The 40,446-nt window shown below is 69.6% G+C and carries 37 protein-coding genes; 20 read left to right on the top strand and 17 right to left on the bottom strand.

All coding sequences use genetic code 11. The features are described from left to right. Positions 1 to 36 precede the first annotated feature (36 nt). Positions 37 to 423, bottom strand: a complete 387-nt coding sequence (locus ACFVM3_RS31090; protein ID WP_005166667.1) for a DUF5319 domain-containing protein — start codon at positions 421 to 423, stop codon at positions 37 to 39. 123 nt (positions 424 to 546) lie between these two features. Between ACFVM3_RS31090 and guaB the strand changes: the two genes are divergently transcribed. The 5 genes from guaB (at position 547) to ACFVM3_RS31115 (ending at position 6,913) form a co-directional block, all read left to right on the top strand. Beyond that, the gene (guaB, locus tag ACFVM3_RS31095; protein WP_378443499.1) at positions 547 to 2,058 is read left to right on the top strand and encodes an IMP dehydrogenase; all 1,512 of its coding nucleotides are present in this window, start codon (positions 547 to 549) and stop codon (positions 2,056 to 2,058) included. 80 nt (positions 2,059 to 2,138) lie between these two features. Continuing rightward, a complete protein-coding gene (locus ACFVM3_RS31100; protein WP_378443500.1) occupies positions 2,139 to 2,609 on the top strand; it encodes a DUF3574 domain-containing protein in 471 nt (156 codons plus the stop codon). Positions 2,610 to 2,759: 150 nt separating this feature from the next. Beyond that, positions 2,760 to 3,893: a GuaB3 family IMP dehydrogenase-related protein gene (locus tag ACFVM3_RS31105; protein WP_037314848.1), complete on the top strand. Its 1,134-nt coding sequence runs from the start codon at positions 2,760 to 2,762 to the stop codon at positions 3,891 to 3,893. A 581-nt stretch (positions 3,894 to 4,474) separates the two neighbouring features. After that, the gene (locus ACFVM3_RS31110; RefSeq protein WP_378443501.1) at positions 4,475 to 6,181 is read left to right on the top strand and encodes a GMC oxidoreductase; all 1,707 of its coding nucleotides are present in this window, start codon (positions 4,475 to 4,477) and stop codon (positions 6,179 to 6,181) included. A gap of 9 nt (positions 6,182 to 6,190) precedes the next feature. Beyond that, entirely contained in the window at positions 6,191 to 6,913 is a 723-nt protein-coding gene (locus ACFVM3_RS31115; RefSeq protein WP_378443502.1) for a maleylpyruvate isomerase N-terminal domain-containing protein, read from the top strand. 132 nt (positions 6,914 to 7,045) lie between these two features. Here ACFVM3_RS31115 and ACFVM3_RS31120 read toward each other — a convergent pair whose 3' ends face one another. Beyond that, positions 7,046 to 8,029 (bottom strand): ABC transporter substrate-binding protein, encoded by a 984-nt coding sequence (locus tag ACFVM3_RS31120; RefSeq protein WP_378443503.1) that lies wholly within the window; start codon positions 8,027 to 8,029, stop codon positions 7,046 to 7,048. A gap of 119 nt (positions 8,030 to 8,148) precedes the next feature. Between ACFVM3_RS31120 and ACFVM3_RS31125 the strand changes: the two genes are divergently transcribed. Genes ACFVM3_RS31125 through ACFVM3_RS31140 form a run of 4 tightly spaced genes read left to right on the top strand, consistent with a single transcriptional unit; the run spans position 8,149 to position 12,410 of the window. Beyond that, positions 8,149 to 9,090, top strand: a complete 942-nt coding sequence (locus tag ACFVM3_RS31125; protein ID WP_378443504.1) for a FecCD family ABC transporter permease — start codon at positions 8,149 to 8,151, stop codon at positions 9,088 to 9,090. Beyond that, complete coding sequence (locus ACFVM3_RS31130) at positions 9,087 to 10,145, top strand: FecCD family ABC transporter permease (protein WP_378443505.1); 1,059 nt, start codon at positions 9,087 to 9,089, stop codon at positions 10,143 to 10,145. Before ACFVM3_RS31125 ends, ACFVM3_RS31130 begins: the two co-directional genes overlap by 4 nt. Further along, positions 10,142 to 10,936, top strand: a complete 795-nt coding sequence (locus ACFVM3_RS31135) for an ABC transporter ATP-binding protein (protein ID WP_378443506.1) — start codon at positions 10,142 to 10,144, stop codon at positions 10,934 to 10,936. Before ACFVM3_RS31130 ends, ACFVM3_RS31135 begins: the two co-directional genes overlap by 4 nt. Positions 10,937 to 10,973: 37 nt before the next feature. Beyond that, positions 10,974 to 12,410 (top strand): FAD-binding oxidoreductase, encoded by a 1,437-nt coding sequence (locus ACFVM3_RS31140; protein WP_378443507.1) that lies wholly within the window; start codon positions 10,974 to 10,976, stop codon positions 12,408 to 12,410. On the opposite strand, the gene ACFVM3_RS31145 is transcribed toward ACFVM3_RS31140, so the two are convergent. From ACFVM3_RS31145 to ACFVM3_RS31155, 3 genes are read right to left on the bottom strand one after another with little or no spacing between them, the layout of a single operon-like run. Then, positions 12,407 to 13,852 carry an aldehyde dehydrogenase family protein gene (locus tag ACFVM3_RS31145; RefSeq protein WP_378443508.1) on the bottom strand — a complete coding sequence of 482 codons (1,446 nt, stop codon included), beginning with the start codon at positions 13,850 to 13,852 and terminating at the stop codon, positions 12,407 to 12,409. The two genes, ACFVM3_RS31140 and ACFVM3_RS31145, sit on opposite strands and share 4 nt — an antisense overlap. A gap of 18 nt (positions 13,853 to 13,870) precedes the next feature. After that, positions 13,871 to 14,905, bottom strand: a complete 1,035-nt coding sequence (locus ACFVM3_RS31150; protein ID WP_378443509.1) for a zinc-dependent alcohol dehydrogenase family protein — start codon at positions 14,903 to 14,905, stop codon at positions 13,871 to 13,873. A gap of 44 nt (positions 14,906 to 14,949) precedes the next feature. Continuing rightward, positions 14,950 to 15,486, bottom strand: a complete 537-nt coding sequence (locus tag ACFVM3_RS31155) for a DinB family protein (protein ID WP_378443510.1) — start codon at positions 15,484 to 15,486, stop codon at positions 14,950 to 14,952. 126 nt (positions 15,487 to 15,612) lie between these two features. On the opposite strand from ACFVM3_RS31155, the gene guaA reads away from it, so the two are divergent. Next, entirely contained in the window at positions 15,613 to 17,169 is a 1,557-nt protein-coding gene (guaA, locus tag ACFVM3_RS31160) for a glutamine-hydrolyzing GMP synthase (protein ID WP_378443511.1), read from the top strand. A gap of 287 nt (positions 17,170 to 17,456) precedes the next feature. Here guaA and ACFVM3_RS31165 read toward each other — a convergent pair whose 3' ends face one another. Continuing rightward, on the bottom strand, positions 17,457 to 17,699 hold the full coding sequence (locus ACFVM3_RS31165; protein ID WP_378443512.1) for a hypothetical protein: 243 nt from the start codon (positions 17,697 to 17,699) through the stop codon (positions 17,457 to 17,459). Further along, positions 17,692 to 18,957, bottom strand: coding sequence for a PspC domain-containing protein (locus tag ACFVM3_RS31170; protein ID WP_378443513.1), 1,266 nt, complete (start codon positions 18,955 to 18,957; stop codon positions 17,692 to 17,694). The genes ACFVM3_RS31165 and ACFVM3_RS31170 overlap by 8 nt, the downstream gene beginning before the upstream one ends. 111 nt (positions 18,958 to 19,068) lie before the next feature. Here ACFVM3_RS31170 and ACFVM3_RS31175 point away from each other — a divergent pair, with 111 nt between their 5' ends. Genes ACFVM3_RS31175 through ACFVM3_RS31185 form a run of 3 tightly spaced genes read left to right on the top strand, consistent with a single transcriptional unit; the run spans position 19,069 to position 21,508 of the window. Next, the gene (locus ACFVM3_RS31175) at positions 19,069 to 20,424 is read left to right on the top strand and encodes a PspC domain-containing protein (RefSeq protein WP_378443514.1); all 1,356 of its coding nucleotides are present in this window, start codon (positions 19,069 to 19,071) and stop codon (positions 20,422 to 20,424) included. 7 nt (positions 20,425 to 20,431) lie between these two features. Next, entirely contained in the window at positions 20,432 to 21,139 is a 708-nt protein-coding gene (locus tag ACFVM3_RS31180) for a response regulator (RefSeq protein WP_378443515.1), read from the top strand. After that, positions 21,140 to 21,508 carry a DUF4345 domain-containing protein gene (locus ACFVM3_RS31185; protein WP_378443516.1) on the top strand — a complete coding sequence of 123 codons (369 nt, stop codon included), beginning with the start codon at positions 21,140 to 21,142 and terminating at the stop codon, positions 21,506 to 21,508. 84 nt (positions 21,509 to 21,592) lie between these two features. Here ACFVM3_RS31185 and ACFVM3_RS31190 read toward each other — a convergent pair whose 3' ends face one another. Next, positions 21,593 to 21,937: a hypothetical protein gene (locus tag ACFVM3_RS31190; RefSeq protein ID WP_378443517.1), complete on the bottom strand. Its 345-nt coding sequence runs from the start codon at positions 21,935 to 21,937 to the stop codon at positions 21,593 to 21,595. Beyond that, a complete protein-coding gene (locus ACFVM3_RS31195) occupies positions 21,934 to 22,875 on the bottom strand; it encodes a DMT family transporter (protein WP_378443518.1) in 942 nt (313 codons plus the stop codon). Before ACFVM3_RS31195 ends, ACFVM3_RS31190 begins: the two co-directional genes overlap by 4 nt. A 101-nt stretch (positions 22,876 to 22,976) precedes the next feature. On the opposite strand from ACFVM3_RS31195, the gene ACFVM3_RS31200 reads away from it, so the two are divergent. Both ACFVM3_RS31200 and ACFVM3_RS31205 read left to right on the top strand, forming a co-directional pair. Continuing rightward, on the top strand, positions 22,977 to 23,909 hold the full coding sequence (locus ACFVM3_RS31200) for a LysR family transcriptional regulator (RefSeq protein ID WP_378443519.1): 933 nt from the start codon (positions 22,977 to 22,979) through the stop codon (positions 23,907 to 23,909). Between the two features lie 62 nt (positions 23,910 to 23,971). Next, positions 23,972 to 24,640 carry an alpha/beta fold hydrolase gene (locus tag ACFVM3_RS31205; RefSeq protein WP_378443520.1) on the top strand — a complete coding sequence of 223 codons (669 nt, stop codon included), beginning with the start codon at positions 23,972 to 23,974 and terminating at the stop codon, positions 24,638 to 24,640. Here the strand turns inward: ACFVM3_RS31205 and ACFVM3_RS31210 are convergent. The 7 genes from ACFVM3_RS31210 to ACFVM3_RS31240 form a co-directional block, all read right to left on the bottom strand. Then, a complete protein-coding gene (locus tag ACFVM3_RS31210) occupies positions 24,637 to 25,680 on the bottom strand; it encodes a serine/threonine-protein kinase (protein WP_378443521.1) in 1,044 nt (347 codons plus the stop codon). The two genes, ACFVM3_RS31205 and ACFVM3_RS31210, sit on opposite strands and share 4 nt — an antisense overlap. Before the next feature lie 13 nt (positions 25,681 to 25,693). Beyond that, positions 25,694 to 27,313: a serine/threonine-protein kinase gene (locus tag ACFVM3_RS31215; RefSeq protein WP_378443522.1), complete on the bottom strand. Its 1,620-nt coding sequence runs from the start codon at positions 27,311 to 27,313 to the stop codon at positions 25,694 to 25,696. A 219-nt stretch (positions 27,314 to 27,532) separates the two neighbouring features. Then, positions 27,533 to 28,381 carry a hypothetical protein gene (locus tag ACFVM3_RS31220; RefSeq protein WP_378443523.1) on the bottom strand — a complete coding sequence of 283 codons (849 nt, stop codon included), beginning with the start codon at positions 28,379 to 28,381 and terminating at the stop codon, positions 27,533 to 27,535. Positions 28,382 to 28,636: 255 nt separating this feature from the next. Continuing rightward, the gene (locus ACFVM3_RS31225; RefSeq protein ID WP_378443524.1) at positions 28,637 to 29,869 is read right to left on the bottom strand and encodes a hypothetical protein; all 1,233 of its coding nucleotides are present in this window, start codon (positions 29,867 to 29,869) and stop codon (positions 28,637 to 28,639) included. 338 nt (positions 29,870 to 30,207) lie between these two features. Then, on the bottom strand, positions 30,208 to 30,513 hold the full coding sequence (locus tag ACFVM3_RS31230) for a hypothetical protein (RefSeq protein ID WP_378443525.1): 306 nt from the start codon (positions 30,511 to 30,513) through the stop codon (positions 30,208 to 30,210). Positions 30,514 to 30,663: 150 nt separating this feature from the next. Beyond that, a complete protein-coding gene (locus ACFVM3_RS31235; protein WP_034304455.1) occupies positions 30,664 to 30,951 on the bottom strand; it encodes a chorismate mutase in 288 nt (95 codons plus the stop codon). A gap of 171 nt (positions 30,952 to 31,122) precedes the next feature. Beyond that, positions 31,123 to 31,542, bottom strand: a complete 420-nt coding sequence (locus ACFVM3_RS31240; RefSeq protein ID WP_378443526.1) for a DUF1707 domain-containing protein — start codon at positions 31,540 to 31,542, stop codon at positions 31,123 to 31,125. Positions 31,543 to 31,632: 90 nt separating this feature from the next. Here ACFVM3_RS31240 and pcrA point away from each other — a divergent pair, with 90 nt between their 5' ends. Beyond that, positions 31,633 to 34,038, top strand: a complete 2,406-nt coding sequence (pcrA, locus tag ACFVM3_RS31245) for a DNA helicase PcrA (protein WP_378443527.1) — start codon at positions 31,633 to 31,635, stop codon at positions 34,036 to 34,038. 710 nt (positions 34,039 to 34,748) lie between these two features. On the opposite strand, the gene ACFVM3_RS31250 is transcribed toward pcrA, so the two are convergent. Further along, on the bottom strand, positions 34,749 to 35,435 hold the full coding sequence (locus tag ACFVM3_RS31250; RefSeq protein WP_378443528.1) for a M23 family metallopeptidase: 687 nt from the start codon (positions 35,433 to 35,435) through the stop codon (positions 34,749 to 34,751). A 586-nt stretch (positions 35,436 to 36,021) separates the two neighbouring features. Here ACFVM3_RS31250 and ACFVM3_RS31255 point away from each other — a divergent pair. The 4 genes from ACFVM3_RS31255 (at position 36,022) to sucD (ending at position 40,395) form a co-directional block, all read left to right on the top strand. Beyond that, entirely contained in the window at positions 36,022 to 37,863 is a 1,842-nt protein-coding gene (locus ACFVM3_RS31255) for a hypothetical protein (RefSeq protein WP_378443529.1), read from the top strand. Further along, positions 37,860 to 38,219, top strand: a complete 360-nt coding sequence (locus ACFVM3_RS31260; protein WP_378443530.1) for a hypothetical protein — start codon at positions 37,860 to 37,862, stop codon at positions 38,217 to 38,219. The genes ACFVM3_RS31255 and ACFVM3_RS31260 overlap by 4 nt, the downstream gene beginning before the upstream one ends. 117 nt (positions 38,220 to 38,336) lie before the next feature. After that, positions 38,337 to 39,506, top strand: coding sequence for an ADP-forming succinate--CoA ligase subunit beta (gene sucC / locus ACFVM3_RS31265; protein ID WP_125680032.1), 1,170 nt, complete (start codon positions 38,337 to 38,339; stop codon positions 39,504 to 39,506). Position 39,507: 1 nt separating this feature from the next. After that, positions 39,508 to 40,395 carry a succinate--CoA ligase subunit alpha gene (sucD, locus tag ACFVM3_RS31270; RefSeq protein WP_005165134.1) on the top strand — a complete coding sequence of 296 codons (888 nt, stop codon included), beginning with the start codon at positions 39,508 to 39,510 and terminating at the stop codon, positions 40,393 to 40,395. Positions 40,396 to 40,446 lie beyond the last annotated feature (51 nt).

Consider the following 40,446-nt stretch of genomic DNA (forward strand, 5'->3'; position numbering starts at 1 on the left):
CGCTAAAGGCGATCGCCTTTAGCGGGCTAAACGCGATCAGTAGGCGCTTTCGTTGGCGGTGACACCGTCCGCGAATCCGCGGCAGTAGTCCCAGCTCACGTAGTCACCGGGGTTCGGGTCGAACGCTGGCTCGTGCGGCCGCATGCGGCCGTCGGCGAGCAGCTGCTCGAGACTGGCGCGCAGCAGATGCCAGTCGTGGTAGTGGGGCTCGTCGCATTCACCGCAGTCGACCACGATCCCGCGCACCCCGCGCGGCTCGAGGAGCGCTTGGTAGACGGCGAGATCGGAGAGGTCGGCCAGCAACTCGGTGCGTTCTTCGTCGCTGATCGGCTCGTCGAGCCGGTCGGCGTCGTCGATGAACGCGCGGGCCGGGTCGTCCGGGTCATCCGCGAACGGGTCTGGGGGCAACGCATCTTGCGGCACGCCTGCACGCTACCGGGCGCCCACCCGGGCCGGGCGGCCGCCCGGCCCGGATATCATGAGGGGCAGGCCCTCGCGTCGCTACAGCGACACGTTCATCACCGCTAGGAAGGCCCTTCGCCTGCTATGACCAGCGACAGCGTCACCGCCCCCGTCCCGAGCAAGTTCGCCATGCTCGGGCTGACCTTCGACGACGTGCTGCTGCTGCCGGCCGAGTCCGACGTGGTGCCCAGTGCGGTCAGCACCCGCACCCGGCTCTCCCGCAACGTCACCCTGAACATCCCGCTGGTCTCCGCCGCCATGGACACCGTCACCGAAGGCCGGATGGCCATCGCGATGGCCCGCCAGGGCGGGATGGGCGTGCTGCAGCGCAACTTGCCGATCGACGACCAGGCGGCCGCCGTCGAGGTCGTGAAGCGCTCCGAAGCGGGCATGGTGACCGACCCGGTCACGTGCTCGCCCGAGGACACCCTCGCCGAGGTCGACGCCCTGTGCGCGCGGTTCCGGATCTCCGGTGTGCCGGTCACGGACGCCGCCGGGTCGCTGGTGGGCATCATCACCAACCGCGACATGCGGTTCGAGGTCGACCACACCCGCGCGGTGCACGAGGTGATGACGAAGCCGCCGCTGGTCACCGCGCAGGTCGGCGTCACCGCGGACGCCGCGCTCGGGCTGCTGCGCCGCCACAAGATCGAGAAGCTGCCGATCGTCGACGGCGCGGGCAAGCTGCGCGGGCTGATCACGGTTAAGGACTTCGTCAAGACCGAGCAGTACCCGAACGCGTCCAAGGACACCAACGGTCGCCTGATCGTCGGTGCCGCCGTCGGGGTCGGCCCGGACGGGCACAAGCGCGCGATGGCGCTGGCCGACGCCGGGGTCGACGTGCTGATGGTGGACACCGCGCACGGGCACTCCCGCGCCGTCGTCGAGACCGTCGCGCTGCTCAAGAAGGAACTGGGCGACACCGTCGACATCGTCGGCGGCAACGTCGCGACGCGGGCCGGCGCGCAGGCACTGGTGGAGGCGGGCGCGGACGGGATCAAGGTCGGTGTCGGCCCCGGCTCCATCTGCACCACCCGCATCGTCGCCGGGGTCGGCGTGCCGCAGATCTCCGCGATCTACGAGGCCGACCAGGCGGCGCGTCCGGCCGGGATCCCGGTGATCGGCGACGGCGGTATCCAGTACTCGGGCGACATCGCGAAGGCGATCGCGTCCGGCGCGTCCACGGTGATGCTCGGCAGCCTGCTCGCGGGCACCGCCGAATCGCCTGGCGACCTGATCCTGGTCAACGGCAAGCAGTTCAAGACCTACCGCGGGATGGGCTCGCTGGGCGCCATGCAGTCGCGCGGCCAGGCGAAGTCCTACTCGAAGGACCGCTACGCGCAGGACGACGTGCTGAGCGAGGACAAGCTGGTCCCCGAGGGCATCGAGGGACGGATCCCGTTCCGCGGGCCGCTCGCGAACGTCGTCCACCAGCTGGTGGGCGGGCTGCGGTCGGGCATGGGCTACGCGGGCGCGTCGACGATCCCCGAGCTGCAGGAGGCGCAGCTGGTGCGGATCACCGCGGCCGGGCTCAAGGAGAGCCACCCGCACGACATCACGATGACCGTCGAGGCGCCGAACTACACCACCCGTTAGTCCGCCCCTCAGGACACCTACCCATCCGGTTCCGTTCCCAGGAGACTTGGCTCGCTGATCAAGTCTCCTGGGAGGAACCGATGTCTTTCACGTCGCGCCGGACCGCTCTGGCCGTCTTCGCCGCCGCGGCCCTCGGGGTCGGCGGCGGGGTGGCCGCTTCCGCCGTACCCGCCGCCACCGCCGCACCGTCCACGCCCGAGGCCGCCGCTTTCCAGGCGTCGCCGGGTGAGGTGTGGAAGCGCACCGAGCTGTACTTCGGGACGACGAAGCCGGGTGGCGGGGAGCTGACCGACGCCGAGTTCGCCGCGTTCACGGACAAGGTCGTCACGCCGAGGTTCCCGGACGGATTCACCGAACTGACCGGACGCGGCCAGTGGCGCGGTTCGGACGGCGTGATCTCGCGGGAGAAGTCGAAGGTGATCGTCGTCGTGTACCCGTTCAGTGACCGCGACGCGAACCGCGAGATCGAAGAGATCCGGACCGACTACAAGAAGACCTTCGCGCAGGACTCCGTCCTCCGGACCGACTCCGTGGAGAAGGTCTCCTTCTGAACCGAGCGACTTTAGCGGGCTAAACGTGAAACGGGTGGGGCGCACGGGGCTGGTGTGACTTCTGGCCCGGTTCGGGTGCCCCGTGCGCAGGTCACCCACGCGGCCTAGCGACAATGGGGTGTAACGGTCGTCGGTGAGAAGGGACTTGACGTGCGGGATCTGGTCGAGATCGGCATGGGCCGCACCGCGCGGCGGGCGTATGACCTCGATGACGTGGAGATCGTGCCGTCGCGGCGCACCCGGTCGTCTTCGGTCGTGTCCACCGCCTGGCAGATCGACGCGTACCGGTTCGAGCTGCCGCTGGTCACCCACCCCACCGACGCGATCGTGTCGCCGGGAACCGCGGTGGCCGTCGGCGAGCTCGGTGGGCTGGGCGTCCTCAACGCCGAAGGGCTGTGGGCGCGGCACCCGAACGTCGAGGACGCGATCTTCCGCCTCGTCCGGGCCGCCGAGGACACCGAGGACCCGACCGCGATCGTGCGTGAGCTGCAGGAACTGCACTCCGCCCCGATCCGGCTCGACCTGCTGACCGAGGCGATCAAGACCGTCCGCGAGTCCGGGGTCACCGTGGCCGCGCGGGTCAGCCCGCAGCACGCCGCCGAGCTGACGCCGGACCTGCTCGCGGCGGGCGTCGAGATCCTCGTCGTGCAGGGCACGATCATCTCCGCCGAGCATGTCCAGCGGGACGCCGAGCCGCTGGACCTGAAGGACTTCATCGGACGGCTCGATGTCCCGGTGATCGCGGGCGGCGTCAGCGACTACCGCACCGCGATGCACCTGATGCGCACCGGCGCGGCCGGCGTCATCGTCGGGCACGGGGCCAGCCGCGGTGTGACGAGCACCGACAGCGTGCTGGGGATCGGGACGCCGATGGCGACCGCGATCGTCGACGCCGCGGCCGCGCGGCGTGACTACCTCGACGAGACCGGCGGCCGGTACGTCCACGTGCTCGCCGACGGCGGGATGAGCGTGTCCGGCGACATCGCCAAGGCCATCGCGTGTGGTGCCGACGCGGTCATGCTGGGCGCGCCGCTGGCCGCCGCCTCCGAGGCGCCGGGGCAGGGGCTGTACTGGACGTCGGCGGCCGCGCACCCGTCGCTGCCGCGCTCGCGCGTGGCGCTGGGGCCGGACTACGCCGTCGACCTGAAGACGCTGCTCTTCGGGCCGTCTTCGGACGCCGAGGGCGTTGTGAACCTCTTCGGCGCGCTTCGCCGCGCGATGGCGAAGACGGGCTACTCGGACCTGAAGGAGTTCCAGCGGGTCGGCCTGACCGTGCGCCGCTGACGCTCGCTCCCGGCCCGGATCGCGTTTAGCCCGCTAAACGCGATCCGGGCCGTTTTCGTCGTGCCGGGATGAATGCACCTGGGTGGGCTAACGGGGTCCTTCTAGAATAGAAGTAGCCGCGAGGCTCCTTCTCGAGTGCGACCTCGGCGTCGCGCCGATCGAGGGAGGGCGCGGCACCTCAGCCATGCCGATACCGGCCTGTGCGGAGTTCGTTCGCGAATGTCCGCCCTGTGGCCGTGTGCCTTGAGAGGTGCCGATGAACGCCGTCGCCGTGAGCGCTGAACATGTTCTCTGGGTTGGGGGCGCCGTCCTCGGCGGCTTCTTGGCCCGCTTGCTCGCTCTCTTGATCGCCTTGCGAGGAACCAAGCCGGGTGAGCGTCCGGCGATCATCCGGGCACTTGGGGATTTCTTCCGAATCCTGCCTCGGCGTCGCTCTTGACCCACCAGTCACATTGGCCTCATCCGTTTCGCGTTTAGCCCGCTAAAGGCGCTCCGGGCGTGCCTGCACCATCCGAGTGGAAGGTAACCGGCGAGTAACTTACCTCTGGTCAGAAGGGGTGGCCGGGGTTACAGTCGAGGGTGTGACTGCGAGTAACACCACCACTGAAGACGACTTCGACTACGACGTGATCGTCGTCGGCTCCGGGTTCGGCGGCAGTGTCGCCGCCCTCCGCCTGACCGAGAAGGGCTACCGCGTCGCCGTCATCGAGGCGGGCCGCCGCTTCGCCGACGACGAGTTCGCGAAGACGTCCTGGGACCTTCGCCGCTACGTCTGGGCGCCGCAGGTCGGCTGCTTCGGCATCCAGCGCATCCACATGCTCAAGGACGTCATGGTGCTCGCCGGCGCGGGCGTCGGCGGCGGCTCGCTGGTCTACGCGAACACGCTGTACCGCCCGCTGAAGCCGTTCTACGTCGACCCGCAGTGGTCCCACATCACCGACTGGGAGTCCGAACTCGGCCCGCACTACGACCAGGCCAGCCGCATGCTGGGCGTCGTCACCAACCCCAGCGTCACGCCGTCGGACGTCGTGATGAAGGGCGTCGCCGAAGACATGGGCGTCGCGGACTCGTATCACCCCACGCCCGTCGGCGTGTACTTCGGCAAGCCGGGGGAGCGCGCCGAGGATCCGTACTTCGGCGGCGCGGGCCCGGCGCGCACCGGCTGCACCGAATGCGGCTCCTGTATGACCGGCTGCCGCGTCGGCGCCAAGAACACGCTGGTCAAGAACTACCTGTACCTCGCGGAGAAGGACGGCGCGAAGGTCATCCCCCTGACCACCGTGAGCGCGATTAGCCCGCTAAACGCAGGTGGGTACGAGGTGAGCATCAAGAAGACCGGGACCACCTCGCCCAGGTTCCGGCACAAGCTCACGGCCGCGCAGGTGGTGCTCGCCGCCGGCACCTGGGGCACGCAGAACCTGCTCCACAGCATGCGCGACACCGCCAAGCTGCCGAAGCTCTCGCCGCGTCTCGGCGAACTGACCCGCACGAACTCCGAGGCCATCATCGGCGCCGCCCGTACCTCGGTCGACGAGGAGCGCAACTTCAGCCGCGGCGTCGCGATCACGTCGTCGATCCACCCTGACGAGAACACGCATATCGAGCCCGTCCGCTACGGCAAGGGCAGCAACGCGATGAGCCTGCTCCAGACCATCGCCACCGAAGGCGATTCGGCGGTCCCGCGCTGGCGCCAGGCCGTGAACTTCATGCTCAAGCACCCGGTCCAGACCGTGAAGCTGCTCAACGGCTACCGCTGGAGCGAGCGCACGGTGATCCTGCTGGTGATGCAGAGCCTCGACAACTCCATCACCACGTACACCAAACGCGGGCTCTTCGGCCGCCGCAAGTACACCTCCAAACAGGGCCACGGTGAGCCGAACCCGAGCTTCATCCCCGCTGGGCACGAGGCCAACCTCCGCACCGCCGAGCGCATCGGCGGCATGGCGGGCGGCACCTGGGGCGAGATCTTCGACATCCCGCTCACGGCGCATTTCATCGGCGGCGCCCCGATCGGCACGGCGCCCGACAACGGCGTGATCGACCCGTACCACCGGGTGTTCAACTATCCTGGATTGTCCATTGTGGACGGTTCGGCGATCACGGCCAACCTCGGTGTCAACCCCTCGCTGACCATCACCGCGCAGGCCGAGCGGGCCTTCTCGTTCTGGCCCAACAAGGGCGAGCAGGACAGCAGGCCGTCACAGGACTCGCCGTACGCGCGGCTCGAACCGATCGCGCCGAAGAACCCGTCCGTTCCGGCGGACGCGCCCGCGGCACTTCGGCGGTAGTTTGGGGGTGTGACAGCCTCCGAACGCGCACACGCCCTGCTGAACCGCGTCCGCGCCCTGCACGACGAATGGGAGCGCGTCGTGCGCGGGATGGACGAGGAGGCCGTGCGCGGCCCGAGCGCGCTGCCCGGCTGGACGCGAGCGCATCTGCTGTCCCACCTCGCGCGGAACGCCGACGGCCTGGTCAACCTGCTCACCTGGGCGAAATCGGGTGTCGAGACACCGATGTACGCCGGCGAGGCGGTCAGGGACCGCGACATCGAGAAGGGCGCGTACCGGTCCGTCGAGGAGATCGCCGAGGACGTCGTCGGTTCCGCCGCCCGCTTGGTCGAGGTCGCGGAAAGCCTGCCGGACGACGCGTGGCAGGCCCGCGTGCGCGCCCGGCAGGGACGCGAGATCCCGGCGGAGTTCGTGCTCTGGCTCCGGCTCTCGGAAACCTCGATCCATCTCGCCGATCTCGATCTCGGCTACGACTTCGCCCGTGTCGCCGACCTTCTCGGTGACGAGTTCGACACCGTCGTCGGCAACGCCATCGGGATGTACGGCGGCGAGCTGCCGCCCGTCCTCCTGGTCGCCGCCGAAGAGAACGGCTATCGCCACGAGTGGCGGATGAGCGAAGGGGAACTGACGACGCTGACCGGGACCCGCGGCGAGGTCTTGGCCTGGGTCACCGGTCGTAGCGACGGATCCTCTTTGGACGGTGACGTGCCGACGCTGCCGCGCTGGCTGTGATCATGTGGGTGCAGACGCGAAAGTGCCCGCCGCGGCAAACCCGCGACGGGCACTTCCGGGCACCGTTCTCATCGATCGAGCCGGCCTGGATCTCGCCGAACAGGATGCCGCCACCGTCCAAAGAGGACTGAATCAGCTGCGGAACGAGTCCACGCCGAACTGCTTGGCGAGATCGTCGAGCATGGCGTGCGCACCCTGCAGGCTCACTGACGTGAACCAGGTGGTGTCGTTGACTTCGATCTTCTTTCCCTTGAGGGTTCCCCAAAGCGGGTTCGACTGGAACTTCGTCATGGGGTTTTCGGCCTGCTTGGTCTCATCGGTGTAGCTGGAGATGAAGATCGCCTCGGCGTCGAGCTTCCCGATCTCCTCCTGGCTCAGGTCGTTGGAGATCTTCGTCTTGTTGTCCGGCTGGCCCGCGGGGCGCTGGAGCCCGGCGTCGGCCATCACGGTCCCGGGGAACGAGGCGCTGCTGTAGAGCCGCACCGTCGGCTCGCCCTCGATGAAGCGGACCACGGAGACGGCCGCGGGCTTGCCGAGCTTCGCCTTGATCGCGTCGCCGACCTTGCGAGCCCGCTCCTCGTAGGACTTGATCTTCTGCTCTGCCAACGCTTCCTTGCCCAGCGCCTTGCCGAGCATACGGATGTTGTCCTTCCAGGTGGCACCGGTGGTCTGACTGAACACCGTCGGTGCGACCTTGCTGAACTCCGCGTAGAACTTCTCGTGGCGCACCTTCGCGGACACGATCAAGTCCGGCTTGATGTCGTACAGCCGCTCGATGTCCGGGCTCTCGAGCGCGCCGATCTCCTTGGCGCCCTCGGCGTACTTGCGGTCGTCGCCCAGGTAGTCCGGCAGCTTGTCGTAGTTGCGATATTTGGTGTACGCCACCAGTTTCGTCTCGAGCGCCAGCGTGGCGTCGACATAGCTCGAGTCGAGCGCCGCGACGGTGGCGGGCTGCTTCTCGATCTGGGTGGACCCCATCACGTGTTCGACGGTGCGCGGGAATCCACTTTGGCCGGTGCCGGTGGAAGCGGATTCCTGTTCACCGCCACCGCATGCGGAGAGCGCCAGGCAGGCTGTCACGGCGAGGGCGAGGACTGCGCGCCGGGGTGGGGTCATGGGCCACTCTTTCTGTGCGGTTAGGCTTTCCTAACCGGAGCATAGGATGGCGGATGTCCACAGTGGAAGTTCGTGTTGGAAAGGCGACAGTAGGCGCTCTGCTCGTCACTCTTCTGGCTGTGATCTGCGTCGCGAGCATCGCACTCGGTGCGCGTTCGATTCCGTTGGGTGTCGTCTGGGACGCGATCTTCCATCCCACGGGTGTGCCGGATCACCTGATCGTCCGTTCGTTGCGGGTGCCGCGCACGCTGCTCGGTGTCCTCGCGGGGCTCGCGCTCGGCGCGGCCGGGGCGCTCATGCAGGGACACACCCGCAACCCACTCGCGGATCCCGGCCTGCTCGGCGTCACGCAGGGCGCCGCGTTCGCGGTGGTGCTCGCCGTCGTCGTGCTCGGTATCGACGACCTGTACGCGTTCATCTGGTTCGGCTTCGCCGGCGCCCTCGTCGCGAGTGCCGTGGTGTTCCTGCTCGGCGCGGTCGGCGGCCGCGGTGCCACGCCGGTGACGCTCGCGCTGGCCGGAGCCGCGGTGAGCGCCCTGCTCAACGGCGTCATCTCCGCGATCGTGCTCGGCGACGACCGCGGGATGGAGACCTACCGGTTCTGGCACGTCGGTTCGATCGCGGGCCGGGATCCCGCGATGATCGGCCAGATCGCCCCGTTCGTGGCCGCCGGCCTGCTCCTCGCGGTCATCAACACGCCGGGGATGAACACCCTCGCGCTCGGGGACGACGTCGCCGTCGCGCTCGGACGGCGGGTCGGCCGGACGCGGCTGCTCGGGGTCGTCGCGATCACGCTGCTGACCGGCGCCGCCGTCGCCGCCTGCGGCCCGATCGCGTTCCTGGGCCTGCTGGTCCCGCATTTCGCGCGGGCGATCAGCGGACCCGACTACCGGTGGCTGGTGCCGTTCTCGGCCGTGCTCGGCGCGATCCTCCTGCTGGCGGCTGATCTGCTCGGCCGCGTCGTCGCGTCGGACAACCTGGAGGTCGGCATCATGCTGGCGGTGCTCGGCGTGCCGGTGTTCGTCCACCTGGTCCGCAAGAAGGGCTTGGCACGGATATGACGGCTCCCAAGGTGATTTCGTTCGGCCCGGCGGCCTGGACCGTCCGGCCGAGGACGCTCGCCGTCGTGCTCTTCGCCGCGGTCGCGCTGGTGCTGGTCGCGGCCCTGAACATCGGTATCGGTACCTCCCACATCGGCCTCGGCGACGTCCTGAAGACGCTGTTCGGCGGTGGCACCGCGCGGGAACGCGGGATCATCTTCGACCTGCGGATGCCGCGTACCCTGACCGCGATCGGCGTCGGCGCTGCCCTCGGGCTGTCCGGCGCGCTGTTCCAGACCATCGCCAGGAATCCGCTGGCCAGCCCGGACATCCTCGGCATCACGTGGGGCGCCGGTGTCGGCGCGGTCGGCGTGATCGTCGCCGGTGGCACCGGCGGCCAGGTCAGCGGCCTGGCGAGCACGCTGGGCGTCCCGCTCGCCGGACTCGCGGGCGGCGTGATCGCGGGAATCCTGCTGTACGCGCTTTCGTGGCGGCGCGGGATCGACGGCTACCGGCTCGTCCTGATCGGCATCGCCCTGTCGGCGGTCGGCTACAACCTCGTCTACTGGATGCTGACCATCGGAGACGTCGACAACGCCGCGCGGGCGACGACGTGGATCGTCGGCAGCCTCGCCGACGTCGGCTGGGAATCGGTCGCCCCGGTCCTGCTCGCGCTGGCCGTCCTCGCGCCGATCACGCTGATCGCCGGGCACACCATCGGCGGTCTGCAGTTCGGCGACGACACCGCGCGCGGCCTCGGGATCCGGGTCGACGCCGCCCGCGCGACCTTGCTGTTGCTCGGCGCGGCCTTGGCCGCCGTCGCCACCGCGGCCGCCGGCCCGATCACCTTCGTCGCGCTCGCCACCCCGCAGATCGCCTTGAGGCTGGTCCGCTCCGCGCAACCGCCGCTGTTCGGCTCGATGGTCCTCGGCGCGCTGCTGACCGTCGGCGCGGATTTCGTGGTGCGGGTGACGCCCGGCCTGTCCGGGCTCCCGGTCGGCGTGCTGACGGCGATCCTCGGCGCGCCCTATCTGATCTTCCTGTTCGTCCGCAGCCGTAAGGAGGAGCGCGCGTGAACGCCAGACTGCGTGCCCGGGAATTGGAACTCGGCTACGGCGAAACGCCCGTCGTGACCGAGCTTGACCTCGACGTCCTCGACGGGACCGTCACCGCGATCATCGGCCCCAACGGCTGCGGCAAGTCGACCCTGTTGCGCGCGCTGGCGCGGTTGCTCAAGCCACGGCAGGGCGCGGTGCTGCTCGACGGTGAGCGCATCGACAAGCTGCCGACCCGTGAGGTCGCCAAGATCATCGGCCTGTTGCCGCAGACGCCGTCCGCACCCGAAGGGCTGACCGTCTCGGATCTGGTCCGGCGGGGGCGGCATCCGCATCAGAGCTGGTATCGGCAGTGGTCTTCCTCCGACGACGAGGCGATCGAGCGGGCGCTGCGGCTGACCGGGATGGAGGAGCACGCCGGCCGGGTCGTCGACCAGCTTTCCGGCGGGCAGCGGCAGCGCGCGTGGATCTCGATGACGCTGGCGCAGGAGACCGGCCTGCTCCTGCTCGACGAGCCGATCACGTATCTCGACCTGGCGCACCAGATCGACGTGCTGGACCTGGTGTACCGGCTGCACGACGAACGCGGGACAACCGTGGTGATGGTGCTGCACGACCTGAACCTCGCCGCCAGGTACGCCGACAAGCTGGTCGCCATGCGCGACGGCCGGATCGTCGCGCAGGGGCCGCCCGCCGAGGTGCTCACCGAGCCGCTTCTCGAGGAGATCTTCGGTCTGACGGCGAAGGTCATGGCCGATCCGGTGTCCGGAACGCCGCTGGTCGTGCCGGTGAGCGCACACCTTCGGGGATAGGGCCGCAACCTGCCCGCCCCACGGGCGTCTAACGGGCATGGAGAGAAGGGCGTTCCTCAAGCTCGCCGGCGCGACCGTGGCCGGGGCGGCCGCGACGGCGTGTTCCGCCGCCCCTCCCGCACAGGCGCCCAGCTCGGCTCCAGGCACGTCGTTGCCGCCGAGTACCAGCGTCGCGTCGCCGTCCGGCCCGCCGGACTGGGCCGCGCTGCGGAAGAAGGTCTCCTTGCTCCTGCCTGGGGATTCCGGCTATGACAGCGCCAAACGTGTGTTCAATCCGGCGTTCGACGGCCTCAAACCCGCTGCCATAGCGAAATGCGCCAAGCCCGAAGACGTGCAGGCGGCTGTTTCCGCCGCCGCGAGGCGGGTTCCCATCGCCGCGCGCAGTGGCGGGCACAGCTATGCCGGCTACTCGGTTCCCCACGGTGGCCTGATGATCGACCTCGGCGGAATGTCCTCAGTGGACGTCCAAGGTGAACAGGTCGTGATCGGTGCGGGCGCGAAGCTGAAGACCGTCTACGCGACGCTCGGTGCCGCCGGCCGTTGCCTGCCCGCCGGTTCCTGTCCGAGTGTCGGGATCGCCGGGTTGACGCTCGGCGGCGGAATCGGCGTCCTGGCCCGAAAATACGGTCTCACCTGTGACCATCTGGTGTCCGCGCAGGTCGTCACGGCGGACGGGAAACTACGGACGGCGTCGGAGGATTCCGAACCCGAATTGTTCTGGGCGTTGCGCGGTGGAGGAGGCGGCAACTTCGGTGTCGTCACCTCGTTCACCTTCCGCACGGATCCGGCGCCGTCGGCCGTTTCGGTGTTCTCCTTGCGTTTCCCGGCAGGCAGTGCGGACGACGTCGTCGCGGAGTGGCAGCGCTGGCTTCCTGAAGCGCCTCCTGAGCTGTGGGCGAATGTCGTGCTATCCGGCGGATCGACGGTCGGCGTGCGGATTTCCGGTTGCTACGTCGGTGATTCCGCTTCACTTGCCCGGTTGCTCGACCACGTCGGTGGGACGAGGGCGGTCAAGCAGCTCGACTATCTCGGTGCCATGAAGTACTTCTCCGGCAGTGAAAACCGTCAGTCCTTTGTGGCCTCGTCGCGAATACTCGAAGAACCGGTGGAGCCCGCGAAGCTGACGTCCGTACTCAAGGGCAGGCAAGGGATGGACCTGCTGGTCGACGGTCTCGGTGGCGCCGTCGCCGACATCGCCCCCGACGCCACCGCGTTCTGGCACCGGAAAGCGCTCGGCAGTGTGCAGATCTACAGTCAGGTGGACCCGCGTAACCGTTCCGCGGCAACGGATTCCGTCGCGGAGGTGGTGACGGGGCTCGGACTGGGCGGGGGTTACGTCAACTACATCGACCCCGCCCTGCCCGACTGGATGACGGCCTACTACGGCGGCAACGCCACCCGCCTCAAGCAGGTGGCGAAGACCTACGACCCGGACAAGGTGTTCGGGTTCGCGCAGGCCGTCACCCCGGACTAGAGGTCGATGCCGGTGAAGACGGTGACCCGTTCCTCGGTGAGGTCGTGCATCGCGGCGAGGACGCCTTCCCTGCCGACGCCCGATCCCTTGACGCCGCCGTAGGGCATCTGGTCCGCGCGGTAGCTCGGGACGTCGCCGATGATCACGCCGCCGACTTCGAGTTCCGTCGACGCGTAGAAGGCGAGATGCACGTCGCGGGTGAACACTCCGGCCTGCAAGCCGTAGGCGGATTCGTTGACCGACGCGAAAGCCTCGTCGACACCGTCCACAATAGACACGGCAAGCACCGGGCCGAAGATCTCCTCCGCCCAGGCCTTTGTGGACGGTGGCACGTCGGTGAGCACGGTCGGCTCGACCGTCGCGCCGTCCCGCTTGCCGCCGGTGAGGATCTTCGCGCCCGCGGCGACGGCCTCGTCGATCCAGGCGACGATCCGCTCCGCGGCTGCCTCGTCGACGACCGGGCCCACGTCGGTGTTCTTGTCGTACGGGTCACCGGTTCGCTGTGCTCGCACGGCTTCCACCAAGGCGGGCACGAATTCCTCGGCGACTTCGCGTTCGACGATCACGCGCTGTACGGCGATGCAAGACTGCCCGGCCTGGTAGTTGCCGAAGGTCGCGATGCGCTCCGCGGCGCCTTCCGGATCCGGCCAGTCGCGGAGCACGACGGCGGCCGCGTTGCCGCCGAGTTCGAGCACGACGTGCTTGCGTGGCGCGGCATCCGCGATCGACCAGCCGACCGGGCCCGAACCGGTGAAGGACACGACCGGCAGCCGGGGATCCGCGACCAGCGCCGACGTCTCCTCGTTGCCGAGCGGCAGCACCGAAAACGCGCCTTCCGGCAGCTCGGTCTCGGCCAGGATCTCGCCGAGGATCAGCGCGGAGAGAGGCGTGCGCGGCGCGGGTTTGACGATGATCGGCGCACCGACCGCGAGCGACGGCGCGACCTTGTGCGCCACCAGGTTCAGCGGGAAGTTGAACGGCGCGATGCCCAGCACCGGGCCACGCGGGACGCGACGGGTGAGCGCCAGCCTGCCCTCGCCCGCGGGGTCGGTGTCCAGGCGCTGCAGGTCGCCGCTGAACCGGCGGGCCTCTTCGGCCGCGATCCGGAACACCGACACCGCGCGCCGGACCTCGGCCTCGGCCCATTTGAGCGGTTTGCCGTTCTCGGCGGTGATGACCTCGGCGATCTCCTCGGTCCGGCCGGCGAGGACCCGTGAAACGTGGTCGAGCGCCGCGGCGCGGCTGTGCGCCGAGGAACGCCGGAACTCCTTGGCGACGCTCGCCGCCGCGCTCACCGCTCGTTCGACCTGCTCCGGTCCGGGCACCGCGACGGTGGCGACTTCGCTGCCGTCGTAGGGGTGGTGCACGGTGATCGTCGAAGCGCCCTGCTCGGGGCGTCCGGCGATCCAGGCGGGGCGCGGCTCCGGGGTGATCATGTCCATGGGGACAAGGTATTCCAGTCAGGGCTTGACGAGCACCTTGAGCGCCTCGCGGTCCGCCATGGCGCGGTAGCCGTCGGGGACCTCTTCGAGGCCGATGGTCCGGTCGAAGACCTTGCCCGGCTGATACCGGCCCTCGACGACGTCGTCGAGCAGTTCGGGGATGTAGTGGCGCGCGGGCGCCACGCCGCCGGTGACGGTGATGTTGCGGCGGAAAAGCGACGGGCCGATCGGACCCTCGGCGTACTGCGGCACGCCGACGCGGCTGACCGTGCCGCCGGGGCGGACCGCGCCGATGCCCATCTCGAAGGCGGGCTTCGTGCCGACGCATTCGAGAACGGTGTGCGTGCCTTCGCCGCTAGTCAGCTCTCGCACCTTCTCGATGCCTTCGTCGCCGCGCTCGGCTACGACGTCTGTCGCGCCGAATTCGCGGCCGAGGTCGGTGCGGGTCCGGTGACGGCCCATCAGGATGATGCGCTCGGCGCCGAGCCGCTTCGCCGCGAGGACCGCGGAGAGGCCGACGGCACCGTCACCGATGACGGTGACGGTGGTGCGCTCGTTCACGCCCGCCTTGACCGCGGCGTGGTGGCCGGTCGCGAACACGTCGGAGAGCGTGAGGAACGAGGCGAGCAGGTCATCGTCCTCGGTGTGCGGCAGTTTCACCAGCGTGCCGTCGGCCTGCGGGACGCGGACGGCCTCGCCTTGGCCGGCGTCGACGCCCTTCGCGCCCCAGTTGCCGCCGCGCAGGCAGGAGGTGTGGAGGCCTTCGCGGCAGAACTGGCACGTGTTGTCGGAATAGACGAAGGGCGCGACGGCCAGGTCTCCCGGCTTGAGCGTGGTGACGTCGGAGCCGACGGCCTCGACGACGCCGAGGAACTCGTGCCCGATCCGGACGCCGCGGTCGCGTGCGGGCATGCTGCCGTACGGCCAGAGGTCGCTGCCGCAGATGCAGGACCGGACCACCCGGAGGAGGGCGTCGGTCGGTTCGCTCAGCTTCGGGTCCGGGACGGTCTCGACGCGCACGTCACCTGCGCCGTAGATGAGTGTCGCTCGCAAGACGGGTCCTTTCCTCGGCTGGCCCCAGTATGGGCGCGTCGCGTTTAGCCCGCTAAACGCGATCTGTAAAGGTCGCGCAGGAGGAGGATCTCGGCGCCGTGGTGGATGGCCTCCCGGTTGATGTGGAGGACGAGCGCCGCGAGCGGGTACTCCGCGTACGGGCCTTCGGCCTCGCCGCAGGGGCGCTCGAGGTCTTCGGCGGTGAGGCCGCGGACGCCGTCCTGCCAGCGCGCGTAGGCGTCGTCGAGCTGCCCCAGCGCTTCTTTCGCGGAGCCCGCGTAGGGGAAGGTCTGGTAGTCGGCGGGCGGGCCGCCGAAATGCGACGCGTTCCGCATTGCGAACACGCCGATGATGATGTGGGCGAGGCGCCAGGCGATCGTCGTCACCGGCGGCGGAGACGGCTCCGGATACGCCCAGTCGATCATGAAAGTGCCGTTCTCGCCCGGCCGGATCGTCCAGCAGTCTTCGACGGGTTCCCAGAGGTATTCGTCGTCGGTGAGAGTGTCCAGCCGGGGCCGGAGATGCTGCGTCCAGTGCCAGTCGAGCTGTTCGGAGAGTTCCTTGCTCCAGTCGATTCCCATGTCCCGGACGGTAGGAGCCCTCGCGGTCATCCGCTGTCCTGAATCGTGAGGGGGTTGGCGGCGAGGTGACCCGGCCCACCTGGGACGATGGTGGGGAAGCGTACTGCTCTGATCTGGAGGTTTCAGGTGCCCAGTCCCACCGGTCCGGTACTCGTCGTGGACTTCGGGGCGCAGTACGCGCAGCTGATCGCGCGGCGCGTGCGTGAGGCGCAGGTCTACTCCGAGGTCGTGCCGCACACCGCCACCGCCGAGGACATCCTCGCCAAGGACCCCGCCGCGATCATCCTTTCCGGTGGCCCCTCCAGCGTGTACGCCGAGAACGCCCCCGCGCTCGCCCCCGGGCTGGTCGACGCGGGCGTGCCGATCCTCGGGATCTGCTACGGCCACCAGGTGCTCGCGCAGGCACTCGGCGGGACGGTCGAGCCGACCGGGATCCGCGAGTTCGGCCGCACCGAGGTCCGCGTCGCCGGTGAGGGCGGTGTCCTGCACGCCGGTCTCCCGAGCAACCAGCCCGCCTGGATGAGCCACAACGACAGCGTCACCAAGGCTCCCGAGGGCGCCACCGTGACCGCTTCGAGTGACGGCGCCGCCGTCGCCGGGTTCGAAGACGTCGAACGCCGCTTCGCCGGCGTCCAGTACCACCCCGAGGTGCACCACTCGCCGCACGGCCAGGAGGTGCTTCGTCGCTTCCTGCACGACATCGCGGGGATCAAGCCGCAGTGGACGACGTCGTCCATCGTCGACGACCAGGTCAAGCGCATCGCGGAGCAGGTCGGCGACGGCCGCGCGATCTGCGGGCTCTCCGGCGGCGTCGACTCCGCCGTGGCCGCCGCGCTGGTCCAGCGGGCCATCGGCGATCGGCTGACCTGCGTGTTCGTCGATCACGGTCTGCTCCGCTCGGGCGAGCGCACCCAGGTCGAACGCGATTTCGTCGCCGCGACCGGGGTGAACCTGGTGACCGTCGACGCGCGGGACCGGTTCCTCGACGCGCTGGCCGGGGTCACCGACCCCGAGGAGAAGCGCAAGATCATCGGGCGCGAGTTCATCCGCGTGTTCGAGCAGGCCGAGCGCGACCTCAAGGCCAAGGGCGACTACAAGTTCCTGGTCCAGGGCACGCTGTACCCGGACGTCGTCGAGTCCGGCGGCGGCGAGGGCGCGGCGAACATCAAGAGCCACCACAACGTCGGCGGGCTGCCCGACGACCTGCAGTTCGAGCTCGTCGAGCCGCTGCGCCTGCTGTTCAAGGACGAGGTGCGGCGCGTCGGGATGGAGCTCGGGCTGCCGGAGACGATCGTGCAGCGGCAGCCGTTCCCCGGCCCCGGGCTCGGTATCCGGATCATCGGCGCCGTCGACGCCGAGCGGCTCGAGACGCTGCGCGCGGCGGACGCCATCGCGCGCGAGGAGCTCACCGCGGCCGGGCTGGACGGCGAGATCTGGCAGTGCCCGGTGGTGCTGCTGGCCGACGTCCGCAGTGTCGGCGTCCAGGGTGACGGGCGGACCTACGGGCACCCGATCGTGCTGCGGCCGGTGTCGTCCGAGGACGCGATGACCGCGGACTGGACGCGGCTGCCCTACGAGGTGCTGGAGCGGATCTCGACCCGCATCACGAACGAGGTCGCCGAGGTGAACCGGGTGGTCCTGGACGTCACGTCCAAGCCGCCGGGCACCATCGAGTGGGAGTGACCGCCCCCGCCCGGACCTGCGTTTAGCCCCCTAATCGCGATCTGTCGCCCTTGGGCACTCAGGCGACCGGATCGCGTTTAGCCCGCTAACTGCGCTCTGGGGCCCTGGGCACCTGCCGCGCGTCGGATCGCGTTTAGCCCGCTAAACGCAGGTCGGTGGCGCGGGCACCCGGCGCGGCCCAGATCGCGATTAGGGGGCTAAACGCAGGTCGGGCCCGGGTGGAGCAAGGCGAAGGCCCCGGCGAGGGGCCGGGGCCTTCGGAGTGGGGTGGAGCGTCAGCGCCGCCGCTAGCGGCGGCTCTTGCGCAGCGAAGCGGCGAGAAGCAGGACGCCGACGAAGATCGCCCCGCCCGCCATGACCCACCGGAAGTCGAACTGCGGGAGCCACGTCGAGCCGTCCGAGAGGACGTAACCCGACACCAGCAGCGTCGCGATTCCGATGATCAGGGTGAAGACGTCCACCCCGCGCTTCGCGGGCTTCGACGACTGGGTCTGCGTGCTGTCGTAGTTGTCGTAGTCGTACTCAGCCACGGCGCACCTCCACGTTCCCGACACCGTTCTCGACCTTCACGGTGATCTTCTGTCCGTTGCTCCCCGGCGCGGTGAAGTCGACGACGTCCTCGCCGACCCCCGAGCGGGACTGGCCGAGGCAGTCGACCTCGCCCGCTCCCGTCTCACAGGAGACCTTCACTTCGGCACCCATCGGCACGAGCACCGTCGAATTACCGGCTCCGTTCGAGACCTTCGTGCTCACCGAAGCCCCAGCGGGCAGCTTGGTCAGGTCGATGTCGATGTTCCCCGCCGAACGGCGGTACTCAGGCAGCACTTCGGACACCTGGCTCGGCGTCGCCGTCAGGTCACCGACGCCGCCCTTCACGGAGAAGTTCTCGAACGGCACCGTGGTCAGCGCCATCCCGACGATCGCCAGCGGCACCGCCAGCCCGATCAGCCCGCGGCCGCCGCGGACGAACGAACCGGCCACCAGCCCGATACCGACCACACCCAGGGTGAGCCCGATGACGTGCTGCGGGGTGAACCACGCCTCGCCGTCCAGCCCCAGGACGGTGCCGACCCCGGCCACCAGCACGGCGATCCCGAAGGTCGTGGCGCCGATCTTCGACTTACGGCCGCGAGGAGCCGGCGGCGCGGGAGGCGGCGGAGGAGTCTGCGGCGGCAGCCCGCCAGAGGTCGAAGCGTTCGGTAGGTCCCAAGCAGACGGGTCGGCCGCCAGCGGGTCCCAGCCGCCCTCGGTCGCCGTCGAGGTGGAGGCCGCCGACGCCATGGAGAACGCGGCCGTCGGATAGGCCGGAGCGGGCATCGTCGGCCGGTTGAACTGACCGCGGTTGCGGTGCAGCAGATACAGCGCGACGGCCATCAGCGCGAAACCGATCAGGCCCGTCCCGTCGGTCATCCAGCCGCCGCTCAAGGTCCAGGTGAGACCCGGGAAAAGCAGGAGGAGCAGCAGCACCGCGAACGCGGGCGAGCTCGACGCGCGCCCGCGGCCGATCAGGCTCTCGAACGCGGAAACGGGGTCGCCCTCCTGCGGCAGGAACAGCCAGCCCAGCAGATAGACGAAGACGCCGAAACCGCCGAACACGGTCGCCGCGACCAGCGCGACACGGACCACGGTCGGGTCGATGCCGTACCGGTAGCCGATGCCGGCGGCCACACCGGCGAACTTGCGGCCCGCCACCGGGCGGACCGGCCTGCTCCGCCAGAAATCCTTGACGGTCTCCTCGAAGCCTGCCGCGGGGCCGCGCTTCGGAACCTGTGTCTCACTCCCACTCATGCCACAAAGAATGCGCCCCGTCCGGCCCCCGCCACATCCGGGAACGTCCCTGAGGTTTCCCCCAGCGGGAAGAGTCAGGGGTTTCCCCGATGGATCGGTACCGCACTCCGTGTGACCATGGAGAACGTGCAGGAATCCGCCCCCAACGACCTCGCCGCACCGGTGAAGCCGACGATCATCGAGCGCCCGCCGGTGCCGGTCGTCGGCAGCCTGTCCCCGGCCCCGTTCGAGCCGCCCAAGATGTACCGCCGCCGCTCCGGCCGCGCCATCGCGGGTGTCGCCGGCGGTCTCGCCGACCACCTCGGCGTCAAGGTGCTCTGGGTCCGGACCGCGTTCGCGTTGCTGGCCGCGCTGAACGGCGTCGGCCTTCTCGCCTACGGCCTGCTCTGGGTTTTCGTCCAGCAACAATCCGGTGAGGTCGAGCCGGAGAAATCCGCGCCTAAGGAGAAGCAGCAGGCGTTCGGCCTGATGGCGCTGGGCGTCGGCCTCGCCGTCGCCAGCGGCACGCTGACCGGCTTCATCAGTGGCTGGGTCGCCATCCCGCTGGCGCTGGCCATGATCGGTGCGGCCGTCGTCTGGCGGGAGGCCGACGAGTCGCAACGACGGCGCTGGCGCCTCGGCGCCAAGGGCGGCGTCGCCACGGCCTTCCTCGGCGGTGGGGGCTGGTCGGCCGCGATCCGCGTGGTCGCCGGTGTCGCGCTGGTGATGACCGGTATCGGCGTCGTCGTGCTGGAAAGCGGCAGTATCGACCAGGTCAAGTTCGCGCTGGTCGCCGTGATCGCGACGCTGTTCGGGGTGGCCGTGCTGACCGTCCCGTTCTGGCTGCGCCTGGTCCGCGACCTGTCCGACGAGCGCATGGCCCGCATCCGCACCGACGAACGCGCCGAGATCGCCGCGCATCTGCACGACTCGGTCCTCCAGACCCTCGCGTTGATCCAGAAGCAGGCGGATTCGCCGCGCGAGGTCGCGAGGCTCGCGCGCGGTCAGGAACGTGAGCTGCGCGGCTGGCTGTACGGGCCGTCGGGATATGGCAAGAACAAGAAGACCGAGGAAGAGGCCGTCAGCGGTCAGCTGTCCGAAGTACTCGCCGCCGCGTGTGGCGAGGTCGAGGATGCCTTCGCGATCTCGGTGCAGCAGGTCGTCGTGGGGGAGGCCACGCTGAACGAGCCGCTGACCGCGCTGGTCCAGGCGGCGCGCGAAGCGATCGTCAACGCCGCCAAGCACGCGGGTGTCGACGAGGTCAGTGTGTACGCCGAAGTCGAGCCGACGGCGGTGACCGTTTTCGTGCGGGACAGGGGTAAGGGGTTCGACCCCGACGTCGTGCCGAGCGATCGGCACGGTCTCGCCGATTCCATCCGGGGGCGGATGGAACGGCACGGGGGCAAGTGCAAGCTGCGTACCGCACCGGGTGAAGGAACCGAGGTCCAGCTGGAGATGCCGGTCAAGGCGGGGAAGGGCGCGGCGTGAGGTCGCTATGCTCACGGGACAGGGCGAGCGAGGGAGCATCGTGACGGAGAACCAGCAGACGCGGGAGCCGGTCAAGGTCTTCCTCGTCGACGACCACGCGCTCTTCCGCGCGGGTGTGCGCACCGAACTGGACTCGATCACCGACGACGTCCGCGTGGTCGGTGAGGCGGGCTCGGTCGCCGAGGCGGTCGCGGGTATCGCCCGGACCAAACCGCAGGTCGTGCTGCTCGACGTGCATATGCCGAACGGCGGCGGCGCCGAGGTGCTGCGCCGGATCCGGCCGGAACTGCCGGACGTCGTGTTCCTCGCGCTGTCGGTCTCCGACGCCGCGGAGGACGTGATCGCCGTGATCCGCGCGGGGGCGCGGGGGTACGTCACGAAGACGATCTCGTCGAAGGAACTCGTGCGCGCCGTCGTGCGGGTCTCGGACGGTGATGCGGTGTTCTCGCCGCGGCTGGCGGGATTCGTGCTCGACGCCTTCGCCGACCGGCCGGGTTCCGCGCCGATCAGCGACCCGGATCTCGACCTGCTGACGCCGCGGGAGCGCGACGTGCTGCGGCTGCTCGCGCGCGGATACGCGTACAAGGAGATCGCGTCCGAGCTGTTCATCTCGGTGAAGACGGTCGAGACGCATGTGTCGAGCGTGCTGCGGAAGACGCAGCTTTCGAACCGGTACGAGCTTTCGCGCTGGGCTTCCGACCGGCGTCTCGTCTAGGTGGCGCCTGTTCTCATCGGCCTGGTGGCCGTGTTCTTCCTGGGCATGGGGCTGCTCGGGCTTGTCGCGCCGGAACGGCTGATCCGGCCGTTCGGCATTTCGCTGAGGTCGGCGACCGCGCGGACCGAGGTGCGCGCGGTTTACGGCGGCTTCGGGGTGGCTGTCGCGGTGCTGCTCGGGTTCGCGGCTTTCGACGTCGGCGGGATCCAGCGGGGCGCCGCGATCGCGGTGGCCGTCGCGCTCGTCGGGATGGCCTTCGGGCGGCTGGTCGCGCGGTTCGCGGAGCGGCCCGAGCGGTTCTATCCGAGCTGGCTCTACTTCTGGGTCGAGATCGTTCTCGCCGCTCTGCTCGTCCTCGCGACCCTCTGACGCCCGACCTGCGTTTAGCGGGCTAATCGCGATCCGGCGAGCCCCCAGGCCCCACCGCATCGCGTTTAGCCCGCTAAACGCAGGTCAGCGGAATTCGTGCGTGACTTCGATCTTCCCGACGATGTGCGCGTTGAACTCGGCGAGGTCCTCGGCCGGGACCCAGAGCTCCAGGATCGTCTTCCCGCCCGCCTGCTGGACGGGGTACCGCTCGACGAACGCGGTCTCGACCTCGAACCGCGTCACGAACCCGGCGCCGTCGTACCGCACGTTCCAGTCGCGGGCGATCTTGATCGCGTAGTCCTCGTTCAGCACCGGATAGAAGATCGGCTGCTCCGGCAGCCGCGGCGGCCACTCCCGCCAGCCCGACTCACGGACGAGGTCGAGCTCGACGGGGCCGGTCGGCCGCCACAACGTCGTCGTCGCGGTCACGGCGCGGCCTCCCCGGCGGCGGCGAGAGGGCGCTCGACCTGCGGAGTGGTAGCAAAGGTCCCTTGCTCCCTCGGTCGGAGCCTGGTCAGCGCGACCCCGGCCAGCACGACGACCATCCCGGCGATCACCCGCAGGTTCAGCGGCTCGGCCAGGAACACCGCCCCCAGCAGCACCGACACCACCGGCAGCAGGTACCCGACGATCGACGCCGCGACGGCGCCCTCGCTCGCGAGGAGCTGGTAGTTCAGCGCGAACGCGATCCCGGTCGACCCGATCCCCAGGATCACGACCGCGACGACCGCGCCGGTGCTCAGGTGGACCGGCTCGAAACCGCCCATCGGCATCGCGAGCAGCATGAACCCGGTCGCCAGCAACATCTGTCCGCCGGCCAGCGCGAGCGGCGAGTCGCCGGTGCCGGTGAGGTACTTGCCCTCATAGACGAAGGCGAACCCGTAGCTCGCGGCCGCCGCGAGGCATGCCAGCGCGCCCCAGCTGAGCAGGCCGGACGCCTCCCACGGCGCGAAGATCAGCAGGATCCCGGCGAGCCCGACGACGAGTCCGGCGACCCGCACCGCGGTCATCTTCGTCCGCGCGCCCATCATCGGAGCGGCCAGCAGCACCCACAGGGGTGTCGTCGAGTTCAGCACCCCGGTGATCCCGGAGTCGACGGTCAGCTCACCCCACGCGAACAGCAGGAACGGCAGCGCGTTGTGGAAGAACGCCGCGACGGCCAGATGTCCCCAGATCCGCCGTCCCGACGGCAGCCGGTCCCGGCCGAGGTAGCAGAGCCCGATCAGCACCGCCGCGCCGAGCGCCACCCGCGCCAGCACCAGCTGCACCGGCGTGAAGGCGCCGAGCCCCAGTTTGATCCAGAAGAAACTCGATCCCCACATGAGCGCCAGCGCGCCGATCCGCAGCAGGGTCTTCGTCTCGCCCACCCAGTCCTCCTTATGTGCCTGGGCCAGCTTCGCCGCGACGACGCGTAAGGACAAGCGAAAATAACTGCAGGCAGCCTTAAGAAGAACTGTAAGATCGGGGCATGCTGGACGTCCGCCGCATGCAGGTCCTCCGAGCCGTGATCAGCAGTGGTTCGATCACCGCCGCCGCCCGGAATCTCGGCTACACACCTTCCGCGATCAGCCAGCAATTGTCCACCCTGGAAAGGGAAGCCGGGGTCGAACTGCTCGAGCGCGTCGGCCGCGGCGTGCGGCCGACACCCGCCGGTTCGCTGCTGTCCGAACACGCGGAAACGCTGAGCACCCAGCTCGCGAAGGCCGAAGCCGCGCTCACGGAACTCAAGGAAGGCCGCACCGGCAGGCTCGCGATCCGCTACTTCGCCACGGCGGGCGCCTCGCTGGTGCCCTTGGCCGTCGCCGCCCTGCGCCGGGAGTTCCCCGGTGTCCGCCTCGACCTGAAACTGGTCGAGCCCGACGATTCGATGCCCGAGATCGAGTCGGGCAAGGCCGACGTCGCGATGATCGTGCTCCCCAGCAGCACTCCCCGGATCAAGGGGGTCGAGTACGTCCACCTCCTCGACGATCCGTACCGCGCGATCCTGCCGAAGAACCACCGGCTCGCCCGCAAACGCGTCCTCGATCTCGGTGAACTCGCCGAGGACCCGTGGGTCGGCGTCGACGGTCTCCCCGGCGCCTGCCGCGACATCCTGCTCGACGCCTGCGGCGCGGCCGGATTCGCCCCGAACCATGTCGTCGAATCCGAGGATTACCAGACGGCACAAGGGTTCGTGGCCGCCGGGCTCGGTGTCGCGCTGATCCCGGAGCTCGGCCTCGGCGCCCCGCATCCCGGCGTCGCCATCCGCAAGGTCCGGCGGCCGGATCCGGTGCGGTCCATCCACGCCGCCGTGGCCGCGCACGCCAGGGAACACCCCGCGGTGCGCCGGTTCCTCCTCGCGATCCGCGAAGGGGCCGGACAGGTAGGCGGGACTGGCCGAGTGGGCACGAAAACCGGCTGAGCTTGATCAGCCGCGCCGGCGGTCGACAACCTGGCAGGGAACCCGCCAGCGAAAGGACCCCGGTGCGTCCCCTGATCGTCCTGCACGGCTCTTGGCACCAGCCCGCCCATTTCGACGACTTCGCCGAACGCCTGCGCCGGGAAGGCGCCGAGGTCACCGTCCCCGACCTGGGCGGCCGTCCGATCGCCGAAACCACCCGGACCGTCCAGGAACTCGTCGACCGGGCGGCCGAGCCGCCGGTAGTGCTCGCGCACTCGTTCGGCGGGCTCACCGCCGACGGGCTTCAGGGGATTTCGCACCTGATCTACCTGGCCGCGATCGTCAGCGAGCCAGGGGAGACCGCTCAGTACTGGGTCGAGCGGATCACGGAGGAAACCGGCCGTGAACCCGGCCAAGTGCCCTTGACCTTCGACGAAACGGGCCTGACCCATCTCGACCTCGCCGCCGTCCGCGACGCGATGTACGCGGACTGCACGGACGCCGTCGCCGAGCGCGCCATGTCCTTACTGCGCCCGGAACCCGTCACGATCTTCGACGAGTCGCCGGAAGGCTCGGCGTGGAAGGACACCCCGACCACGTACATCGTCTGCACCGAAGACCGTGCGCTCGCACCGGAACTGGTGGCTCACAGCGCCGCGCGCTGCGACACGACGGTGACCTGGCGGGCGAGTCACAGCCCGTATCTCAGCCGTCCGGTCGAACTGGCGACGCTGGTCCTCGAACGGCTCTAAATGAGGAACAGCTCCGCGAACAGCACACCGACGAGGATCGCCGCCACGACGGCACCCGCGACGATCAGCCATTTCCGGGTGTCCGGCGACTTCGCCGCCATCGGCGCGGCGGGAGCGTACTGCTGTGATGGCGGCGCGTACTGCGGCTGCGGCGGCTGATACTGCTGCGGCTGGTGCTGGGGGAACTGCGGAGCCGGTTGCTGCGGCGCCTGCTGCATCGGCACCGGCATCGAGGCCGGGACCGTCGGCATGGCGGGCGCGGTCGGCGGGATGAACGCGGTCTGACGTCCCTCGGTGATCGCGTTCAGGGAACGCACCGTGTCGGCCATCGTCGGCCGCGCGTCCGGCTCCGCCCGCAGCATCTTGCGCAGCGCGCCCGCCAGCGGCCCGGCGGTCTGCGGCGGCCGCTCCGAGGACTCGCCGTCTTCACCGAACGGCGGCACACCCTCGACGGCGGTGTACAGCGTCGCGCCCAGCGAGAACACGTCGGACGCCGAAGTCGCCGGTTCGCCGCGCGCCACCTCGGGCGCCCGGTACGCGGGGCTCGGCCCGCCACCGGTGATGCCGATGTCGGTGAGCTTCACGCCGCCGTCGTCCGCCAGCAGGACCGTACCCGGCTCGACGGTCCGGTGCACCACGCCAGCTTCGTGCATCGCGGCCAGCGCGCGGCCGAGCACGATGCCCAGCCCGGCCGCCTGTTCCGCGGTCAGCCTGCCGTGCTCGGCGAGGAAGGTCGCCATCCCGCGGGACGGGATGTACTCCATCACCAGCCACACGTCCGGTCCGTCGGGCAGCACGTCGTACACCTTGATGGCGGTGGCGTGCTCGAACTTGGCCGCGTCCTTGCCTTCTTGGACGACGACGGCCTTGGCCTGCTCGGCCCGGTCCGGCGGCAGGCCGACCGGCAGGTACATGCGCTTCATCGCGACCGTGCGCAGCAGGCGTGTGTCGAACGCCAGCCACACGATGCCCGCCCGGCCGCGCCCGATGGGCTGGTCCAGGCGGTACCGGCCGCCGACGATGGAACCTTCAGAACTCAATTGCAGCCTCGGATCAAGTGCCAGCCGGGGTCGAAGTCGGTGTCTCCGTGTTCGACTGAGTTGTCGGGGTGGTCGGAGTCGGTGTCTTCGTCGGTGTCGTTTTTGTCGGAGTCTTCGACGGTGTAGTCGGATCCGGCTCGTCCGTCTGCGTCGCCCTGCTCGTCGTCTTCTTCGACGAGCTGGTCTCCTTCGGCGGCTCCGCCGATTGCGTTTCCGTCGGCGTTTCCGTGGTCTCCGGAGCCGACGACGTCGCCGACGGGGACGGCTTCGTCGAGGACGAGTTCCCCACCTGCGCGGGTGCTTCCGGGTTGTTCGGGCTCAGCAGCCAGAACCCCAGCGCTGCCAGCGCCACCACCACGACACCGCCGATGATCGCGGGCTTCTTCCACGCGCCCGGCTTTTCGTCGTCGTCCTCGTCCACCGGGCTGGTCTGCGCGCGGGTGGGCGGCGGCGGGGGCGGGTCGTCGTAATCGTCGTCGTAGGGATCGTCGTCGTAGTCGCCCGCGGGGATCGGGACGGCGCGCGTGGGCGCGGGGCCGCCGCCGGGGTGGCCGCGTTCGGCCAGCAACGCCGTCTCGTCGTAGTTGTCGTACCCGTCGTAGTCGTCTTCCGGGTAGCCCGACGCGGGCGGCTGGTGGTAGTCGTCCTCGTCGTCGTAGTACGACCCGGCCGCGGCCTGGTCGTCGAGGAGCGAGCCGGAGTGACCGGCGGCCTCGCTGTCGAGGGCCTGGGTCACGCCACCGCCGGCGAGCGCGCCCGCGATCGGGGCGGCGAGCACGGTGTCGTCCGCGGGGCCGCCCAGCGGCGTTTCACCCCGCGCGACGGCGGCGAGAAGCTCTTCGCACTCTTCGGCGGTGGGGCGGTGCCGCACCTCCGGGTGCAGCAGCACGGCCAGCACACTGGCGAGCGGGCCGGACTGACGCGGCGGGATGATCTGCCCGGCCGCGACCGCGTGCAGCAGGCTCAGCGTGTTCTCGCTGAGGCCGAACGGCGGCTGGCCTTCGCAGGCCGCGTAGAGCGTCGAGCCGAGCGAAAAGACGTCGGACTCCGGGCCGGGGTCGCCGCCGATGGCCACCTCGGGCGCCAGATAGGCGGGGGTCCCGGCGATCATCCCGGTCTTCGTGACCGTGACGTCGTCCTTGGCCCGCGAGATGCCGAAGTCGGTGATCTTCACCGTGCCGTTGGGCGCCAGCAGGATGTTGCCCGGCTTGATGTCCCGGTGCACGATGCCGACCGCGTGCGCCTCGGTCAGCGCCGCCGCGACCTGCGCGCCGATCCGCGCGACCTCCGTCGGCGGCAGCGTCCGCTCCTCCTGCAGCACCTGGGCGAGGCTGGTGGAGTTCAGGTACTCCATGATCAGGCACGGCTGGCCGTTGTCGTCGGTGACGACGTCGAACACCGAGATGGCGTTCGGGTGGTGCAGTCTGGCGGCGATACGCCCCTCGCGCATCGTGCGCTGACGGGCGTCTTCGGCGTCGTGGGCCTCAAGCCCGGGTTGCAGAAGCAACTGCTTGATCGCCACCGTGCGGCCGAGTACCTCGTCGTGCGCTTGCCACACGGCCCCCATCGCGCCCGTGCCGATCCGCCCGGCGATGCGATATCGACCGGCGACCAGGCGACCCTCGTCGCTCACGCGACCTCCCTTTGGGCTCCGTCTTCACGACGCGGAATCGTCCGCGTACGCGGTGCGGCCTTCAGCACGCCACAGCGTTGGAGCGTATGCACATGTAGTGGTCTGTGTGCCGGCTTTTCCGAGACCGACTCGTGACAAGGCTAGGCGCTCACTCTGCGCACACACACGCGGCACACTCTGATCGCCCTGGGTGGAGGGCCGTTACACGCGCGGTGTCCGTCACATGTGCTGCGCGGACAGCAGCCGCGCGTCGGTGATCAGGCCGGAGGTCTCGTCGGCGAATTCCAGCACCTGCGTGACCCGCAGCAGTCCGCCGTCCGGGTTGCGCATGGTCACGACGGCGAGGATGGTGCCGTCGCCCTGTTCCCGGATGTCCTGGATCTGGATGGCGTCCATGGCGCTCCACGCCTCGATCAGCATGCCGGCTTCGGACTCGGCCAGCACCGGCGTGATCAGCGACATCGCGCCGTACGGATCGGCGTCGACGGTCTGGTAGAACTTCCGGACCGCGTCGATCTTGTCCTCGGTCGTGCTGACCGCGGCGGGCTTGACGGCCGATGGCGAGCTGGTGCTGCTGGACGACGAGCCCTGCGGCGGGAGCGAAGTGCCCGAGCCGGTACCCGAAGATGGCTGCGATGTCGTGCTGGTGCCTGACGGAGTCGGCGTCTCCTGCTTGCGCTGCAGTTCGGTGGAGTCCGGGACGGCGAGCCCGCCGAGCGCGGCGGCTCCGCTCATCGCCTCGGGTGCCGCGGCACCCGGCACGGTTCCCCGCGGCTGACCGCCCGCGAGCACGCCCGCGGTGACGACGGCGCCCGCGACCAGGAGTCCGGCGGCGACCAGACCGGCCAGCTTGGCCCGCCGGGCGGCTCGGCTCTCCGGCTCGTCCACCTCGGGCTCCGGCTGCGGCGACCGCTCTTCGCGGCTGCGGGCGGGAACGAACTTCTGCGGCTCGCGGAAGACCTGTTCGAGGTACTCGCGGTCGACGCGGGTGTCGTTCAGGATCTCTTCCGGGATGACGTCCTCGACACGTACGGCGTCCTCACGCCGTATGCGCTGTCGATCAAGCACGAAATTCCTCGCTCTGGTCCGGGGCAGGCGCTGGGCCGTTCGGCCGACGCCTTTGGTCCGCGCGGCCGTCTTCTGAACGGTGCGGACCTTGCAGTCGTCAGGTAACCCTGTGCGGACGGTCCACGGCCAGGGGCCATCGCCGGAATGCCGTCGCGATACGACGAACGGCAGCTTAGGTCACCCACCCGGACCAGGGATGACCGCTCGGCGCACCGCACGTGCAGAGGAACAGGACACCTGCACGTGCGTGGTCGCCTACATACCGTCGTCGACGATCTTGTCGTCCTCGCCGAAGGTGAACGTGCGCTGCTCCATGGTCTTCGTGCCGTCCTTGTGGGTGACCTCGACGGTGTTGACCGTGACTCCGCGGCGCTGGTCGATGCTGACCTTCTTCACCTCGAAGTAGGCGACATCGCGGTAGCGGTCCCGGAGGCCCTCCGCGCCTTCTTCGCGGAGGCCGCCGGAGGTCACCGAGGACGCCTCTTGGGGGTTCGTGGTGACCGAGTTGAGGAAGATCTCGGAGTTGTCGCCCATCGCCTCCGCGTCCGGCTGGGACGCGTACCAGGGGGCCGGTGTTGTCGTGCGGTCGGCGGGGACGACCGGCGGTTTCCGGGGCTGGTCGCTCGACGACGGCGCGGGCCGCCCGGACGTCGCCGGGCCGCTCGAATCGGGCTGCGACGAGCCCGTCCCGGCGCTTTCGCTGTCCGAGGGGGTGCCCGAGTTGGCGGAGCTGCGGTCGTCCCTGGTTGAGGACTCGCTCTCGGATTCGGACGGGTTGCCCGCCGCGCCGCCCTGCGGCGGGGTGGCCGGATGGCCGGCGAGACCGTCCTGGGTCAGCGGGCTGCCACCGCGGTAACCGGGCCAGCCGCCCTGGCTCTGCTGTTCGGGGAGGGGTTTGCCGACCAGGTACGAACCGGCGAAGAGCAGGCCGACCACGACCAGCGCGGACGCCGCCGCCGCGAACCAGGCGGCCTTGCGCCAGGTCTTGGGCGGTGTCACCGAAGCGGGCACCGTGCCGAGGTCGAAGGTGCTCAGACCGTCGACCGGCGGGGCGAGATAGACACGGACGTCGTCGTTGTCGTCGATCTCCACCGGTTCGGGACGCCGGGGAGCTGGGGCGGTCAGCGTCACCTTCGTGCGCTGGGCGGCCTTCGCGCGCCGTTCCTCGACGGGAGACGGGACGGGTTCGGTGAACGAGACCTCGACACGGGCCGGGCGGTCCACGGGTACCTCGCGAGCGGGCTGGGGCAGCGGCAGACGGCCGCTCGATGGGGCGTAGCCGGGGCTCGGCGCCCTCCCGTCCCGCGGTGGCGGCAGGGGGAGGGAACCGGTGGAGGGCGGGGCGAACTCACGGTGCGCGTGATGCCCGTGCCCGGTGGGACGCCGATGCGGCGGCACGGTGGGAGTCCAGCCTTCGGTACCGCCCGCCCGGTGGCGGCCCGTTTGCGTGGCGCCGTTCCGTCCCTGGTGTTCCGCCCAGCCGTTCATGTCCGAGCGACCCCCTCACAGGCCGGCCCTGACGGCGATGTGACACCGGTTAAGCCGAACGGAGCAGCGGGTTCACGGGATCCCTCGCTTGCAGACTCCCAAGCAGTCTCGTGAGCAAATGCACGCGCATACGACTGGGGGCGCGCGGGGCCATCGCCCCCGCGCGCCATGCGGGCATCGCCCGACCCAGACGCAAGGGTCCACACGAGGACCACACTAAAAGTTCGACACCCGCAAGTCTTCACCCACTCTGCAAGTTGCAGATGTTTCACTCGGTCGGGCGCGGCCGAACGGGCCTCGGTGACGTTACGGAGTGCTATCGGCGCTGGTGAAGCCGTTCAGTTGCCGCTGCGGTACTTCTGCTGGGTCGATTGCAAGGCTTTCGTGGCGGTGATCCCGCTACCCGCCGCAAGCAAAATGGCGATGACGTCGAGCGTCGTTCCCCCACTCGTGAGCAGCCAGGCGAAAAGCGACGCGGCGGTGGTACCCGCCGCGATCGGCCAGCGCGACTTGACGTACTGGGCGATGGGGGTGCCGCCCGCGCGCTTACCCGCCGCGTTGTTCAACATGGCGAGATAACCGAGATGGCCCAGCGCGGCGAGCACACCGGCGATCGCGATCACGACGGCGATGAGGTTAATCATGTGTCCAGTTTGCCCTGTCCCCGGCCGTCGTGGCTCGGGGAACACCCTGAGTTCCGCCTCACGGCACTGGATCGTGACGTGGCCGGATCGCGTTTAGCCCGCTAAACGCGATCCGGGTGCGTCGCGGGAGCAAGGGACCTTTGCTACCACCTACCGCCCCAGCCTGCCCCGCCCGAGGTTGAGCAGCGCCATCGCCAGCTGCCGTCCCTCCGGCCCGAGCTCGCGGTAGCGCGCCAGCACGTCCATCTCGCGGTTGTAGACGATCCTCGTGCCGCCCGCGGCCATCCTGGCCGCACCGATCGTCTTGGAGACTTCGACGCGGCGTTTGACCAGCCGCAGGATCTCGCCGTCGAGGAAGTCGATCTCCTTGCGGAGCTCGCCGATCTCTTCGGCGGTGGCGGTGGGTTCTTCGGCGTCCGGCTTCTGTGTGGTGCTCATCGGGACCTTTCTTCGGTCCGGATTCCCTGCTGGCCCCCGGAACAGCGTAAAGCCCCGGGGTCCGTGGACTCCGGGGCTTCGGGTGATGGCATCGGCGGCACTATGCGATCACGGGAGCCGGAGTCCGGTTCCCGTAGAAAAATCGCGTCGCGTGGTGCCGCATGCCCGTCATTATGCCACAGCGACGCCGTCCTCCGGCTCGAAGCGGCGGCGCGCTCCGCGGACACGGGCGTGCACGAGGACGCTCATGGCCAGCCAGAACATCGGCATCGCGGGCCAGAAGAACGGCACCTCCGAAACCGTCCATCGGACGATCAGCAGCACCGAAAGCACGACGGCGACCGCGAGGTGGATCCGCACCGCCGGATGCCCGAAGGCGACCAGGCGCCGCTTCGGCACGGGTTTCGGCAGATCCGAGGTGAGCGCGACGAGATCGTCCGTGTACTTGGCGGAATACACGGCGCTCAGCCGGTCTTCCACTTCTTGGAGAGTGAGACGGCCTTCACCGCCGGCGGCCTGGACGCGGGTGGCGACCCGCTCCCTGTCGACGTCGGCGGCCCTGAGCCGGGAGGGAATTCCGTTGGTGTCCATGGCATCCGATCCTCCGCCGCGAACACCCCTCGCGCGTCGGACGGCAGGCGTCAACACCGCCTACGCCCGGCGCTGTAGCGTGGACCGGCGATGAACACCCTCTTCGATCTCCCAGCGGACGGTCCGGCCAAGTCCCGGCACTCGGACCTGCTCGACGACCTGAACCCGGCGCAGCGCGAGGCCGTGACCCATGCGGGCTCGCCGCTGCTGGTCGTCGCGGGCGCGGGTTCCGGCAAGACCCGGGTGCTGACCCGGCGGATCGCGTACCTGCTGGCCGAACGGGACGTGCACCCCGGCCAGGTCATGGCGATCACGTTCACCAACAAGGCGGCCGCGGAGATGCGGGAGCGGGTGAGCGACCTCGTCGGCCGCCGCGCGAACGCCATGTGGGTGTCGACGTTCCACTCCATGTGCGTGCGGATCCTGCGCCGTGAGGCCAAAACGCTGGAGATGTCGTCGAGTTTCTCCATCTACGACTCGGACGACACGAAGCGGCTCATCACCCTCGTCGCCCGCGATCTCGACATCGACCCGAAGAAGTACGCGGCGCGCACGCTGGCCGTGCACATCTCGAACCTCAAGAACGAGCTGATCGACCCGGAGACGGCGGTCGCCGACGCGGGCAACGACCTCGAACGCCGCGTCGCCGAGGTCTACGTCGAGTACCAGCGGCGGCTGAACCAGGCCAACGCGTTCGACTTCGACGACCTCATCATGCGGACGGTCGAACTCCTGCAGCGGTACCCGGACGTCGCCGAGTACTACCGGCGGCGGTTCCGGCACGTGCTGGTCGACGAGTACCAGGACACGAACCACGCGCAGTACACGCTGGTCCGCGAGCTGGTGGGCACCGAGGCGAACGAGGCCGGGATCGAGCCCGCCGAACTCTGCGTCGTGGGTGACGCGGACCAGTCGATCTACGCCTTCCGCGGCGCGACGATCCGCAACATCGAGGAATTCGAACGCGACTTCCCGAACGCGCGGACCGTGCTGCTGGAACAGAACTACCGCTCGACCCAGACGATCCTGAACGCGGCGAACGCGGTCATCGCGCGAAACCCGAACAGGCGCGCGAAGCGGCTGTGGACCGATTCCGGTGACGGCGAGAAGATCGTCGGCTACGTCGCGGACAACGAGCACGACGAAGCGGCGTTCGTCGCCGGCGAGATCGACGCGCTGGCGGACAAGGGCGAAGCGGACTACTCAGACGTCGCGGTCTTCTACCGCACCAACAACCAGTCCCGCGTCTTCGAAGAGATCTTCATCCGCCTGGGTCTGCCGTACAAGGTCGTCGGCGGGGTGCGGTTCTACGAACGGCGCGAAGTCCGCGACATGCTCGCGTACCTGAGGGTGCTGGCGAACCCGGAGGACACGGTCAGCCTGCGCCGCATCCTCAACGTCCCCAAACGAGGCATCGGCGACCGCGCCGAAGCGGTCATCGCGACGTACGCCGAACGCGAGCGCATCTCGTTCGCGCAGGCGTTGCGCGGCGCCGTCAACGGCGAGGTGCCGTTGCTGAACCCGCGTTCCGCCAAGGCGATCACCGGTTTCGTCGAGTTGATGGACGAGCTCGGCGAGGTCGTCGAGAGCGGCGCGGAAGTCGCCGACATCCTCGAAGCGGTCCTGGAGCGCACGGGCTACCGGACGGAACTCGAGGAATCCGAAGACCCGCAGGACGCGTCGCGGGTGGAGAACCTGACGGAACTCGTCACCGTCGCGCGGGAGTTCACCGAATTCACCACCGAGGTCGCCGGTCCGGACGGCGAACTGCCGGAGGCCGAGCCGGGTGTGCCGGAGCCGGGCTCGCTGCCCGCGTTCCTGGAGCGGGTCTCGCTGGTGGCGGACGCGGATTCGGTCCCGTCGCCCGACGGCGGCGACGACGGTGAAGGGCATGACTCGGGCGTGGTCACGCTGATGACCGTGCACACCGCGAAGGGCCTCGAATACCCGGTCGTCTTCGGGACGGGCTGGGAAGACGGGATCTTCCCGCATATGCGCGCGCTCGGTGACCCGACCGAGCTCGCCGAAGAGCGCCGGCTCGCCTACGTCGCGATCACGCGGGCGAGGAAGAGGCTGTACGTCTCCCGTTCGATGGTGCGCTCCGCCTGGGGGCAGCCGCAGATGAACCCGGCCTCGCGGTTCCTCGACGAGCTGCCCGCGGACCTGGTCGACTGGCGCAGGCTCGCGCCTTCCTCTTCCTCCGGCGGTTTCGGTTCGTCGGGTGGATCGCCGCGTGCCGCGACGACCTGGGGGAGCCGCGGCGGTGGCTCGTCGCCATCGAGGTCGGTGAGCACGAGCCCGTTCGGCAAGGGCTGGAAGGACACCGTCGCGCTCAAACTGGACGTCGGCGACAGGGTCAGCCACGACAAGTACGGGCTCGGGACCGTCGTCGCCTGCGACGGCGCGGGCCCCCGTGCGACGGCGACGATCGACTTCGGCGCCGCCGGCAAGGTCCGGCTGATGCTCATCGGCAGCGTCCCGATGGTCAAACTCTAGCCCTGACCTGCGGTTTCGCCGCCGCTCACGAAAACTGTCGGACCCCTCCCGTATACCTGCGCCATCGAACACGAGTTCGATGCGCTGGGGTAGGCTGGACGAGCCGGTGTGCCCCGATCAGGAGGAGGGGGCACACGGTGTGGACGGGGTCTTGTTTGGGGTTCTCTCGAGTGGGGTACTCGAATACCTGCGGGGTGTTGAAGAAGGGGCGGGGACGGATCGGGGTCCGGAACCGCCGGAAGTGCTCAGGCTGGTCGCGGCCTGGCGCGCGTTACTGCGGGCACACGAACCGGACGGGGCCGGACGGTGTGTCGTATGCGGTCACGCGCGGCGATGGCTGTTCGGGCCGCGGCCAGCCGGGTGCCGAACTCTTTCCCGGGGACTTTTCGCCGGATGGCGGCCGAGTGAACGGCGCCCGGCGGGTCTCTGCACGGTCTGGCAGATCGCCGTGGGGTACTTCGTCCGGAAACTGCCCGGCGGCGTCGCGTGAGGGCTTTGAGGGTCCGGAAGACCACACCTGCTCCGGGCCGGATGGCCTACGACGCTTCCCATTGGCTTCGAAGCCAACGTTCTCGAAGTCGTTGTCCTCGAAGGGGGAAGCGGAGGTCTTGAAGGCGCGCCAGAGCGTCGTCGCCCGGCGCGCCCTTGCCGCGGGCGGAGTCACTGGTGTGGTGAAAAGGTGTTGCGGTGAAAGGAAAGCCGGGGCTCGATCAGCCGACGTTCACGCCACGGGCGGCGAGCCACGGGCGCGGGTCGATCTTCTTCGTGCCGTTCTGCCATACCTCGAAGTGCAGGTGCGGGCCGGTGCTCTGACCACGGTTGCCGACCTCGGCGATCTCCTCGCCGCACTTGACCTTCTGGCCTTCGCGGACGGAGAACGAGTTCATGTGGCCGTAGACGTGGATGGTGCCGTCGGCGAGCTGGACCTTGACCCAGAGGCCGAAACCGCTGGCCGGGCCGGCTTCGACGACCGTGCCGTCGGAGGCCGCGACGATCGGGGTGCCGATCGGGGCCGCGATGTCGATGCCGAGGTGGCTCGTGCCCCACCGGGCGCCGAAGCCCGAGGTGAAGGTGCCCTTGGTCGGCATGCAGGTCTTGGGTCGCTTGGCCTCTTCTTCGGCCTTGCGGGCCGCTTCGGCCTCACGCTTGACGCGGGCCTGGGTGATGCTGTTGTTCTCCGAGAGCTTCTGGGCTTCGGCGGAGGCGTTCGTCGACTGGCTCGTCGGCAGCAGCTCGGGGGCGCCACCACCGGCTCCGCCGCCGAGGGCGAACGAGGCGCTCGCGTCCTGGGTACTGGCCAGCGGGGTGACGGCGGCGTCGGAGGATTCCGAAACGGACTTCAGGGTCTGCCCGGCAGCGGCGGCCGCGAAGGCGCCGGCAGCGACGGCCGCGACCACGACACGACCACGAAGGGCCGAGGACGGGGGCGACAGGCGGTGCGAGCCCCGGACGCGAACGACCGCACCATCGAGTGCGTTCTCGAGCGCCGGGGAAGGAGCTTGGCCGCCGGGGGAGCGGTGTGAAGCCAAGACGGGGCCTTCCGTGTTCGGGGAGTCGGATCAAGAGCCCGGGCGGGGGATCCCGGTGAACGACCTCGGGGGTGGTTCGTTCGGTGCTCTCATTCGTGATCTGACTGTAATGGGGACCCCGGGACAGTAACGAAGCGGCACCCCGATCAGCAAGATCTGGCGGCGCTCTCGGCCGATCGGGCGACGGCGATCTGGCCGTTGTCCAGTGAGGATTACCCAAAGTTAAACCAGGTTTACTCACAACCGTGTGACTTGCGTTACAAGATCAGAGGGCCGTTCGGGGGTACCGGGGGGCCGGAAAGGGGGCAAACGAGGGAAATAAGTAGTTGCCCGACGGTGTTGAAGCAGGTTTGACCGCGGCTAGGCCACTTCAAGGGCCTGACTAGGCGCCGGTGAGAGCTGGGGCGCCCTGCTGCCGGGCCCCGCCGGCCCCGGCTTGCTAGCGTCGCCGTCGATGACTTCGCGCTCACGGCACCCTGGCGACTCCGCCGGGCAAGCCGTCCCCGGTACCGCGTCCGCCGAACTTCTCCGGAGCGAACCGGGCTCCCGCCCGCGAGCGCTCCTGCTGTCGGCGGGGTTGGTGTCGGCCGGTGCGGTCGCGCTGGCCGCCGGCGCGCTGCTGCCCGTCATCCAGGGCGGTTCGCCTGGTTTCACCGCCGCTCCTCTGCTGGTCGTGCTGGCCTTGGCGCCCGCGGCGGCCGTGCTCTACGCGGTGGTCACCGGACGCACGGGACTCACGGCGGGGCTGGTCCTCGGGCTCACCGCCCTCGCGCCCGGACGGCTGCTGCTGGACCTGCAGCTGCTCGCGGACGGCTCCCTCGCCGCGCGTCCGGAACTGTTCCTCGCCGACCGGCTGCTCGCGCTCCCCCCGGCGGGGCCGGGACTGTGGCCGCTGGTGGCGGGCCACCTGCTCACGCTCGCGGCCGGGGCGTTCGCCGCCGGAGCCGCCCGTGACGAAGCGGAACTGGCGGGTGAACTCGACGGACGGCGGCGCTGGCGGCTGCTCGGTCCCGTGCTCGGCGTGGCGGGCGGGGTGGGCCTGCTGCTCGCGCCGCTCGGTTCGGGCAACGCGTACCTCCTGGCCAAGAACGCCTTCGAGGGCCCGACCGTCGCGATGGCCGGATACCTGTTGCTCGCGGCCTTGCTCCCGCTGACCGTGCTCGTGGCGGTGAGTTCGCCTTCGGCAGGGGTCGGCAAGGGCGGATTCGCCGGAGCGGGGTTGGCGGCGCTGGCGGTCGGTGTCCCGCCCGTGATCGCGGGGCTGGTCGTGGACCGGCTCTCGGTCGCGCCGGGATCGGTGGTCGTGACCGTCGCGGGACTGGCGCTCGTGGGGCTGGCCTTTACGCGGTTCGACGTCGCGGAAGTCGGCGAGGCCGTCACCGGTGACCAGGCGGGTGAGGCCAAGCTGCCGGGACTGTTCTGGTGGCGGCTGGTCACCGGCGGTCTGGCGCTGCTCGCCGCCGCGGCCGCGGTCGCGGGTGCGCTGACCCCGGTACTGAAGGCCAACGGGCCGACGCCGGTTCCCGAGACACCGGCGCGCTGGCTGCTGCTCGGCGCCGCGGTCGTGCTCGCCGTGCCCGCGCTGTTCGTCTTCGTGCCGCGGCTCTCGGCGTTCGCGAGGGGAGTCGTCGCGGCCACGTGGGCGGGTGTCGTCCTCGCGGGCGCGGCGGTGCTGAGCGCCGCCTTGTCCGTGACCGAGGACAAGGCGGTCGACCCGGGGCTCTTCGGCGTCGACCTGCCGGTGCCGTTGCCGGACAAGGTCGGCTTTTCGGCTGGCCCCGGGGTCACGTGGACGTTCATCGCGCTCGTGCTGGCGGCCGTGGCCGCGCTCGCGGCGGTGATCACCGGCGTCGTGGAACGTGACGTCTCCGACGACGACTCGGAAATGGACACCGGCCTGGACGGAACGCGGGCGAGCGGGAACGTGCTCACCCCGCTCGTCGCGGCGGCGGTACTGGCGATCGCCGCGTTCGGCACGCCGGTGTTCACCGCGCCCGGCTACATCGCACCCGGGCTGTGGTCGGACTTCGGCGCGGCGTCGTGGGGCCTGCTCGGCGCGCTCGCGGTCGTTCTCGGCCTGTACGCGCTCGTCCCGCGGTCACGGCCGGCCGCGGCGGCGTCCGCCTTGGCCGGGGCCGCGCTGGTGCTCGGCCTGCGCGCGGCGGAACTTCCGTTGGTCGGCTCGGAGTACGACGGCTCGTCGGCCGGGATCGGGTTCTGGCTCGCGCTGGGCGCCGCCGTCGTCACCCTCGTCACGGCCGGGATGGCTGTCGCGGGCTCACGGCGGGCCGGATGACGCGCCGTCTCCTTCGTGTCGTGCTGGCCGAGTTCGACGTCGAGGAAGGCGCGGCCGTCGCTCTCGGGCGGCTGCTGCGCGACGACGGCGTCGAGGTGGTCTACGCCGGGCGTCTCGACACGGTCGACCAACTGGCCAGAACGGTCGAACAGGAGGATCCGGACATCCTCGGCGTCCTGTGCGGCGCGAGCGAACCGGAAGGCCTGGCCGACGCCGTCCCCGGGGTTCTCCTCTTCGCGGTCGGTAACGGTCCGAGCGGGTTCGAGAACTCCTTCGAATCCCTGGAAAACGCGGCGAACTGGGTCTCCGGTGTGCGGTCTCACACCGTGGAAACACCGTCTGACCGCGTACGGTGACCGACTTCACCAGGTGCGGAGTCCCCTGCTTCTGCGCAGGTCGCTAACCTCGACTGGTCCGACAGCGCGGTCCGGCAACGGACCACCACAGTGGCGTGTCGTCAGGAGACTGGAGTAGTGGACCTCTACGAATACCAGGCGAGGGATCTCTTCGCCGCCCACGGAGTACCGGTTCTGCCGGGTGCCGTGGCAAACACCCCCGAAGAAGCCAAGGCCACCGCCGAGAAGATCGGCAACCAGGTCGTCATCAAGGCTCAGGTCAAGACCGGCGGCCGCGGCAAGGCGGGCGGCGTCAAGCTGGCCCAGACGCCGGATGAGGCCGCCGAGAAGGCCGAGGCGATCCTCGGTCTGGACATCAAGGGCCACATCACGCGTCGCGTGCTGGTGGCCGAAGCCTCGGACATTTCCGAGGAGTACTACTTCTCCTTCCTGCTGGACCGTGCGAACCGCACCTTCCTCGCGATGGCTTCCGCCGAAGGCGGCGTGGAGATCGAGCAGCTGGCCGTCGAGCGTCCCGAAGCGCTCGCGAAGATCCCGGTCGACGCGATCATCGGTGTCGACAAGGCGAAGGCCGTCGAGATCCTGACCGCGGGCAAGTTCCCGGAGAAGATCGTCGACGAGGCCGCCGACGTCGTCGTGAAGCTCTGGGAGACCTTCGTCTCCGAGGACGCCACGCTGGTCGAGGTCAACCCGCTGGTCCGTGACCCGCAGGACAAGATCATCGCCCTCGACGGCAAGGTCACCCTCGACGAGAACGCCTCGTTCCGTCAGCCGGGCCACGAGGCCCTGGTCGACAAGGACGCGGAGAACCCGCTCGAGGCGAAGGCCAAGGCCAAGGACCTCAACTACGTCAAGCTCGACGGCGAGGTCGGCATCATCGGCAACGGCGCGGGCCTCGTGATGTCCACGCTGGACGTCGTGGCGTACGCGGGCGAGAAGCACGGCGGCGTCAAGCCCGCCAACTTCCTCGACATCGGCGGCGGCGCTTCGGCCGAGGTCATGGCGGCCGGTCTGGACGTCATCCTCAACGACACCGACGTGAAGAGCGTCTTCGTCAACGTCTTCGGTGGCATCACCGCTTGCGACGCGGTCGCGAACGGCATCGTCGAAGCGCTGAAGATCCTGGGCGACGAGGCCACCAAGCCGCTCGTCGTGCGGCTGGACGGCAACAACGTCGTCGAGGGACGTCAGATCCTTGCCGACGCGAACCACCCGCTCGTCACCGTGGTGGACACAATGGACAACGCGGCCGACAAGGCCGCCGAGCTCGCCGCGGCAGGTGCGTGAGATGTCGATCTTCATCAACGAGAACAGCAAGGTCATCGTCCAGGGGCTCACCGGCTCCGAGGGCATGAAGCACGCGACCAAGATGCTGAAGTCCGGCACGAACATCGTGGGTGGCGTCAACGCCCGCAAGGCAGGCCAGACCGTCTCCATCGAGGGCAAGGACCTCACCGTGTTCGGCACGGTCGAGGAAGCCATCAAGGAGACCGGCGCCGACGTTTCGGTCATCTTCGTGCCGCCGAAGTTCGCCAAGGACGCGGTCATCGAGGCGATCGACGCCGAGATCCCGCTCGCCGTGGTGATCACCGAGGGCATCCCGGTGCACGACTCGGCCTACTTCTGGGCGCACGCCGTCGCGACCGGCAACAAGACCCGGATCATCGGGCCGAACTGCCCCGGCGTGATCAGCCCCGGCAAGTCGAACGCGGGCATCATCCCGGCCGACATCACCGGTGCCGGCCCGATCGGTCTCGTGTCGAAGTCGGGCACGCTGACCTACCAGATGATGTACGAGCTGCGTGACATCGGTTTCTCGACCGGTGTCGGCATCGGCGGCGACCCGGTCATCGGCACGACGCACATCGACGCCCTCGAGGCGTTCGAGGCCGACCCCGAGACCAAGGTCATCGTGATGATCGGCGAGATCGGCGGCGACGCCGAAGAGCGCGCCGCGGCCTACATCAAGGACAACGTGACGAAGCCGGTCGTCGGCTACGTCGCGGGCTTCACCGCGCCCGAGGGCAAGACCATGGGCCACGCCGGCGCCATCGTCTCCGGTTCCTCCGGCACGGCCGCCGCCAAGAAGGAGGCCCTCGAGGCCGCCGGCGTCAAGGTCGGGAAGACCCCGAGCGAGACCGCCGTCCTGGCGCGCGAGCTGTACAACAGCCTCTGATCTTCGGAGACTGACGCTTTCCCCGGCGGGCCGGGCACCCTCACCGGTGCC

The sequence above is a fragment of the Amycolatopsis sp. NPDC057786 genome, assembly GCF_042797905.1.
Taxonomy (GTDB): domain Bacteria; phylum Actinomycetota; class Actinomycetes; order Mycobacteriales; family Pseudonocardiaceae; genus Amycolatopsis.

Excerpts from the sequence above, each read along its gene's own strand:
- guaB (WP_378443499.1), top strand. The coding sequence starts at position 547 with ATGACCAGCGACAGCGTCACCGCCCCCGTCCCGAGCAAGTTCGCCATG.
- ACFVM3_RS31100 (WP_378443500.1), top strand. The coding sequence starts at position 2,139 with ATGTCTTTCACGTCGCGCCGGACCGCTCTGGCCGTCTTCGCCGCCGCG.
- ACFVM3_RS31120 (WP_378443503.1), bottom strand. The coding sequence starts at position 8,029 with ATGACCCCACCCCGGCGCGCAGTCCTCGCCCTCGCCGTGACAGCCTGC.
- ACFVM3_RS31130 (WP_378443505.1), top strand. The coding sequence starts at position 9,087 with ATGACGGCTCCCAAGGTGATTTCGTTCGGCCCGGCGGCCTGGACCGTC.
- ACFVM3_RS31140 (WP_378443507.1), top strand. The coding sequence starts at position 10,974 with ATGGAGAGAAGGGCGTTCCTCAAGCTCGCCGGCGCGACCGTGGCCGGG.
- ACFVM3_RS31145 (WP_378443508.1), bottom strand. The coding sequence starts at position 13,852 with ATGGACATGATCACCCCGGAGCCGCGCCCCGCCTGGATCGCCGGACGC.
- ACFVM3_RS31155 (WP_378443510.1), bottom strand. The coding sequence starts at position 15,486 with ATGGGAATCGACTGGAGCAAGGAACTCTCCGAACAGCTCGACTGGCAC.
- ACFVM3_RS31170 (WP_378443513.1), bottom strand. The coding sequence starts at position 18,957 with ATGAGTGGGAGTGAGACACAGGTTCCGAAGCGCGGCCCCGCGGCAGGC.
- ACFVM3_RS31180 (WP_378443515.1), top strand. The coding sequence starts at position 20,432 with ATGCTCACGGGACAGGGCGAGCGAGGGAGCATCGTGACGGAGAACCAG.
- ACFVM3_RS31200 (WP_378443519.1), top strand. The coding sequence starts at position 22,977 with ATGCTGGACGTCCGCCGCATGCAGGTCCTCCGAGCCGTGATCAGCAGT.
- ACFVM3_RS31225 (WP_378443524.1), bottom strand. The coding sequence starts at position 29,869 with ATGAACGGCTGGGCGGAACACCAGGGACGGAACGGCGCCACGCAAACG.
- ACFVM3_RS31230 (WP_378443525.1), bottom strand. The coding sequence starts at position 30,513 with ATGATTAACCTCATCGCCGTCGTGATCGCGATCGCCGGTGTGCTCGCC.
- ACFVM3_RS31235 (WP_034304455.1), bottom strand. The coding sequence starts at position 30,951 with ATGAGCACCACACAGAAGCCGGACGCCGAAGAACCCACCGCCACCGCC.
- ACFVM3_RS31240 (WP_378443526.1), bottom strand. The coding sequence starts at position 31,542 with ATGGACACCAACGGAATTCCCTCCCGGCTCAGGGCCGCCGACGTCGAC.
- pcrA (WP_378443527.1), top strand. The coding sequence starts at position 31,633 with ATGAACACCCTCTTCGATCTCCCAGCGGACGGTCCGGCCAAGTCCCGG.
- ACFVM3_RS31255 (WP_378443529.1), top strand. The coding sequence starts at position 36,022 with ATGACTTCGCGCTCACGGCACCCTGGCGACTCCGCCGGGCAAGCCGTC.
- ACFVM3_RS31260 (WP_378443530.1), top strand. The coding sequence starts at position 37,860 with ATGACGCGCCGTCTCCTTCGTGTCGTGCTGGCCGAGTTCGACGTCGAG.
- sucD (WP_005165134.1), top strand. The coding sequence starts at position 39,508 with ATGTCGATCTTCATCAACGAGAACAGCAAGGTCATCGTCCAGGGGCTC.